The organism is Litoreibacter halocynthiae, from assembly GCF_004365635.1.
In the GTDB taxonomy this organism is placed as follows: domain Bacteria; phylum Pseudomonadota; class Alphaproteobacteria; order Rhodobacterales; family Rhodobacteraceae; genus Litoreibacter; species Litoreibacter halocynthiae.
The window spans coordinates 57,672-113,437 of sequence record NZ_SOBH01000001.1 but is presented as its reverse complement, the minus strand read 5'-3'; the positions used below and the strand labels follow the sequence as shown (position 1 = coordinate 113,437).

The 55,766-nt window shown below is 58.7% G+C and carries 61 protein-coding genes and 1 pseudogene (2 of these 62 cut by a window edge); 29 read left to right on the top strand and 33 right to left on the bottom strand.

The genetic code is table 11. The annotated features are described in order from the left end of the window. From BDE40_RS00565 to BDE40_RS00550, 4 genes are all read right to left on the bottom strand, one after another. Positions 1–611 carry the 5' portion of a HesA/MoeB/ThiF family protein gene (locus BDE40_RS00565; protein ID WP_134011851.1) on the bottom strand. The gene continues 430 nt to the left of window position 1, outside the view, so the window shows 611 of its 1,041 coding nt (coding positions 1–611); its start codon is at positions 609–611; its stop codon lies beyond the left edge, outside the window. A 1-nt stretch (position 612) separates the two neighbouring features. After that, complete coding sequence (dut, locus tag BDE40_RS00560) at positions 613–1,080, bottom strand: dUTP diphosphatase (protein ID WP_134011849.1); 468 nt, start codon at positions 1,078–1,080, stop codon at positions 613–615. Next, positions 1,077–2,273: a bifunctional phosphopantothenoylcysteine decarboxylase/phosphopantothenate--cysteine ligase CoaBC gene (gene coaBC, locus BDE40_RS00555; RefSeq protein ID WP_134011847.1), complete on the bottom strand. Its 1,197-nt coding sequence runs from the start codon at positions 2,271–2,273 to the stop codon at positions 1,077–1,079. The genes dut and coaBC overlap by 4 nt, the downstream gene beginning before the upstream one ends. A 99-nt stretch (positions 2,274–2,372) precedes the next feature. Then, on the bottom strand, positions 2,373–3,257 hold the full coding sequence (locus BDE40_RS00550) for an RNA polymerase factor sigma-32 (protein ID WP_134011845.1): 885 nt from the start codon (positions 3,255–3,257) through the stop codon (positions 2,373–2,375). 105 nt (positions 3,258–3,362) lie between these two features. On the opposite strand from BDE40_RS00550, the gene cobU reads away from it, so the two are divergent. The 4 genes from cobU to BDE40_RS00530 all read left to right on the top strand — a co-directional run bounded on the left by cobU (position 3,363) and on the right by BDE40_RS00530 (position 6,798). Then, on the top strand, positions 3,363–3,911 hold the full coding sequence (gene cobU / locus BDE40_RS00545) for a bifunctional adenosylcobinamide kinase/adenosylcobinamide-phosphate guanylyltransferase (RefSeq protein WP_134011843.1): 549 nt from the start codon (positions 3,363–3,365) through the stop codon (positions 3,909–3,911). Further along, positions 3,908–4,489: a histidine phosphatase family protein gene (locus tag BDE40_RS00540; RefSeq protein WP_134011841.1), complete on the top strand. Its 582-nt coding sequence runs from the start codon at positions 3,908–3,910 to the stop codon at positions 4,487–4,489. Before cobU ends, BDE40_RS00540 begins: the two co-directional genes overlap by 4 nt. Before the next feature lie 61 nt (positions 4,490–4,550). Further along, positions 4,551–5,231, top strand: coding sequence for a glutathione S-transferase (locus BDE40_RS00535; protein ID WP_134011839.1), 681 nt, complete (start codon positions 4,551–4,553; stop codon positions 5,229–5,231). A gap of 64 nt (positions 5,232–5,295) precedes the next feature. Continuing rightward, positions 5,296–6,798 (top strand): YifB family Mg chelatase-like AAA ATPase, encoded by a 1,503-nt coding sequence (locus tag BDE40_RS00530; RefSeq protein ID WP_134011837.1) that lies wholly within the window; start codon positions 5,296–5,298, stop codon positions 6,796–6,798. On the opposite strand, the gene gshB is transcribed toward BDE40_RS00530, so the two are convergent. From gshB to rsmI, 3 genes are all read right to left on the bottom strand, one after another. Continuing rightward, a complete protein-coding gene (gene gshB / locus BDE40_RS00525; RefSeq protein ID WP_134013725.1) occupies positions 6,799–7,740 on the bottom strand; it encodes a glutathione synthase in 942 nt (313 codons plus the stop codon). It lies immediately after the preceding gene. Between the two features lie 114 nt (positions 7,741–7,854). After that, the gene (locus BDE40_RS00520; RefSeq protein WP_134011835.1) at positions 7,855–8,220 is read right to left on the bottom strand and encodes a YraN family protein; all 366 of its coding nucleotides are present in this window, start codon (positions 8,218–8,220) and stop codon (positions 7,855–7,857) included. A 2-nt stretch (positions 8,221–8,222) separates the two neighbouring features. Continuing rightward, a complete protein-coding gene (gene rsmI, locus BDE40_RS00515) occupies positions 8,223–9,089 on the bottom strand; it encodes a 16S rRNA (cytidine(1402)-2'-O)-methyltransferase (protein WP_134011833.1) in 867 nt (288 codons plus the stop codon). A gap of 112 nt (positions 9,090–9,201) precedes the next feature. On the opposite strand from rsmI, the gene BDE40_RS00510 reads away from it, so the two are divergent. From BDE40_RS00510 to murJ, 3 genes are read left to right on the top strand one after another with little or no spacing between them, the layout of a single operon-like run. Continuing rightward, positions 9,202–10,380: a penicillin-binding protein activator gene (locus tag BDE40_RS00510; protein WP_134011830.1), complete on the top strand. Its 1,179-nt coding sequence runs from the start codon at positions 9,202–9,204 to the stop codon at positions 10,378–10,380. Then, positions 10,340–13,159: a [protein-PII] uridylyltransferase gene (locus tag BDE40_RS00505; RefSeq protein ID WP_281275413.1), complete on the top strand. Its 2,820-nt coding sequence runs from the start codon at positions 10,340–10,342 to the stop codon at positions 13,157–13,159. Before BDE40_RS00510 ends, BDE40_RS00505 begins: the two co-directional genes overlap by 41 nt. Then, positions 13,156–14,697, top strand: coding sequence for a murein biosynthesis integral membrane protein MurJ (gene murJ, locus BDE40_RS00500; protein WP_134011828.1), 1,542 nt, complete (start codon positions 13,156–13,158; stop codon positions 14,695–14,697). The genes BDE40_RS00505 and murJ overlap by 4 nt, the downstream gene beginning before the upstream one ends. Here murJ and BDE40_RS00495 read toward each other — a convergent pair. Further along, positions 14,694–15,383, bottom strand: a complete 690-nt coding sequence (locus BDE40_RS00495; RefSeq protein ID WP_134011826.1) for a rhomboid family intramembrane serine protease — start codon at positions 15,381–15,383, stop codon at positions 14,694–14,696. The genes murJ and BDE40_RS00495 overlap by 4 nt on opposite strands. A gap of 78 nt (positions 15,384–15,461) precedes the next feature. Here BDE40_RS00495 and trpS point away from each other — a divergent pair, with 78 nt between their 5' ends. From trpS to BDE40_RS00430, 13 genes are all read left to right on the top strand, one after another. Further along, positions 15,462–16,481: a tryptophan--tRNA ligase gene (gene trpS / locus BDE40_RS00490; protein ID WP_134011824.1), complete on the top strand. Its 1,020-nt coding sequence runs from the start codon at positions 15,462–15,464 to the stop codon at positions 16,479–16,481. Between the two features lie 74 nt (positions 16,482–16,555). Continuing rightward, the gene (locus BDE40_RS00485) at positions 16,556–17,416 is read left to right on the top strand and encodes a branched-chain amino acid aminotransferase (RefSeq protein ID WP_134011822.1); all 861 of its coding nucleotides are present in this window, start codon (positions 16,556–16,558) and stop codon (positions 17,414–17,416) included. A 66-nt stretch (positions 17,417–17,482) separates the two neighbouring features. Then, a complete protein-coding gene (locus BDE40_RS00480; RefSeq protein ID WP_134011820.1) occupies positions 17,483–17,938 on the top strand; it encodes a universal stress protein in 456 nt (151 codons plus the stop codon). A gap of 92 nt (positions 17,939–18,030) precedes the next feature. Beyond that, positions 18,031–18,594 (top strand): NifU family protein, encoded by a 564-nt coding sequence (locus BDE40_RS00475; protein WP_134011818.1) that lies wholly within the window; start codon positions 18,031–18,033, stop codon positions 18,592–18,594. Positions 18,595–18,604: 10 nt separating this feature from the next. Next, the gene (gene tsaB / locus BDE40_RS00470) at positions 18,605–19,267 is read left to right on the top strand and encodes a tRNA (adenosine(37)-N6)-threonylcarbamoyltransferase complex dimerization subunit type 1 TsaB (protein WP_134011816.1); all 663 of its coding nucleotides are present in this window, start codon (positions 18,605–18,607) and stop codon (positions 19,265–19,267) included. Further along, positions 19,264–19,677 (top strand): GNAT family N-acetyltransferase, encoded by a 414-nt coding sequence (locus BDE40_RS00465; protein WP_134011814.1) that lies wholly within the window; start codon positions 19,264–19,266, stop codon positions 19,675–19,677. The genes tsaB and BDE40_RS00465 overlap by 4 nt, the downstream gene beginning before the upstream one ends. 179 nt (positions 19,678–19,856) lie before the next feature. Continuing rightward, the gene (locus BDE40_RS00460) at positions 19,857–20,852 is read left to right on the top strand and encodes a BMP family lipoprotein (protein WP_134011812.1); all 996 of its coding nucleotides are present in this window, start codon (positions 19,857–19,859) and stop codon (positions 20,850–20,852) included. 17 nt (positions 20,853–20,869) lie between these two features. Next, positions 20,870–21,223 carry a nuclear transport factor 2 family protein gene (locus BDE40_RS00455; RefSeq protein WP_134011810.1) on the top strand — a complete coding sequence of 118 codons (354 nt, stop codon included), beginning with the start codon at positions 20,870–20,872 and terminating at the stop codon, positions 21,221–21,223. Further along, entirely contained in the window at positions 21,220–22,752 is a 1,533-nt protein-coding gene (locus BDE40_RS00450; RefSeq protein WP_134011808.1) for an ABC transporter ATP-binding protein, read from the top strand. The genes BDE40_RS00455 and BDE40_RS00450 overlap by 4 nt, the downstream gene beginning before the upstream one ends. A gap of 1 nt (position 22,753) precedes the next feature. Further along, positions 22,754–23,848 (top strand): ABC transporter permease, encoded by a 1,095-nt coding sequence (locus tag BDE40_RS00445; protein ID WP_134011806.1) that lies wholly within the window; start codon positions 22,754–22,756, stop codon positions 23,846–23,848. A gap of 3 nt (positions 23,849–23,851) precedes the next feature. Continuing rightward, positions 23,852–24,817, top strand: coding sequence for an ABC transporter permease (locus tag BDE40_RS00440; RefSeq protein WP_134011804.1), 966 nt, complete (start codon positions 23,852–23,854; stop codon positions 24,815–24,817). A gap of 113 nt (positions 24,818–24,930) precedes the next feature. Next, entirely contained in the window at positions 24,931–25,848 is a 918-nt protein-coding gene (locus BDE40_RS00435) for a sulfite exporter TauE/SafE family protein (protein ID WP_134011802.1), read from the top strand. Beyond that, the gene (locus tag BDE40_RS00430) at positions 25,845–26,600 is read left to right on the top strand and encodes a TIGR02186 family protein (RefSeq protein WP_134011800.1); all 756 of its coding nucleotides are present in this window, start codon (positions 25,845–25,847) and stop codon (positions 26,598–26,600) included. Before BDE40_RS00435 ends, BDE40_RS00430 begins: the two co-directional genes overlap by 4 nt. Positions 26,601–26,606: 6 nt before the next feature. On the opposite strand, the gene BDE40_RS00425 is transcribed toward BDE40_RS00430, so the two are convergent. From BDE40_RS00425 to BDE40_RS00395, 7 genes are all read right to left on the bottom strand, one after another. Continuing rightward, positions 26,607–28,145 carry an ATP-dependent DNA helicase gene (locus tag BDE40_RS00425; RefSeq protein WP_134011798.1) on the bottom strand — a complete coding sequence of 513 codons (1,539 nt, stop codon included), beginning with the start codon at positions 28,143–28,145 and terminating at the stop codon, positions 26,607–26,609. A gap of 42 nt (positions 28,146–28,187) precedes the next feature. Next, the gene (locus BDE40_RS00420; RefSeq protein ID WP_134011796.1) at positions 28,188–28,820 is read right to left on the bottom strand and encodes an acyl-homoserine-lactone synthase; all 633 of its coding nucleotides are present in this window, start codon (positions 28,818–28,820) and stop codon (positions 28,188–28,190) included. A 96-nt stretch (positions 28,821–28,916) separates the two neighbouring features. Then, positions 28,917–29,627: a helix-turn-helix transcriptional regulator gene (locus BDE40_RS00415; protein WP_134011794.1), complete on the bottom strand. Its 711-nt coding sequence runs from the start codon at positions 29,625–29,627 to the stop codon at positions 28,917–28,919. Next, positions 29,575–29,790, bottom strand: a complete 216-nt coding sequence (locus BDE40_RS00410) for a hypothetical protein (protein WP_246030316.1) — start codon at positions 29,788–29,790, stop codon at positions 29,575–29,577. The genes BDE40_RS00415 and BDE40_RS00410 overlap by 53 nt, the downstream gene beginning before the upstream one ends. Before the next feature lie 207 nt (positions 29,791–29,997). Beyond that, a complete protein-coding gene (ccrA, locus tag BDE40_RS00405; protein WP_134011792.1) occupies positions 29,998–31,290 on the bottom strand; it encodes a crotonyl-CoA carboxylase/reductase in 1,293 nt (430 codons plus the stop codon). A 120-nt stretch (positions 31,291–31,410) separates the two neighbouring features. Next, positions 31,411–32,793 carry a 1-acyl-sn-glycerol-3-phosphate acyltransferase gene (locus BDE40_RS00400; RefSeq protein WP_134011790.1) on the bottom strand — a complete coding sequence of 461 codons (1,383 nt, stop codon included), beginning with the start codon at positions 32,791–32,793 and terminating at the stop codon, positions 31,411–31,413. A gap of 10 nt (positions 32,794–32,803) precedes the next feature. Next, positions 32,804–33,601 carry a bestrophin-like domain gene (locus tag BDE40_RS00395; protein WP_134011788.1) on the bottom strand — a complete coding sequence of 266 codons (798 nt, stop codon included), beginning with the start codon at positions 33,599–33,601 and terminating at the stop codon, positions 32,804–32,806. A 197-nt stretch (positions 33,602–33,798) separates the two neighbouring features. Here BDE40_RS00395 and BDE40_RS00390 point away from each other — a divergent pair, with 197 nt between their 5' ends. The 6 genes from BDE40_RS00390 (at position 33,799) to BDE40_RS00365 (ending at position 40,436) form a co-directional block, all read left to right on the top strand. Next, positions 33,799–35,778, top strand: coding sequence for a protein meaA (locus BDE40_RS00390; protein WP_134011786.1), 1,980 nt, complete (start codon positions 33,799–33,801; stop codon positions 35,776–35,778). A gap of 70 nt (positions 35,779–35,848) precedes the next feature. Further along, complete coding sequence (locus tag BDE40_RS00385) at positions 35,849–36,895, top strand: fatty acid desaturase family protein (protein ID WP_134011784.1); 1,047 nt, start codon at positions 35,849–35,851, stop codon at positions 36,893–36,895. A 43-nt stretch (positions 36,896–36,938) separates the two neighbouring features. After that, positions 36,939–37,643: a purine-nucleoside phosphorylase gene (gene deoD, locus BDE40_RS00380; protein WP_134011782.1), complete on the top strand. Its 705-nt coding sequence runs from the start codon at positions 36,939–36,941 to the stop codon at positions 37,641–37,643. Then, positions 37,640–38,626 carry an aldo/keto reductase gene (locus BDE40_RS00375; RefSeq protein WP_134011780.1) on the top strand — a complete coding sequence of 329 codons (987 nt, stop codon included), beginning with the start codon at positions 37,640–37,642 and terminating at the stop codon, positions 38,624–38,626. Before deoD ends, BDE40_RS00375 begins: the two co-directional genes overlap by 4 nt. 57 nt (positions 38,627–38,683) lie before the next feature. After that, positions 38,684–39,298, top strand: coding sequence for a hypothetical protein (locus BDE40_RS00370; RefSeq protein WP_134011778.1), 615 nt, complete (start codon positions 38,684–38,686; stop codon positions 39,296–39,298). 58 nt (positions 39,299–39,356) lie between these two features. After that, positions 39,357–40,436, top strand: coding sequence for an acyltransferase family protein (locus tag BDE40_RS00365; protein ID WP_162848002.1), 1,080 nt, complete (start codon positions 39,357–39,359; stop codon positions 40,434–40,436). Here the strand turns inward: BDE40_RS00365 and creD are convergent. The 17 genes and pseudogenes from creD to BDE40_RS00290 all read right to left on the bottom strand — a co-directional run bounded on the left by creD (position 40,433) and on the right by BDE40_RS00290 (position 51,705). Further along, positions 40,433–41,869: a cell envelope integrity protein CreD gene (creD, locus tag BDE40_RS00360; RefSeq protein ID WP_134011774.1), complete on the bottom strand. Its 1,437-nt coding sequence runs from the start codon at positions 41,867–41,869 to the stop codon at positions 40,433–40,435. The two genes, BDE40_RS00365 and creD, sit on opposite strands and share 4 nt — an antisense overlap. A 35-nt stretch (positions 41,870–41,904) precedes the next feature. Further along, complete coding sequence (locus BDE40_RS00355; protein ID WP_073143142.1) at positions 41,905–42,684, bottom strand: succinate dehydrogenase iron-sulfur subunit; 780 nt, start codon at positions 42,682–42,684, stop codon at positions 41,905–41,907. Position 42,685: 1 nt separating this feature from the next. Further along, positions 42,686–43,027, bottom strand: coding sequence for a hypothetical protein (locus BDE40_RS00350; protein ID WP_134011772.1), 342 nt, complete (start codon positions 43,025–43,027; stop codon positions 42,686–42,688). Between the two features lie 84 nt (positions 43,028–43,111). Continuing rightward, positions 43,112–43,444 carry a succinate dehydrogenase gene (locus BDE40_RS00345; protein WP_134011770.1) on the bottom strand — a complete coding sequence of 111 codons (333 nt, stop codon included), beginning with the start codon at positions 43,442–43,444 and terminating at the stop codon, positions 43,112–43,114. Then, a complete protein-coding gene (locus tag BDE40_RS00340) occupies positions 43,441–44,169 on the bottom strand; it encodes an FkbM family methyltransferase (protein ID WP_162848001.1) in 729 nt (242 codons plus the stop codon). The genes BDE40_RS00345 and BDE40_RS00340 overlap by 4 nt, the downstream gene beginning before the upstream one ends. Continuing rightward, entirely contained in the window at positions 44,139–44,435 is a 297-nt protein-coding gene (locus tag BDE40_RS18130) for a hypothetical protein (RefSeq protein ID WP_162848000.1), read from the bottom strand. Before BDE40_RS18130 ends, BDE40_RS00340 begins: the two co-directional genes overlap by 31 nt. Beyond that, the gene (locus BDE40_RS00335; RefSeq protein WP_134011766.1) at positions 44,432–44,725 is read right to left on the bottom strand and encodes a hypothetical protein; all 294 of its coding nucleotides are present in this window, start codon (positions 44,723–44,725) and stop codon (positions 44,432–44,434) included. Before BDE40_RS00335 ends, BDE40_RS18130 begins: the two co-directional genes overlap by 4 nt. Further along, a complete protein-coding gene (sdhA, locus tag BDE40_RS00330) occupies positions 44,725–46,530 on the bottom strand; it encodes a succinate dehydrogenase flavoprotein subunit (RefSeq protein WP_134011764.1) in 1,806 nt (601 codons plus the stop codon). Before sdhA ends, BDE40_RS00335 begins: the two co-directional genes overlap by 1 nt. A gap of 18 nt (positions 46,531–46,548) precedes the next feature. After that, positions 46,549–46,920, bottom strand: a complete 372-nt coding sequence (sdhD, locus tag BDE40_RS00325) for a succinate dehydrogenase, hydrophobic membrane anchor protein (RefSeq protein WP_134011762.1) — start codon at positions 46,918–46,920, stop codon at positions 46,549–46,551. A gap of 10 nt (positions 46,921–46,930) precedes the next feature. Beyond that, positions 46,931–47,314, bottom strand: coding sequence for a succinate dehydrogenase, cytochrome b556 subunit (gene sdhC, locus BDE40_RS00320; protein WP_134011760.1), 384 nt, complete (start codon positions 47,312–47,314; stop codon positions 46,931–46,933). Between the two features lie 171 nt (positions 47,315–47,485). Further along, positions 47,486–47,985, bottom strand: a pseudogene (locus BDE40_RS00315) (DUF1194 domain-containing protein). Continuing rightward, positions 47,885–48,118 carry a DUF1194 domain-containing protein gene (locus BDE40_RS18515; RefSeq protein ID WP_342774985.1) on the bottom strand — a complete coding sequence of 78 codons (234 nt, stop codon included), beginning with the start codon at positions 48,116–48,118 and terminating at the stop codon, positions 47,885–47,887. Before BDE40_RS18515 ends, BDE40_RS00315 begins: the two are co-directional and overlap by 101 nt. Positions 48,119–48,200: 82 nt before the next feature. Beyond that, on the bottom strand, positions 48,201–49,232 hold the full coding sequence (locus tag BDE40_RS00310) for a MaoC family dehydratase (protein ID WP_134011758.1): 1,032 nt from the start codon (positions 49,230–49,232) through the stop codon (positions 48,201–48,203). Further along, positions 49,232–49,435, bottom strand: a complete 204-nt coding sequence (locus tag BDE40_RS00305; protein WP_134011756.1) for a DUF1737 domain-containing protein — start codon at positions 49,433–49,435, stop codon at positions 49,232–49,234. Before BDE40_RS00305 ends, BDE40_RS00310 begins: the two co-directional genes overlap by 1 nt. Next, a complete protein-coding gene (locus BDE40_RS00300) occupies positions 49,435–50,007 on the bottom strand; it encodes an NnrU family protein (protein ID WP_134011754.1) in 573 nt (190 codons plus the stop codon). The genes BDE40_RS00305 and BDE40_RS00300 overlap by 1 nt, the downstream gene beginning before the upstream one ends. Further along, positions 50,004–50,855: an HpcH/HpaI aldolase/citrate lyase family protein gene (locus BDE40_RS00295; RefSeq protein ID WP_211342387.1), complete on the bottom strand. Its 852-nt coding sequence runs from the start codon at positions 50,853–50,855 to the stop codon at positions 50,004–50,006. Before BDE40_RS00295 ends, BDE40_RS00300 begins: the two co-directional genes overlap by 4 nt. Positions 50,856–50,952: 97 nt before the next feature. Continuing rightward, on the bottom strand, positions 50,953–51,705 hold the full coding sequence (locus BDE40_RS00290; protein WP_134011750.1) for a sulfite exporter TauE/SafE family protein: 753 nt from the start codon (positions 51,703–51,705) through the stop codon (positions 50,953–50,955). 165 nt (positions 51,706–51,870) lie between these two features. Here BDE40_RS00290 and mdh point away from each other — a divergent pair, with 165 nt between their 5' ends. Together mdh and BDE40_RS00280 are read left to right on the top strand one after the other, a co-directional pair. Beyond that, positions 51,871–52,833 (top strand): malate dehydrogenase, encoded by a 963-nt coding sequence (mdh, locus tag BDE40_RS00285; RefSeq protein WP_073143104.1) that lies wholly within the window; start codon positions 51,871–51,873, stop codon positions 52,831–52,833. A 160-nt stretch (positions 52,834–52,993) separates the two neighbouring features. Further along, on the top strand, positions 52,994–53,566 hold the full coding sequence (locus BDE40_RS00280) for a GNAT family N-acetyltransferase (RefSeq protein WP_134011748.1): 573 nt from the start codon (positions 52,994–52,996) through the stop codon (positions 53,564–53,566). Between the two features lie 12 nt (positions 53,567–53,578). Here the strand turns inward: BDE40_RS00280 and BDE40_RS00275 are convergent, their stop codons facing one another. Beyond that, complete coding sequence (locus tag BDE40_RS00275; RefSeq protein WP_162847999.1) at positions 53,579–54,595, bottom strand: glycosyltransferase family 2 protein; 1,017 nt, start codon at positions 54,593–54,595, stop codon at positions 53,579–53,581. A 225-nt stretch (positions 54,596–54,820) separates the two neighbouring features. Here BDE40_RS00275 and sucC point away from each other — a divergent pair, with 225 nt between their 5' ends. Next, a protein-coding gene (gene sucC / locus BDE40_RS00270; protein WP_134011744.1) for an ADP-forming succinate--CoA ligase subunit beta crosses the window boundary here: on the top strand, positions 54,821–55,766 show its 5' portion. 248 nt of this gene lie beyond the right edge of the window; the window shows 946 of its 1,194 coding nt (coding positions 1–946); its start codon is at positions 54,821–54,823; its stop codon lies beyond the right edge, outside the window.

Below are 55,766 nucleotides of genomic sequence, written 5' to 3'. Positions count from 1 at the left end.
GCCTCAAGACGGCGATGATAGGGCCGGATGGTGACAAAGGGGTTTTGCGCCTGCAACGCCTCTTGGGCCGAGAACACCTTGGGCATCCCGATCCGCGCATCTGTATGGATCACCTGACGTTGCAAGTTGGAGCTGTCGACAACGTCGTCATCAATCACGCCAATGGTCCCGATGCCCGCCGCTGCGAGGTACTGCAAAGCCGGAGCCCCCAAGCCACCGGCACCAACGACAAGCACTCGCGCGGTCTTCATCTTCTTTTGCCCGGGTCCGCCAATTTCACGCAAAACGATGTGGCGGGCGTAGCGGTTCAGCTCCGCCTCGGAGAATTTGTCAGGCGCAACCGGCGAGGCTTCTGTCTCGGACGCATCGCGTCTCAAACGCTGCAAGATCGCCCGATATCCCACAACAATGGCAGCCACCCCTGCGAAAATAGCCCAGTTCGCAAGCGATCCGGTGGCATCCTTGATCGGGTTTCCAACCGGCAAAGTAAGCTGAAAAAACAGCACAAGCGCGAAAAGAACCACCAGAGCCGCGATCTGCGTTCGGCTGCTCAGGCCTAAAACACGGCCCGCCAGCAAGATCACCGCCGCTATGACAAGGATCAATAACAACTCAGCTGCGCCCTGTTGACCCGAAGCCGCCTGCGCCGCGCGCGGTATCGGACAGTCCTTGCGCCAATTCGAAACGGGCCTGCACCACCGGTGCGATAACCATCTGGGCGATCCGGTCACCATGCGCGATGGTGAATGGATCGGCTCCAAGGTTGATCAGGATCACCCCCAAAGGCCCGCGATAATCGCTGTCGATCGTTCCCGGTGAATTGGGCAGGCTAACCCCGTGTTTGAGCGCCAGTCCGGATCGCGGTCGGATTTGCATTTCGAACCCGTCAGGGATTTCAACGCGCAGTCCCGTCGGAATCAAAGCGCGTGCCATCGGCGCCAATACCAATCCGGTCGCACGATCTGCTTCACCCAAATTGGCCCGCAAGTCCGCGCCAGCTGCACCTTCGGTTGCATAAGTTGGCAGTCCCAAAGCAGGGTCCGCGTCCTGCGTCCATGAAAAATGTAGAACCGGTGTCACGCCAATGCCCCAGCGATTCTTTTAGCAAGCTTGGCGGCGACCTGATCCTTCGACAGTCGCGGCCAGACCTCCGTGCCTTGGTCAGAGATAACAGACACCGCGTTTTCGCTCCCGCCCATAATTCCGGTCTCGGGGCTCACGTCATTGGCCACGATCCAGTCACAGCCTTTACGTTTGCGCTTGGCGGTTGCGTTGGCTTCGACATCGTCAGTTTCCGCCGCAAACCCGACCACCAGTTTAGGACGACCCTTTTTCAACTGCGACACGCCCGCCAGAATGTCGGGGTTCTCAGCAAACTCCAAAGCAGGCGCTTTGCCCGAACCGTCTTTCTTCATTTTGGAGCCGGAGGCATTTTCGACCCGCCAGTCGGCCACAGCAGCAGCAAACACCGCCGCGTCAGCGGGCAGAGCCGCATCCACCGCGTCTTTCATCTCGCGTGCGGTTTGAACCTTGACGACCTTCACGCCGGAAGGCGGCGATACGTCAGCGGGGCCGGTAATAAACGTCACATCCGCACCAAGGGCTGCCAAGCTGCGCGCGATCGCTGTTCCTTGCGCACCTGAAGAACGGTTTGCGATATAGCGGACCGGATCAATCGGCTCATGGGTCGGGCCAGACGTCACAAGCACATGCTTGCCCTTCAAGGGGCCATCCGCCAGTGCCGCCTCAACCGCATCGACGATTGCCAATGGCTCGGACATGCGGCCCGGGCCATGCTCGCCGCACGCCATATCGCCCACGTCAGGGCCAACGGTCAGGATGCCATCACCTTGTAACGTGGCCAAGTTGCGTTGCGTGGCAGGGTGTTCCCACATGCGCACATTCATCGCAGGTGCAATCAAAACGCGTTTGTCAGTCGCCATGAGGAGAGTTGAGGCCAGATCATTCGCCAGTCCAGCCGTCATTTTAGCCATCAGGTCAGCAGTTGCAGGTGCAACGACAACCAAATTGGCGGCGCGGGACAGCTCGATATGGCCCATCTCGGCCTCGTCAGTCAGGTCGAAAAGATCACGGTACACTTTCTGTCCTGCCAAGGCCGACGTGCTGAGCGGGGTCACGAACTCCTCTGACGCTTTGGTGAGCACAGGCGTCACGGTCGCGCCACGTTCGCGCAGACGACGGATCAGGTCCAAAGACTTGAAAGCGGCTATTCCGCCACCAACGATGAGAAGTATCCGTTTGCCTGCAAGCATGTTGCACCCCGCTTTCTTCGCCACAAGTGTTAGGACAGCGCGGCGCAGGGGGCAATCAGTTGCTTGAGCGGGAACCGCGTGAAGTCAGACTTACGCGTCTCAATGCATCAAGAAATTCCGCACTTCGGCACCTTGAGATTCCAGTGATTTGCGCATTTTGGCGAAGGCTGCGGCTTCCAGTTGACGCACACGTTCCTTGGACAAGCCCAATTCGTCGCCCAAACTTTCCAGCGTTCTTGGGCGATCCAGAAGCTTCCGTTCGCGCACAATAAACTGCTCACGCTCGTTCAACGCGGTCATGGCGTCCACAAGCCATCCCCGCAAAGTGTCGTTGTCATGGGACTGCTCCACGGTTTCAGCGGCTTGCGGGCTATCATCCTCAAGCGCGTCGATCCATTCCCGCCCCTCGTCCTCGGTCGATTGCGTCGCGTTCAGTGAGAAGTCAGAGCCAGCCATCCGGCCCTCCATCATTTCCACGTCGTGCAGCGGAACGCCCACTTCGGTCGAGATCATCTGCCGGAGCTGGTGCCGATCCAGAGGTTCTCCGCGCGCGGAAGCCTCGCGTTCCAGCCGCGCCTGAACGCGGCGCAGATTGAAGAACAGTGATTTCTGGGACGACGTAGACCCCGTCCGCACCATCGACCAGTTGCGCATGACATGGTCTTGGATGGACGCCTTGATCCACCAAACTGCGTAGGTCGAAAAGCGCACGCCGCGGTCAGGATCAAACTTGTCGGCTGCTTTCATCAGCCCAAGCCCCGCCTCTTGGATTAGATCATTCATCGGAGCACCATAACGGCGAAATTTCGAAGCCATGGAGATCGCAAGCCGCATGTAGGCGGTGATCAAGCGGTGCAGGGCCGCCTCGTCGCGGTCATCGCGCCACGCGTAGGCAAGTCGAAGCTCTGTCTCGGCGTCTAAAAGTTCCGCTTTCATTGCGGTCCGCGACAGCACGTTGTCGGATGGTCTTGCATCTAGTGCCATAAGTCTCACCCCCATTTGTCAGTTTTGGCTTGGCTCTGGTCTGGCCTTTTGTGATGAATACGCGGCACAAGCGCATACGGATCAAAACGAGTTGGAGGAATTAAGATGGCCGGACTACCCTCCCTGACGATGATGCTTGGTGGTGCCGCATCCGGGAAATCAGCTTTTGCGGAGCGGGCGATCGTTCAAACCTGTTCAGACAAGGCGAAGATCTACATCGCGACGGCCCAGGCATTCGACGACGAAATGCGGGCCAAAATATCGGATCACAGACAAGCACGTGCCGCCGATGGGTGGACCACCGTCGAGGAACCTCTGCTCGTGACCGCAGCGCTGGAACACGCGTCAAAGGATCAGATGATCCTACTGGATTGCGCCACACTTTGGCTAACCAACCAACTGCTGGCTGGGGCCGATTTGCACGCCGAATCTGAGAAACTGATACGTGCGCTCGCAACCTGTCCTGCGCATGTCATTGTGGTCACTAACGAGGTCGGCCAAGGCATTGTGCCGGAACACGCCATGTCACGTCAGTTTCGTGAGGCGCAAGGCAAGCTTAATCAGGGCATCGCCCGTGAGGCACAGCTTGTCGTGCAAGTCATCGCGGGCCTTCCCTCGGTGTTGAAAGGCGCACTGCCCGAGGGAGTGTCGTGAAAACCACCCGTCTTTGGTGGGTTCGCCACGGCCCAACACATGAAAAGGCCTTTACCGGCTGGCGGGACGTTGCCGCCGATTTGTCTGATACAGACAAGATTGTCCGCTTGCATACCTACCTGCCTAGAAACGCAGCGTTGGTGTCTTCCGATTTGATCCGCGCCCGCTCAACCGCCGATGTGATCGGGCTTGGCCGTACGCGCCTGCCGCATGATCCCGACTTAAGGGAGCTTGATTTCGGCGTCTGGGACGGTCTCCACTTCTCGAAGGTCGCAGATATGCACCCCGAACTGTCCCGCGCCTACTGGGAAACGCCGGGCGACGTGAAGCCACCGGAGGGCGAAAGCTGGAACGATCTGCACGCGCGCTTAACCCCTAAAGTAGAGGCCCTTCACGACAGCGAGCATGTTGATGTCGTGATCGTGGCTCACATGGGGGTCATTATGTCCCAGATCGAACGCGCGCTCGGTGTTACGCCCTACGCTGCGATGTCGCACCAGATTGAGCCGCTCTCGGTGACCCGCATTGACATCGGCCCAGATGGGTGGCGTGCAGATGTGATCAATCATCAGCCGTGATGGTCGTGCCCCACAATTCTTTATTTCCGTTGCGGCACGACCTCAGGCTAACCTGCTGAACATGACTTATGATCTTCTTATCGGCGACCGCTCTTATTCCAGCTGGTCGCTCCGGGGTTGGCTTTTGTTCGCGAAGTTCAACGTCGACGTGACCGTCCATGACACGCGGTTCTATATTCCTCAGTTTCAGGAAGACCTGAAACCCTTCGCCCCTGCCCGCACGGTGCCGGTGATGCGACTTCCCGAAGGCGGTGTAGTGATGGATAGCCTTGGGATGGCCGAAACACTGGCCGAACGGCATCCGGAAAAGGGTTATTGGCCCGAGAACACCGAAGCGCGCGCCTTGGCACGTGGGATGGTTGCCGAAATGCACAGCGGCTACGGCGCTCTGCGTTCTGCCTGTCCGATGAATTTACGGCAAAGCTTCATTGATTTTCCTGTGTCGGAGGAGGTGGCCGCCGACCTTGCCCGCATCGAACAGCTATGGGCAGCCGCCCGCAACCTTGCGACCGATGGGCCTTGGTTGTTCGGACAATACTCGATTGCCGACGCTTTCTTCGCACCGGTCGCTGCGCGCATGGCGGGGTATGGATTGCCAATCGGTGAGGCCTCGAAACCTTACGTCGTTGAGACAATTTCCGACCCGGTCTTTTTGGAATGGCGCAGGCGCGGTCTTCAAGATGACCCACAGTCCAATTACGACCTGCCCTACGCGGCGGGAAAATGGCCCGGTCCTGACTGAGGTAAACCTCGCGTTAACCAAACACCCGACACTGTGCGCCCGAGGGTTTAGCACCGAGGGTTAATTGGTTACGCGCACATACACAGTCGCCTTTGAGGGCATTGAAGCCCGGTTGGTCGAGGTGCAATGCGCCGTGACCGCCGGACTTCCGTCGTTTTCAATCGTGGGCCTCGCAGACAAAGCTGTGAGCGAGGCCCGTGACAGGGTCCGCGCAGCCCTCACTGCGATGTCCATTGCCATGCCGTCCAAGCGCGTGACGGTAAATTTGTCCCCTGCCGACATGCCGAAAGAAGGATCGCATTTCGACCTGCCAATCGCGCTTGCCCTGCTCGCCGCACTGGACATCCTTCCCGCTGAAGACGTGCAGAACACGGTCGCCTTGGGCGAGTTGTCGCTGGATGGGTCTTTGGTCCCTGTCATCGGAACCCTGCCCGCAGCACTTACCGCGGCAGAACAGGAGTGTAGCCTGCTATGCCCCGAGCAATGCGGCGCGGAGGCCGCGTGGGTTGATGCGGCCCGTGTGTTCGGGGCTGCGTCACTGTTGGAGGTGGTGCAGCACTATACCGGTCAAAAACCCCTTGCCGTTGCCACTCCCGGTGAGGTCACCCGTCCCAAGCACAGCAAGGACCTGCGGGACGTGAAGGGGCAGGAACGCGCCAAACGGGCGTTGGAAATCGCCGCTGCAGGTCGCCATCATCTTTTACTGGTTGGCACTCCGGGCTCGGGCAAATCCATGTTGGCGGCACGCCTGCCGGGAATACTGCCACCCCTATCACCCGAAGAGGCGTTGGAAACGTCGATGATCCACTCTCTCGCGGGGCTGCTGGAGGACGGTGGCATATCGCGTGAACGCCCGTTCAGAACCCCGCATCACACAGCCTCCATGGCCGCAATCGTCGGCGGTGGGCGCGGCGCGAAACCCGGGGAAATCTCGTTGGCGCATAACGGTGTGCTGTTCATGGACGAGTTTCCCGAGTACCCCCGCGCAGTGCTGGAAACCCTGCGCCAACCCATCGAGACCGGAGATGTCGTCGTCGCCCGTGCAAATGCCCATGTGCGCTATCCTTGCAAGTTCATGCTGGTCGCCGCCGCAAACCCATGCAAATGCGGCTACATGACCGACGCGGCACAGGCATGTTCCCGCGCGCCGCTATGTGGTGAGGACTATTTGGGCCGCATATCAGGGCCGTTGATGGACCGGTTTGATCTGCGGCTGGACGTCCCGCCCGTGGCTTTCACGGATTTGGACCTGCCTGCATCTGGGGATACCTCCGCTCAGGTCGCTGCCCGCGTGGACGCCGCGAGAGAGGTGCAGCGCGCACGCTTCGAAACCTATCCGGGTGTCAGAGTAAATGCCGATGCGGAAGGCGAGCTATTGAAGGAAATCGCGACACCCGACGCAGAAGGCGCTGCACTACTCACGCGTGCTGCCGAACATTACCGGCTGTCGGCCCGCAGCTACCATCGCGTGCTGCGCGTAGCGCGCACAATCGCAGATTTGGAGGCGAGCGCAGACGTTGCTTCACGCCATATCGCGGAAGCTGTCAGCTATCGCGTCGCATCCTGATCAAGCGTGTTTCGCCTCGATCACTTCCCAAATCTTCGCGGTGATATTCACATCGTCAAACCGCTCCAGTTCCTGAATGCCGGTAGGCGAAGTCACGTTGATTTCAGTCAGCCAGCCCCCGATCACGTCAATGCCCACGAAGACCTGACCGTGGTTTTTCAGATCTGCCCCGATCCGCGTGCAAATCTCGCGATCCCGCTCTGTCAGGCCAACTTTTTCAGGACGTCCGCCGACATGCATGTTCGAGCGTGTCTCGCCCTTGGCAGGCACGCGGTTGATCGCGCCCACAGGCTCGCCATCCACCAGAATGATCCGCTTGTCGCCCTTGGCCACATCGGGAAGGAACTTCTGCATGATCAACGGCTCCCGGTTGATCCCCGCAAACAGTTCGTGCAGCGAGTTCAGGTTGCGATCATCCGGTGTCAGGCGGAACACGCCAGCGCCGCCATTTCCATAAAGTGGTTTGAGGATAACATCACCATGACGCTCCTTGAATGCCTTCAACGTCGTCAAGTCGCGGGCAATTGCAGTCGGAGGCGTCAGGTCGGGATAATCCAGAACCTTCAGTTTTTCCGGCCAGTTTCGCACCCAAGTCGGATCATTCACCACCAGCGTGCCGGGATGGATACGGTCCAGAATATGCGTCGTGGTAATGTAGCCCATATCGAATGGCGGGTCTTGGCGCAGCCAGACCACGTCCCAATCCGCAAGATTGATCCGTTGTTTTTCACCAAGCTCGAAATGGTCACCTTTGACGCGGCGCACCGTCAATGGCCAGCCGACCGCATAGACCTCGCCCTCCTCATAGGACAGGGCATCAGGCGTGTAATAAAACAGCTCATGCCCACGCGCTTGCGCTTCCTCGGCGATGCGGAAACTGGAATCCCCGTCGATATCAATGTTATCGATCGGATCCATTTGAATGGCGACCTTCAGGCCCATGCGCTGTCCTTCCATGATTTAGGGCCGCTAAAAGCCCGCATCCGTTAAATGCGGCAGGCAGGTCAGGCTTTCAATCCATTATCTTCGAACACCCATCGGCATTCTTGCGCACATTCAGGTAACCAGAGCATTTTCGATGATCTCGACGCGGCCAGTCCCGTCGACCAACGCGACATCGAAGCGCATATCGGTATCTTGTCCTGCGGGCTCATGGGCGACGAACTCGCTCGCCGCTTGAAACAGTCGCGTTTTCTGCCCGACCAGCAGTCTTTCGGCAGCGCGCGAATGGGTGCGGCTTTGTTTGACTTCGATGAAAACAACCTTGCCACTCCGGCGCATCACAAGGTCGATCTCCCCACCGCGCCCACGAAACCTGTGTGCGGCGAATTTGTATCCGCGTTTCATATAATCACGCGCAACGCTCCGCTCGGCCTCAATCCCTGCGTGGTATCCCATTTGGCCACGCGCGGATCGCGACATCGCTATTTTCCTTCTTTTTCCAATCTAAGCGCGGCTTGGTAAACCTGCCTGCGCGGCTGGCCGGTTGTCGTCACGACCTGCGCCACTGCGTCTTTCAAAGATCCCGCCGCCATCGCTTCTTTCAGCAAGATGTCAGTGTCCTTTTCATCGAACGAGCTGACCTCGCCACGGGCGACCAAAACAACCACTTCACCTTTTAGCGTCACACCATCCAGTTCATCCACCAATGCCGCCAAGGTGCCACGACGGACTTCTTCGAACTTTTTGGTCAACTCACGTGCCACAACCGCATCACGCATCTCGCCGTATACTTCGACCAAATCCGCTAACATTTTATGAACCCGCTTCGGACTTTCATAAAAAACAAGCGTTCCAGGCACTTCTGCCAGTGACTTTAGAAAGCTCTGCCGTTGGCCTTTCGAGGTGGGTGCAAATCCGGCAAAAAAGAAGGCGTCGGTCGCAAGGCCGCTGACTGATAGCGCCGCCAAAACGGCGGACGGCCCCGGCGCGGCAGTGACCAAGTACCCTTCTGCGGTAACGGCGCGGCCCAATTGATAACCGGGATCAGCAACAAGCGGCGTGCCTGCCTCCGAGGCATAGGCAACCGACTTTCCGTCCGCCAGTGCCCTGAGCAGTTTGGGTCGTGCAGAAGCGCCATTATGGTCGTGATAGGCCACCATCGGTCGACCATCCAAAGCGATTCCATGAATATCCATCAATCGACGCAAAGTTCGGGTGTCTTCGGCGGCCAAAACATCCGCCGAGGCCAAAATGTCGAGCGCGCGCAGTGTGATGTCACGTGCAGTGCCAATCGGAGTGGCTATGAAATACAGGCCCGAGGCCAGATTTACGCGATTTGCAGCCGTCATGAGCCCTACCCTTCGTCTTCACGTTTACTTGACACTCCATACCTCGTATTCAGTTTGCCACAAGTGTGGCTGTGCCGGCGGCCATTTGGTGGGGACTTATGGAGTGATTAACATGTTCAACCTTTTGGGAAGCGCCCGCAAGGGCGCGCGCGCCGTTTTGGCGGTTGTCGCAGCAGCTGCATTGTCAGCCTGTGACGTCGACTTAAGCCAAGTTGGCGGTGGCGCAAGCGGAGCGAAATCCGACGGCAGTGCCGTCAACGTAGCGCTTCTGGTGCCATACGGCTCCGCGACACCGGGTGATGACGGACTGGCTCGCGCTTTGGAAAACGCCGCCCGTATGGCTGCTGCCGATCTGGGCGCAGGCAAGGTAAACGTCACCGTCTATAAGACCGCCGGACAAGCAGGCACTGCGGCTTCGGTCGCGTCTCAGGCCGTTGCTGCGGGTGCCGACATCATCCTCGGGCCACTACGGTCTGACGCCGCAAACGCCGCTGCGGTTGCCGTGGCTGGGTCCAAAGTCAATGTCATTTCATTCTCCAACAACACCTCTATCGCCGGTGGCAACCTCTTCGTTTTGGGCAACACCTTCGACAGCATCGCGTCCCGCCTGATGGGTTACGCCAGTTCGCAAGGGCGCAGTCGAGTGGTTGTGGTCTATCCGCGCACTCCTGTTGGTCAAATTGCGCGATCCGCCATCGTGAAAGCCACAGCTGGCACAAATGTTCAGATTGTCGGCGACGGCTCTTTCGAGTTCAGCGAGCAAGGCATCGTCTCAGCCGTTCCAACGATTGCCAATACCATCAAAGAATCCGGGGCGACTGCTATCATGCTGACATCCGACAGCACGGGGGCTTTACCCTTGTTGGCTCAACTGCTGCCCGAAAAGGGCATCAGCCCCTCTGTGACTAAATATATCGGGCTGACCCGTTGGGACGTACCTCCGCAGACGCTGTCTTTGCCCGGCGTTCAGGATGGCTGGTTCGCCCTTCCAGATCCGGCTCCTGTCGCTCAGTTTAACAGCCGCTACCGCAGCACTTACGGCGATTCCGCGCATCCACTGGCCGGCTTGGCTTATGACGGCATCGCGGCGGTTGGCGCCCTCGCCGCCAAAAAGCTTGCGATGACCAAGGGAAACCTGACGCAATCCTCTGGCTTCAAGGGCGTGAACGGGGTATTCCGGTTCAAGGCCGACGGCACGAACCAACGTGCGATGGCGGTTGCCCAAGTGACGAACAATCAGGTCCAGATTATTGATCCCGCACCAAAATCCTTCGGCTTCGGCGGCTTTTAAGCCCCACCAATCCGAGAAAGCACCTAGTGCGCCGGGCGAGCTTATCTGCCCGGCGCAAGAGATTCTGGACCCTGACGTCCTACATGCACGCCTTGATACGGCACTGTCTGATTGCACCGACGCCAAGGAGATGCGCGCAGCGACAGTCGAGGCGCTATCAGACGCCCAGACTGCGGGCCGCGACGTTATCGCAGAGGCGTTTCGACAGAACCCGATGGCCGCGCGACGACAATGTAGGTCTTACAGCCACCTCACCGACGGGCTGGTTCGGGCCACCTTCTACGTCGCCACAAAATACCTGCATCCGATCTCGAACCCTACTGAATCCGAACGGTTGGCCGTGCTGGCCGTAGGCGGATATGGACGCGGGGAAATGGCACCGTTTTCTGATGTCGACCTGCTGTTTCTGACACCTTACAAAGTCACTCCTTGGGCCGAGAGCGTGATCGAGTCGATGCTCTACATCCTTTGGGATTTGAAGCTGAAAGTGGGCCACGCCTCTCGCACCGTTAAAGATTGCCTGCGGTTGGGCCGCGAGGATTTCACCATCCGGACCGCTTTGCTGGAACACCGGCTCGTCGACGGCTACGCGCCGTTGGCCAAGGAACTGGACGCTCAACTTTGGAGCAAGCTTTTCAACAACACGGGCGGAGAGTTCGTGGAAGCGAAGCTGGAAGAACGCGAAGAGCGGCTGAAAAAACACGGCGGACAGCGCTATATTGTCGAGCCGAATGTCAAAGAAGGCAAAGGTGGCCTGCGCGACCTGCAGTCACTTTACTGGATCGCCAAATACGTCAATCGCGTGAAAACCGTAGACGAGTTGGTGAAGCGCAAGGTTTTCACGCAAGACGAGCTGGACAACTTCCGTCAGGCTGATCGCTTTCTATGGGCCACGCGGTCTCACATGCATCTGATCGCAAATCGCGCCAACGAGCAGTTGACCTTTGATGTGCAAGTCGAGGTCGCCCAACGCATGGGCTACAAGGATCAGGGCGGGCGCCGCGCTGTCGAGCATTTCATGCAGGATTATTTCCGCCACGCCACGCGGGTCGGAGAATTGACGCGCATTCTGCTGACCGACCTGGAAGCCCGCCACGTCAAGCAAGAACCCGCGATCATCGGCTTCCTGCGCAACGCCCGCCGCAAGCGGTTGAAGCCGGACTACAAGCTTCGTCAAAACCGCATCACCGTCGCCAACAAGCGCAACTTCCTGAAAGACCCGCGTAACCTGCTGCGTGTTTTTGAAGAGGCTTTGCGCACCGGTTACCTCATCCATCCGGACCTGATGCGCCTGATTGCAGCCAATCTGGACATGATACGCGGGCTGGAGGGCGACAAGGACGCATCGCGCATTTTCCTCGACACATTGCTCAAGCACGGCAATCCGGAGCGCGCGCTCCGACGCATGAACGAGCTCGGGGTCTTGGGCGCGTTCATTCCTGATTTCCAAACCATCGTCGCAATGATGCAGTTCAATATGTATCATTCCTACACGGTAGACGAACATACGATCCAGACGATCTCCCACCTTGCGCAAATCGAACGTGAAGAGTTGATCGAAGAACTGCCGGTTGCTTCCGGCATTCTAAAACGGGGCCTTAACCGCAAGGTTATTTACGTCGCACTACTGCTGCACGACATCGGCAAAGGACGCGAAGAAGACCATTCTGTCCTTGGCGCTAAAATGGCCCGCTACATCGCGCCACGGCTTGGCCTGAACAAAGAGGAATGCGAAACGGTCGAGTGGCTGGTCAGGTATCATCTGCTCATGTCCGATCTGGCACAAAAGCGCGACATTGCCGACCCGAGAACCGTGCGCGACTTTGCCAAGGCTGTGAAGACCGTCAAGCGGTTGGACCTGCTTTGCGTGTTAACCGTCTGTGACATTCGCGGCGTGGGCCCCGATGTTTGGAACAACTGGAAGGCCTCGCTGATCCGCGCGTTATACCGCCAAACCAAACGCGGCTTGGAAGACGGCATGGAGGCGCTCAACCGCGAGGAGCGCGGCTCCGAGGCGAAAAAGAACCTGCGCGCGGCGCTACCCGATTGGGACAAGAAAGACCTCGCGCGCGAAATTGCACGGCATTACCCGCCCTACTGGCAAGGCCTGCATGTCACCGCGCATGAGGATTTCGCCAAGCTTCTGCGTGACATTCCGACAGATGAAGTCCGGATCGAGCTGACGCCGGACGAGGATCGTGATGCGACGCGTGCGTGCTTTGCCATGGCCGACCATCCGGGTATTTTTGCGCGTATGTGTGGTGCACTGGCCTTGGTTGGTGCGAACGTCGTCGACGCGCGGACCTACACCAGCAAAGACGGCTTTGCGACGGCTGCGTTCTGGATTCAAGATGGTGACGGGCACCCCTACGACTTGGCGCGCTTGCCCCGCATGAAGTCGATGATCCTCAAGACCCTGATGGGTGAGGTCTTGGCCCGCGAAGCCCTTGCGCCCCGCGACAAGATCAAGAAGCGGCACCGGCCTTTCGTGGTCCCGACATCGGTGACCTTTGATAACGAGGGCTCCGAGATTTACACGATCATCGAAGTGGATACCCGCGACCGTCCCGGCCTTCTGTATGACCTCAGCCGCACGCTGTCCGAAGCGAACATCCAGATCTCGTCAGCCGTCATCGCGACCTTCGGCGCGCAGGTCGTCGACACCTTCTATGTCAAGGACATGTTCGGGCTGAAGTTCCATTCCAAGTCCAAGCAAGCCACGATTGAACGCAAACTACGCGAAGCTATCACCCGCGGCTCCGAGCGGGCGCGCGAATGAGCCAGCCAAACCGACTGTTACGCGGCTTCGCGACCGTTGGCATGTGGACATTGCTGTCTCGCATCCTCGGTTTTGTGCGCGACGTCCTGATCGCGGGTTTTCTGGGCGCAGGACCGGTGGCAGAGGCGTTTCTGATCGCCTTTTCCCTGCCCAACATGTTCCGCCGCTTCTTCGCGGAAGGGGCGTTCAACATGGCCTTTGTGCCGATGTTCGCCAAAAAGCTGGAATCTGGCGACGACCCCGAAACATTCGCCCGTGACGCCTTCACGGGGCTGGGAACGCTGCTGATTTTCTTCACCCTGATCGCCCAAGTGTTCATGCCCGCCTTGGTGCTGCTCATGGCGTCCGGCTTCGTCGCCGACGAGCGGTTCGAGTTGGCCACGCTCTTTGGCCGCATCGCTTTCCCCTACATCTTGTTCATCTCCCTCGCAGCGCTGCTCTCAGGCGTCCTCAACGCCACAGGCCGCTTCGTGGCAGCGGCCGCAGCGCCGGTCTTGCTTAACGTCCTGTTCATCCTGTCGCTGACGCTGGCGTGGGCGCTCGGTGCCGACATAGGCCTTGCGCTCGCATGGACCGTACCGCTTGCAGGCATCGCGCAACTGGCGTTGGTCTGGGTCGCAGCCTCCCGCGCCGGGTTCCGCCTGATCCCCCGCCGCCCGCGTCTGACGCCGGAACTCAAACGCCTCGCCATCATCGCCGCGCCCGCCGCGTTGGCTGGCGGGGTGGTGCAGGTCAACCTGCTGGTGGGTCGCAACGTGGCCAGCTGGACCGAAGGCGCAATCGCGTGGGTCAACTACGCTGACCGCCTGTACCAACTGCCCTTGGGCGTCGTCGCCATCGCTATCGGCGTGGTGCTGTTGCCCGAGTTGTCCCGCCGCTTGCAGGCAGACGACGTGGCAGGCGGGCAAGACGCGCTGAGCCGCGCGGGCGAAGTCGCGTTGGCGCTGACCGTGCCTTGTGCCGTGGCACTCATGGTCATTCCGTCGCCGATGATCTCGGTCCTGTTCGAGCGGGGCCGCTTCACCGCCGAAGACACCGCCGCCACCGCGCTGGCCGTCGCCATCTACGGCATGGGGCTACCCGCCTTCGTGCTGCAAAAGATCTTCCAGCCGCTGTATTTCGCCCGTGAAGACACCAAGCGCCCGTTCTATTTCGCCGTGGCATCTATGGTCATCAACGTGGTCGTCGCCGTTGGCCTGTGGGCGTGGCTCGACTACCTCGCCGCGGCCCTTGCGACTTCGCTGGCAGGATGGGGCATGGCGTGGCTGCTCTGGCGCTATTCCCGCGATTTTGGGCAAGCCGCAACCTTTGACGCCCGCTTCCGCACCCGCGCGCCGCGCATCATCGCAGCCTCCGTGCTGATGGGCGTATTCCTTTATGGCGGCAACCTCGTGCTGCACCCGGTCTTCGAGGCGGGCGCGTGGCGCTATCTGGCACTGGCGATCTTGCTAGTGTCGGGCGGCGTCTTCTACGCCTTCGCCGGTCGTCTTCTTGGCGCGTTCACACCAACCGACCTGAAGCGCAGCCTCAAACGCTAGCGCTTGCGCAGCTTCGCCAGCACGCGCGCCCAGCCGCCGGGGCTGACCACGAAGGACAGCAAGAAACCCGCGACGAAGCCCGCCACATCTGCAATCCAGTCATAGCCACCGCCGAACAGCAGGCCGAATACCAACTGGAACAGCATCAGGAACCCGATCAGCGAAAACGCCCGCATCGAGTTTGCGCCGACAGCGGCAAGATTGACCCACAGCAGAAACGTAAAGGCCCCGATCAGCCCGTATGCTCCGGGATACGCGCCAAACAACGGCTGCGGCGTGTTGGTCACCAACGCATAAACCAGCGCCGCAACGACCGAGCTGACCATAAAGACCGCAATGAACGACACGGCCGAGAAGACTTCGCCCACCGCTTTGCCGATCGCCAATATGATGACGACCGCGAAGGCCGCATGGGTGAAGTTTCCGTGGATAAACGGGTAGGTCACAAACCGCTGCATGTGCTCGATTGGAAAGTAGGTCTTCTCCAGCATCTGATCCCAGATCAGGCCGGAGAACGCGTAGTCCTCTAACGCCGCCAGCCGCCACCCGACGGCTTGCGACCCGCCAACAAGACCACTCGCGCCCGCTTGGATGATTATCTCGATCCCTGCCAAAATGACCGCCAAGGCGATCACTACCGGTGGCAAGGCATTAAACGGGGAAGCGTCTGCGTTTTCGTTATACATGGGACCTGCTCTGGTTGACCTCTTGTTGGCCCATGGGTAAGCGACAAGGACCCATAAATCCAGACGGAGATACAGACCATGGCAAACACCGCCTTCCAACCGCGCGTGTTCTCGGGCATCCAGCCATCCGGCGGCCTGACCCTTGGCAACTACCTCGGGGCGCTCAAGCGCTTTGCAGACATGCAGAACGAGGGAAATTTCGAGACGATCTACTGCATGGTGGATCTGCACGCGATCACCGTCTGGCAAGACCCCGAAACCCTGAAACGCAACACGCGTGAGCTGTGCGCGGGCTTCATCGCCTCGGGTGTAGACCCCGAAAAGTCGATCCTGTTCAACCAAAGCCAAGTGCCCGAACACGCGCAACTGGCGTGGATTTTCAACACCGTCGCCCGCATGGGCTGGTTGAACCGCATGACGCAATTCAAGGACAAGGCTGGCAAGAACCGCGAAAACGCCTCCGTAGGCCTGTTTGCCTACCCGTCGCTGATGGCCGCTGACATCCTGATCTACCACGCGACGCATGTGCCGGTGGGCGACGACCAGAAACAGCATCTGGAACTGACCCGCGACATCGCCGCCAAGTTCAACCACGACTACGGTGTGGACTTCTTCCCGATTACCGAGCCAGTGATCGAAGGGGCCGCCACCCGCGTGATGTCCTTGCGTGACGGGTCCAAGAAGATGTCGAAATCGGACCCGTCCGACATGAGCCGGATCAATATGACCGACGACGCCGATGCCATCGCCGGCAAGCTACGCAAGGCCCGCACCGACCCTGACGCGCTACCGTCCGAAGTCAAAGGGTTGGACGACCGCCCCGAAGCGCGGAACTTGATCAACATCTACGCCGCCTTCGCCGACATGACGCCCGAACAGGTTCTGGCCGACGTCGGCGGCAAGCAGTTCTCCGAGTTCAAGCCGATGCTGGCGGAATTAGCGGTATCCAAGCTGTCGCCGATTTCTTCAGAGATGTCTCGGTTGATGCAGGACCAAGACGAGATCGACAAAATCCTGCGCCGCGGTGCCGAGCGCGCCCGCGAGATCACGGAGCCGATCCTCGCCAAGACCTACGACATCGTCGGGATGGTGCGGTAGCGGTCCCGCAAAAAAAGGTCTGGACGGCTGACCTAACCCGTCCTAGCCTGCCATAGCTTACTGGGAGGACGATCATGGCAACCGGCATCAACATCCGCACCTATTTCAACGGCACGTGGCACGCAGGCGACGTGCCTGTGATGCGGGCGGCGGATCACGCCATGTGGTTGGGCACTTCTGTTTTCGACGGCGCGCGGTATTTCGAGGGTGTTTCGCCTGACCTCTTTGCCCATTGCGAGCGCGTCAACCGCTCCGCCAAGGCGCTGATGATCACGCCGACCCATACCGCAGAGCAGATGGTCGAGATCGTGCAAGAAGGCCTCGCGGCCTACCCCAAGACAGCTGCCGTCTACATTCGCCCGATGTATTGGGCCATAGCGGGCGACGAGCTGGGCATCGTCCCCAAACCCGACGAAACCGGCTTCGCGATCTGCCTTGAGGAAATCCCGATGGCCCCGCAAGGCGCGGCAACGACGCTGACCACCACCCAGTTCTGCCGCCCGACCCTGTCGTCGAGCGTGGTCAACGCCAAGGCTGGTTGCCTCTACCCGAACAACGCCCGCATGCTATCCGAGGCCCGCGCCAAGGGCTTCGGCAACGCGCTGGTGGCTGACGCATTGGGCAATGTGGCCGAGACTGCTACCGCCAACGTCTTCATGGTGCGCGACGGCGAGATCTTCACCCCCGTTCCCAACGGCACCTTCCTCGCAGGCATCACCCGCGCGCGGCACATATCGAACCTCGCCAAGGACGGCACCAAGGTGCATGAAACCGTCCTGAACTTTCAGGACTTCCGCGAAGCCGACGAAGTCTTTCTGTCCGGCAACATGATGAAAGTCACGCCGGTCAAGGAATTCGACGGCACGCATTATCAGTCCGGCCCTGTCACCAAGAAAGTCCGTGAGATGTATTGGGACTGGGCACTGTCCGAATGACGCTAAAGCATGTGTTGCGCGACGCCAGCGCTTGCAGCATGATCTGCACCGTGGAGGGCTTTGGCCATGCGTAAGTTTCTTGTTGTGCTCGATGACAGCCGCGAATGCCTGAACGCCATGCGTTTTGCGGCGATGCGCGCCGCACGCACGGGCGGCGGTGTCGAAATTCTGGCTGTGATTCCGCCGGACGAGTTCAACCACTGGGTTGGCGTCGGAGAGATCATGCGCCAAGAGGCGCGCGACCGCATCGTTGCCCATTTCGAGGTCTTCGCAAAATGGATGCGTGACAAGCAAGGGGTCGACCCGGAACTGGTTATTCGCGAAGGCGAGGCAGTTCCGGAAATTCTAGCGCAAGTAAAAGAAGACCCCGATGTTGGCGTGCTGGTGCTGGGCGCAGGTACCGGAAACAAAGGCCCCGGCCCCTTGGTAACAGAGCTTACGCGGCGGTCAGGCACGCTGCCTATACCGGTGACCATTGTGCCCGGAGAAATGACCAAAGAGCAGCTGGAAGCGGTCAGCTAATGGCAGGCTCGTCCAGTTTAGAATAATTCCAATCTATTGACTTCGCCCCCGCAGAGTCTCATATCTGTAGTCTACATCAAAGAGGCCCAGCCATGTTCATCCAGACCGAATCCACACCCAATCCCGCCACGCTGAAATTCCTTCCTGGCCAGACCGTGTTGGAAGCAGGTACGGCAGACTTCCCGTCTGCGGACACCGCCGGAAAATCCCCACTCGCCAGCCGAATTTTCGCGGTCGAGGGTGTCACCGGCGTGTTCCTCGGCAACGATTTTGTGACCGTGACCAAGTCCGACGCGACGGAATGGGACCACGTCAAACCCGCCATTCTAGGCGCGGTGATGGAGCATTTCCAATCCGGCCAGCCTGCCCTTGAAGGCGACAGCAACGCCTCCGGCGGCCATGCGGAACATACCGGTGAAGACGGCGCGATTGTGGACCAGATCAAAGAGCTGCTAGACACTCGTGTGCGTCCTGCCGTGGCGCAAGATGGTGGTGACATCACGTTTCACGGGTTCGAGCGCGGCGTTGTCTACCTGCATATGCAAGGCGCCTGCGCCGGTTGCCCTTCGTCTACACTGACGCTGAAAATGGGCATCGAGAACCTGCTGCGCCACTACATCCCCGAAGTGGTTGAGGTTCGTCCCGTCGCGGCCTAAAGCTGCCACTATGGCTGACCAACTGACATTGGCATTCGACACATCGGCCGCGCATTGCGCGGCCGCTTTGCTATCGGGTGACACTGTTCTGGTGTCGCGCGTCGAGGAGATGCAGAAGGGCCAAGCCGAGCGCCTCTTGCCGCTACTGGAAGAGGTCCTCTCAGAGGCCGACAAAAAATGGTCCGACCTTGACCGCATCGGCGTGGGCATTGGTCCCGGAAATTTCACCGGCATCCGCATATCAGTCAGTGCTGCACGGGGGCTGGCTTTGTCGCTGGGCATTCCTGCGATTGGCGTGAGTGCGCTGGAGGCCATGGCATTTGCGCCTACGCAACGCGACCAGACTCTTGCGACCCTAGATGCACGCCAAGGCAATGTTTACATACAATTTTTCGCCAAAAACGGGGGTGCTCTGGACGCTCCGAGCCTCTGCGCCGAGGACGAAATTCAGGCGGGTTCCCCGCCGGAAACCGCGTTTGTTGTCGGGTATAACAGCACCTTTCTGGCCGCACAGCTTGAGGCCGAGGCGATTGAGACCAGCCCCTCAGCCCTCATCATCGCCACCGCCCGCATCGCCGCTGCGCGCGCACCGGACGGCGCACGCCCCGCCCCGCTGTATCTTCGGCCCGCAGATGCGGCCCCACCCCGCGATCCGGCCCCCGTCATCCTATGACCCCCGACGCATTAGCCGCGCTACACGCCAAATGTTTCACGACCCCACGTCCGTGGTCCGCCTCAGAGTTTGCCAGCTTTGAAGGCAGCGCCTTTTTGCTAAGCACCCCTCAGGGCTTTTTGCTTGGGCGGTTGATCGTGGACGAGGCAGAACTCCTGACGCTCGCAGTCGATCCTGCTGCGCGACGGCAAGGCGTGGCGCGCGTTTTGGTGGAGGGTTTCAAAGCCCGCGCGACCGAAGACGGAGCAACGCTCGCCTTCCTGGAAGTGGCAGCAGACAATGAAGCCGCCATTGCGCTCTATCGTTCAACCGGATTTGCAGATGCAGGCCGTCGTCGCGCATATTACCGGCGTCCGAATGGCTCCACCTTGGACGCTTTGGTGATGCGTTGCGAGCTAGGCGACCGCTAACCTAGCGTAAGCGCCTGAAATCACGCCATTTGCGTGGGGAATTTACAAGAATCGGTTGACCCCTTGGCGTCACTGGGGCGTTAATACCCGATGATCTGCGGGCGCTGCTTGCCCGATCACTGCTTTATGCAACCGGGGGGACGGCCCCGGACGTAACAAAAAACATCTGGGAGACCACCATGACAATCATGCAAAAATTCCTCGGCGCGGCCGCGACTATGGCGCTTAGCGCGGGCGCAGCCTTGGCTGATCCGGCGATCATCTTCGATCTTGGCGGCAAATTCGACAAATCCTTTAACGAAGCGGCCTATAACGGTGCGACCCGTTGGGCAGAAGAAACCGGCAACTCCTTCGCCGAGGTCGAGCTGCAATCCGACGCACAGCGCGAGCAGGCCCTGCGCCGCTTCGCCGAAGCAGGCTCCAACCCGATCGTGATGGCAGGCTTTGCGTTCGGCAACGCTCTGGGTGAGGTCGCTGGCGACTATCCCGATACTTCCTTTGTCATCATCGACATGGTCGTAGACGCGCCAAACGTGCGCTCGGTCGTGTTTAACGAGCATGAGGGCTCCTACCTTGTTGGCTACATGGCCGCGCAAACCTCGAAGACCAACACTGTTGGCTTCATCGGCGGCATGGACATCCCGCTGATCCGCAAATTCGCTTGTGGCTATGCCCAAGGCGCGAAGGCGGCGAACCCTGACACCAAGGTTATCTCCAACATGACGGGAACCACCGGTGCGGCTTGGAACGATCCGGTAAAAGGCGGCGAACTGACCCGTGCTCAAATCAGCCAAGGCGCTGACGTTGTTTATGCGGCTGCTGGCGGTACCGGTTTGGGCGTGCTGCAAACTGCCGCTGACGAAGGCATCTTGTCCATCGGCGTTGACAGCAACCAGAACTACCTGCACCCCGGCAAGGTTCTGACCTCGATGCTCAAGCGCGTCGACAACGCTGTTTACAACGCGATGAAAGACGGCCCCGGTCTGGAAACTGGCTTCAATGTCATGGGCTTGGCCAATGAAGGCGTGGGCTATTCGCTGGACGAAAACAACGCTGATTTGATCTCCGATGACCTGAAAGCAACCGTTGACGCGGTGGCCGCGAAAATCATCTCCGGCGACATTACGGTCCACGACTATATGTCCGACGAGTCCTGCCCATCCCTGACATTCTAAGTTAGGAGCCCCAAGCCATGACTGATTGCATCAATACTTTCTTCTCTGCTTGGGGCGATCCATCGGCCGAGAGCCGCGCGGCAAAAACCGACGCGGCTCTTGCCACCAAATTCTACTACGCAGACCCGAACGCACCAGAACCCATCACGGATCGTGAGGCGTATCTGGCCTATGTGAAGATTTACGGCGACATGATGCCGGACGGATCAGCGAAGGTCGTCCACACCTCGGAACACAATGGCCACGCCCGCGCGACCGTTGCGTTTTGTAAGGACGGTGTCCCGATGCAGCATGGCCAGTACTTCGCCGATATCACTGACGGGAAAATCTCGCGATTGATCGGATTTGCCGGCATGGGAGAGCCCGCGTGACCACGGCCCCAGCAATCGAACTTAAGGGCATATCGAAGGCCTTCGGGCCTGTTCAGGCCAACAAAGACATCTCGATCCGTGTCATGCCGGGAACAATCCACGGCATCATTGGCGAAAACGGCGCAGGCAAGTCCACGCTCATGTCGATCCTCTACGGCTTCTACAAAGCCGACAAAGGCGAGATTTATATATCCGGCAAAAAAGTATCGATCCCTGACAGCCAAGCGGCCATCGCCGCGGGCATTGGCATGGTGTTCCAGCATTTCAAACTGGTCGAGAATTTCACCGTTCTGGAGAATGTCATTCTGGGTGCGGAAGACGGCGCCCTTCTGGCCCCATCGCTGCGCAAGGCGCGCAAGGACTTGGCCGCATTGGCCGCCGAGTACGAGTTGAACGTCGACCCTGACGCCTTGATCCAGGACATCGGCGTGGGGATGCAGCAACGGGTGGAAATCCTGAAGGCGTTGTATCGTCAGGCCGACATCCTCATTCTCGACGAGCCGACGGGTGTGTTGACCCCAGCCGAGGCCGACCAATTATTCCGTATCCTTCATCGCCTGAAGGACGAGGGCAAAACGATCATTCTGATCACCCATAAGCTGCGCGAAATCATGGAGGCAACTGACACCGTCTCGGTGATGCGGCGCGGCGAGATGACCGCGACTGTCAAGACGTCGGAAACGTCTCCACAGGCGTTGGCCGAATTGATGGTTGGACGTAAGGTGTTGCTGCGCGTCGATAAAACACCCGCGCAACCCGGCGAGAAAGTGCTGGAGGTCGAAAACCTCAAGGTTGTCGATAGCAAAGGCGTTGTCCGGATCAAAGGCGTCTCCTTTGACGTGCGCGCCGGAGAAATTCTAGGCATCGCGGGCGTCGCCGGCAACGGTCAGTCCGAGCTTTTGGAAGTGCTGGGTGGCATGCGCAACGGCACTGGGACCATTCGGGTAAACGGTCAGGACCTTGACTTAACCGGCAAGTTTTCGGACGCGCGCTCCCGCCGCAAGCGCGGCATTGCCCATGTGCCGGAAGACCGCCAGCGCGAAGGTTTGATCATGGACTTCAAGGCATGGGAGAACACGGCCTTTGGGTATGATGACGATGAAGCCTACCAAACCGGGTTGCTGATGAACAACGCGGCCATCCGCGAGGATGCCGAAGGAAAAATCGAACGCTTCGACGTGCGTCCCGCCAATGCCGATTTGGAGGCCAAGAGCTTCTCCGGTGGCAACCAGCAAAAGCTCGTTCTGGCGCGTGAGATCGAGCGTGACCCCGACCTACTACTGGTGGGCCAACCGACCCGTGGTGTGGACATCGGTGCCATTGAATTTATCCACCAACAGATCGTCGCCCTGCGCGACAAGGGCAAGGCAATCCTACTTGTGTCGGTGGAGTTGGAAGAAATCCTGTCGCTGTCGGACCGCATCGCGGTGATCTTTGACGGCCAGCTTATGGGTGAACGCCTACCCGCCGAAACTCACGAGAAAGAGCTGGGCCTGATGATGGCTGGCATGACCGGGGAGGACACCTGAGATGGAGCAATTGCCAAAATGGGCAGATCTCATTGTCGTACCCTTGGTGGGGCTGATCCTTGCTTTCAGCCTGTCCATGTTGATGGTGTTTGCAACCGGACACGACCCGATGGACGCGTTGTCTTTGATGGTGAAAGGCGCGCTCGGGTCAACCTATGGCTGGGGCTATACGCTGTACTACGCCACCAACTTCATTTTCACCGGACTGGCGGTTGCTGTGGCTTTCCACGCGTCCTTGTTCAACATCGGCGGTGAAGGCCAAGCGGCGCTCGGCGGGCTTGGTGTGGCGCTTGTGTGCCTTTTCATTCCTTGGCCACATTGGACTATAGCCTTGGTTGCGGCGACCGCTGCGGCGGGCCTGTTCGGGGCGTTGTGGGCGTTAATCCCGGCTTACCTGCAAGCCAAGCGCGGCAGCCACATCGTGATCACCACGATCATGTTCAACTTCATCGCGGCGTCGTTGCTCAACTACGTGCTGGTCAACAAGTTGCGCCCGAAAGGATCCATGGATCCGGCGACCGCCAAGTTCCCCGAGCCTGCACATTTGCCGTCCTTGGGTGACATGCTGAACGCCGTCGGCATCCCGTTCGCCAAAGGCACACCGGCTAATGTCACGCTGGTGGTTGCCCTCTTGGCCTGCGTGTTCGTCTATTATCTGATTTGGCGTACGCGTCTGGGTTACCAGCTTCGGGCGTTTGGCGAATCGCAGCCCGCCGCTGTTTACGCCGGGATCAACCCCGTCAAAATCACGATCATTACGATGATGATCTCCGGCGCGTTGGCGGGCTTGATGGCGATCAACAACGTTATGGGCGAGGCCGAGCGACTTATCCTCGGCTCGGTTGAGGGCGCTGGTTTCATCGGTATTGCCGTGGCCTTGATGGGGCGATCCCACCCTCTGGGTATCCTGTTTGCGGCGCTGTTGTTCGGGGCATTGTATCAAGGCGGGGCAGAGCTTGGGCTTTGGACCTCCATTCCACGCGAGTTGGTGATCGTCATTCAGGCATTGGTGATCCTGTTCACCGGGGCCTTGGACAACATGGTGCGATCTATAGTGGCCAAGGTGCTTGTACGACCCAAGCGTGCGGAGGCTTAGGAGATGGACTATCTGACAATCCTCCAAATCCTCGACAGCGCACTGCGTCTTGCGACACCGTTGTTGTTTGCCTGCCTTGCGGGTCTTTTCTCGGAACGGGCCGGAATTTTCGACATTGGCCTTGAAGGAAAAATGCTGATCGCGGCCTTCTTCTCGGCGGCAACGGCGTATTCGACAGGGTCAGTCTGGCTTGGCATGCTGGCAGGGGTTGCGGCGTCGCTGGTGTTATCCGGCATCCACGGCTTGGCATCGATTACTTTCCGCGGAAACCAACTGATTTCCGGTGTGGCAATCAACTTTCTGGCGTCCGGCCTGACGGTCCTCATTGGGTTGAGCTGGTTCAAGCTTGGCGGTCAGACGCCTTCCCTTCAAGGCGATGCACGGTTCCAAGGGATCGACCTGCCTTTCGCGGAAACATTGTCAGGAGTGCCCCTGCTTGGACCGCTATATTCGGAAGTACTCTCCGGACACACATTCCTGGTTTATGTTGCTCTGCTCTGCGTGCCTTTGACTTGGTATGTGTTGTTTCGCACGCGCTTCGGGCTCCGCCTAAGAGCAGTCGGGGAAAACCCCGCAGCCGTTGATACGGCAGGAATTTCCGTCGTCGGCTTACGCTATGCTGCTGTGGCTATCTGTGGCGTGCTGTGCGGGTTGGCTGGCGCCTACCTCGCGACAGGTCTGGGTGCCAGCTTTGTTAAAGAGATGACGGCGGGACGCGGGTTCATTGCGCTCGCAGCGTTGATATTTGCAAAATGGCGTCCTTGGTACGCGCTTTATGCAACGTTCCTGTTCGGGCTGCTGGAAGCGGTTTCCAACCGCTACCCGAGCCTTGATCTGGGCTTCGTCACCTTACCCTCGCAATTCATGCAGGCTTTGCCCTATATTCTAACCGTGGTGATCCTGGCGGGTTTCGTTGGGAAAGCCATTCCCCCACGTGCTGGTGGAGAACCTTACGTCAAAGAACGATGACGTGGTGGTGTGAGTCCCATTATTGCCCTTTCGTGGGCAAGATGGTCAATTTTGCCAACTGGACTTATCATATTGATTTGCTCAGTCCAGTTGACGGGGTCTAAGGAACGTCCATGCAAATCTATCTTCCCATCGCCGAGGTGTCGGTCAACGCATTCCTGCTTCTGGGTTTGGGTGGGATTGTAGGGATATTGTCTGGCATGTTTGGAGTCGGTGGGGGGTTCCTCATGACCCCCTTGCTGTTCTTCATTGGCATCCCGCCAGCGGTTGCGGTTGCGACGGAAGCCAATCAAATCGTAGCGTCGTCTTTCTCTGGTGTACTCGCTCATTTCAAGCGGCGGACGGTGGACCTCAAGATGGGTCTAGTCCTGCTGATCGGCGGCCTTATCGGGGCTGCAATCGGTGTTCAGGTGTTCACAATCCTGCGCGAAATGGGTCAAGTCGATCTGTTGGTAAAGCTGTGTTACGTCGTTTTCCTTGGTATCATCGGCGGATTGATGTTCTTCGAAAGCCTGCGCGCCATTCGACGTTCAAAGAAACCTAGCGCAGTTCCCGAACGCAAGAAGCACGGGCTTGTTCATGCCCTTCCCTTCAAGATGAAATTCCGGACTTCGGGGCTGTATATCTCCGTTATCCCCCCAATTGTTGTTGGTTTGTTTGTCGGCATTTTGGCCGCAATCATGGGGGTCGGCGGTGGCTTCATTATGGTTCCGGCCATGATCTACATCTTGGGAATGCCCACCAAAGTTGTGATTGGCACCTCCTTGTTCCAGATCATTTTCGTGACCGCGTTCACCACGCTTCTGCACGCGACCACCAACTACACCGTCGATATGGCGCTGGCGGTTCTGCTGCTTATTGGTGGTGTAATCGGTGCGCAAATCGGCACCAGGATTGGCGTCAAGTTGAAGGCCGAACAGCTTCGTATTCTGCTCTCGATTATGGTGCTCGCCGTTTGTGCCAAACTGGCGCTGGACCTGCTGATTGTGCCGTCCGAGTTGTTCTCGCTGGGCAGCGGAGGCCATTCGTGATCCGCGCGCTTGCATTCCTGTTATGCCTTGTGGTCACACCTTTGGCTGCTGAAGAGGTCGTCGCGGGCCTGTCACGGGACGAGGTTCGGATCACGGCAAATTTCGACGGGTCCGACATCCTGATTTACGGCGCAGTCAAACGCAATGCGCCAGCAGCGACCGAGCCAATGGAAGTGATCATAACCGTTTCCGGTCCGGCTCAAACGGTGAATGTGCGCAAGAAGGATTGGCGCTTGGGTATCTGGGTTAATACCAGTGCGGTAGAGGTCGATGAAGCCCCAAGCTTCTATGCAGTCGCCTCCAGCGGTGCGCTTAGGGATGTTCTGACCCGCACGGAAGACCTGCGCCACCGCATTTCGATCCCGCGCGCCATCAGATCCGTTGGTGCGCCTTCCACCGTCGAAAACGCTGCTGAATTCACGGATGCCCTTATCAGAATACGCACAGCCAAAAATCTGTATCAAAAGCTCGACAATTCGGTGAAGCTCTATGATCAGACATTGTTCTCTACGACGATCGATTTGCCTGCGAACCTTGTCGAGGGCCCTTATGACACGCGCATTTTTCTTGTGCGGGGCGGTGTGGTTGTTGACGACTATGAGACCGTAATCAACGTAAACAAAGTAGGGCTGGAGCGCTGGATTTACGATCTCGCGCACCAACAGCCGTTGATCTACGGCCTATTGTCGTTGTTCATCGCAATCGTCGCGGGTTGGGGCGCGTCTGCGATCTTCCGCTACATCCGTTTCTGAACCTGCTTAGTCTTCGCTCTCTGGCGATTTCAGCTCCAAACGCGCGGGCCCCTTTGGCAGATCATCGGTGCGCAGGCCGCTCGTCGGGCGTGCCAGCATGCTCCGCGTAATCCACATAAGACGGTGCTCTGCCCGCGTGATGGCAACGTAGGCCAACCGCTTCCACAAGGGTTGTCCTGCCTCTTCGCGCCCTGCCCGTGCCGCGGCGTATAAATCCGGTGCGAACACCTGCACCGTTTCCCATTGCGAGCCTTGGGCTTTGTGGATTGTTACCGCTGCCCCGTGTAAAAACGCAGCACCCATGCGCGCGGCAAAGGGGATAAACGGCTCCTCTTCACCCGGCGCTTCGATTTTGATGATAGATGCTGCCGAAACCTGTGGATCTTCCGCCCCAATCACATGCAACCGCGAAAAACCGGGCTTGTTGCCCGGCCCCATATAAACCACCTGCGCGCCTTTGATCAGGCCGCGCGCCTCCAAATCAATTCGCTTTTTACGGTGTTTCAGCGGCAATTCGATCCCGTCGCAGATCAGCGGCTCCCCCGGCAGCAGGGTGTCGACCGTCGCGCCATAGGCGCCACGAAATGCCTGGATGAGCCTGATGCGTGTCGCGTTGCGCCAGACCAGTACCGGAGAGCGTGCCATCAGATCCGCCTCCACCCGCTCAGCGTAGACGACTCGATCATCTTTCGCCGCCGCTTCACGGACCAATTGCTCAAAGTCACTGAAACTCACGGTCGGATCGGCCAGTGCATGCGCCAAATCCAAAATCGGGTTGTCTTGGGTTTGGCGGTGGACGCGCGACAATTCCAGCTTGCGGCCGTCTTTCAGCTTGTCGAACACCATCTCGCCGGATTGCCCGACTGGCGCTAACTGTGCCGGGTCTCCGAACAAGATCAGTGTCGGGAAAATCTCGCGCAGGTCCTCGTATTGCTTTTCGTCCAGCATCGAAGATTCATCTATGAAGCCGATATCCAACGGGTCTTCGCGTCGCTTCCATCCTTGGATAAAGTCCGAGCCTTTTAACCCTGCGGCGGCCAAGGCACCCGGAATAGATTTGTTCGCCTCGTAGAACAGACGCGCGCGTTCGAGGTTGGTTTCGGTCAGTCCCTCGATCTCCGGCTTGTCACCTTGTCCAGCCAGCCATTCAGCAATCCGCTCGTATTCGGGATCATACATCGGGGTGTAGAGGATGCGGTGAATGGTTGTCGCAGGCACACCTCTGTTTCGCAAAACACTGGCCGCCTTATTGGTCGGAGCCAGAACCGCAATGGTGCGACGATCCTTGCGGGGCTTGCCGTCATAGTCGCCTGAAATCAGATCAACACCCGCTTCCTGTACGGCTTCCACCATCTTGGCCAGCAACAGCGTCTTGCCGGATCCGGCCTTGCCCACGATGGCCATGACCTGACTTGTGGCATCGTTCAGCGGCGTTGTGTGGCCTTCCAACATGTCCACACCAGCCTTCGCCATTACTTCCGTAATGGCGTCGTAGGCTTCCGCCTGATCTTCGGAAAATGTGATGGTCGTGGGGGCATTCGACATGCGCCGGACACTACCCTGCGACCTTCAGGTTTGCCAGAGAGTTCAGGCCGCAATCATTGTTCTCTCGAACCCGAATGCCCGTGCAAACCAATGGGCTGCAACTTCCTTGCTCACGCCCGCTTTTGTGGCCAGTTGGGAAAGCAACTCAGGGCGAAATTCCCACAACCCCGCGCTGATCGCTTCGCGACCTTTTCCCTCCGTGCCCAGCACCTCCGGCGGCCAGCCGAGTTGCCGGTAGATACGGACCATTCGCGCATCAAAGACTCCCACGGCATGACTCAGGCCCAGCCCCACCCCAAGCTGCGCTCCTGCAAGCATCAACAGAGCCGCTATCCGGCTTCCATCTGGCGCGTTTGGTGAAATACAAAACCGGGTGGTTTCCCAAATGCGGTCGTCGGAAACAGGCTGACCGTTCAGATGGCTAAAGAAGTCGTTCACCATCGTCGCGCCAGCGGTTGGCAGAAACCTCATCGAGCCGCCATGTAGCCCCGCCGCCGTTTCCCAAATGACATAGAGGGGATTGAGCAAGTCATATTGGTCTTGCTCAAATCCGTTCACGTCGATGGTCACCTCCCATTTCAACCGTTGATGGAACTGAACCGCGCGGTCTTTTAACATGCTTTCCCTGAGTTTCGGGAACGCCAAGAGTTGGTCGGCATAAAGATATCTGATCATAAGGAACTCCATCCGCTTCGGGAGGGTGGAGTTCGCACAAGTGGGTTAAGATCGGATCAGGGCAGCGCGCCTAGATAGCTAGAATGCGCAACAGTTTTAGACGACAATCAATCCGTGGGTGAGCGCCATGGCGACGGCATGGGTCGTATTCGCGGCCCCGAGTTTAAAGCGTGCGCTTTCGATATACACTCTTAGCGTGCTTTCGGAGATTTTCAGGGTTTCCGCTATGCTGGCGCGGTTCGCACCAGTGGCCAGCAAGGTCAGTGTATCCTTCTCGCGGGGTGACAACGAACGGGTGGGACCGCGATTGGGGTTCCCCTCAATTTGCAGCGCTTTCTCATTCAGATAGTGAGAAATCAGCAGCAAATCAGCCGACCTTTCCGACGTGAAGCTGGCCCACATCTCGTCGTTACATTTTTGATTGACCGAGACCAAAGCGAATTGCCCGCTGGGCCCGCGTATCGGGACACTAAATCCCTGATTTCCCAGTCCGGCTTCGCTCGCTTCACCAAGGAACGCTCGGCTGGCCTTCGTGGACCAATCCAGCGTTTTCCATTCGATAGGCTGGAATTGCCGGTAACAGCCCTGAACTACGGGGTCGATACGGGCGTAATCCTGCTCGATGTAGCGTTCAACCCAGACAGGTTCATATGTCAGCGCTGCGTACTGACCGCCGGTGCTGTTGACCGAATGGTAGACCAAGTGTTCGAGGTCGTAGACAGCCCTCAGGTTCTCGACAAAAGTCTGAAACTCTTCAAGCGTTGTCGCCTGAGAAAGCGCGTCCTGCATGTCGACCAGTCTGTTCATGCTCACCCATCATGTGGCGTCTTGAGCGGACCGGTGACGCGATTTCGGTCGTCGCAACCAAAATCGTGTCGTCAAGCTGTTCTGCCAGATGGCTAAGCCGGTTTCTGGCAGAGAAGGCCTTCAGGTCCATCAATACGTCAATAATCCAGTCGTTCTTCATCATCACTATCCTCCCGAAAGGGTTAATCATCCGTTAACGAAAGCCTAGCAGCGGAAAATTGCCGACAATATTCACCAATTAACCCTCCCCCAAAATAGCGAGGGATCGGGCTGTAACTGACTGAAATTGGTGAACCAATCCGTTCCAACATAGAAAAAGCCCGCGAACCGAGGCGATTCGCGGGCTTTCTCAAGAGTTATTTTACTGCGGTTACGAAGTACGGCTTGCTTCCAGCGTATCCTCGAAAGTCGTCAGTCCAGTACGCGGTGCGCAAACCAGAACGGCCATGTTCCCGGGCTTGTGCTCATTGCGCAGCATCTTGGTGTGCGCCTGAGGGATCTCGTTCCAAGGGAACACCTCTGACATGCACGGGTCCAAACGGCGCTCGCACATCAGCTTGTTCGCCGCGGAGGCTTGCTTCAGATGCGCAAAGTGAGAGCCCTGAACGCGCTTTTGGTGCATCCACAGATAGCGGGCGTCCATCGTCAGGTTGTAGCCTGTCGTGCCAGCGCAGATGACAACCATGCCACCCTTCTTCACCACGAAGACCGAGACCGGCATCGTTGCTTCACCAGGGTGCTCAAACACCATATCGACGTTGTTGCCTTTGCCGGTAATGTCCCAGATGGCTTTGCCGAACTTGCGGACCTCGCCAAACCACTCTTTGTATTCAGGTGTGTTCACCTTGGGCATCTGGCCCCAGCAATTGAAGTCCTTGCGGTTCAGAACACCCTTGGCGCCAAGCCCCATCACGAAGTCGCGCTTGTCCTCGTCAGAGATCACACCGATGGCATTCGCCCCTGCGGTGTTCGCCAGTTGCACGGCAAAAGAGCCAAGGCCGCCGGACGCGCCCCAGATCAGCACATTCTGCCCTGGCTTCAACTCATGCGGGTGATGGCCGAACAGCATGCGGTATGCGGTTGCCAGTGTAAGTGTGTAGCATGCACTTTCTTCCCAGCTTAGATGCGCGGGACGTGGCATCAGCTGTTGTGCCTGCACGCGGGTGAACTGTGCGAACGAGCCATCAGGTGTCTCGTAGCCCCAGATCCGTTGGCTGGACGAGAACATCGGATCACCGCCGTTACACTCTTCGTCGTCGCCGTCGTCTTGGTTGCAATGCACAACAACTTCGTCGCCAACTTTCCAGCGCTTAACTTTATCGCCAACCGCCCAGATGATCCCCGCAGCGTCAGAGCCTGCAATGTGATAGTCGGCTTTGTGCACGTCGAACGGGCTGATTGGAACACCAAGCCCCGCCCAAACGCCGTTGTAATTCACGCCCGCAGCCATGACCAAGACTAGGACTTCGCGGTCGCCGATTGCTGGCGTCTCGACGACCTCGTTTTGAAAGCTGTCCTCCGGCTCGCCATGCCGCTCGCGGCGAATGGCCCATGCATACATCTGAGACGGGACGTGGCCCATCGGGGGAATTTCACCCAGCTCGTAAAGGTCTTTTTTCTCGGCGCTGTAGTCCATCATGTCGTCCTGCGTATCTAGAGCCATTACCGGCGCTCCTCATCTTAGTCGGTGCCGCGACGCAGAATCAAATGCTGCACCGCCAATAAGGAAGAGATACAAACGCAAAAGCAACAATACAACCCGAAAGTTGTGTTTTTTGTAATTTTATGTCGCAGCCAAATGCTGAAGGGACGCCGCATAATAGCCAATCACCTCTGGTGCCTTATCGCTCACCTCGACGATACCGTCTGCAAGCCGGATCACCCCGCGGACTTCCAACATCCTCAGCGCTTCATTCACAGCGCGCTCACAGCTCCCGTCACCGCTTTCTCGTGGCATACACACCTCAAGGCGCGCCGCGCGAAATCGTGCGACGTCCTTGGAGAATAACGCTTCAAGGGTCGAGCGTTCTATTTTGCCACCTGCCGCGTGAATATGGCGACACACCAGCGGAACTGGCAAAATCGGAACGACAGCTCGCACTCGCTCCATCAACTCCGCGCCCAAGCGCTCTGTTGTTTGCGCGGGGTGGTTGGCTAGGAATTCCGTCAGCGACACGGGCCGGCCAAAGGCAACTGCAGCAAAGCCCAAACGATGGAACTTGCCCGTCAATCGCTGCCAGAGGTGCCGCCAGACATATTTGGCCACATGGCTGATCCGAAACTTGAACCTTGCGGATTTGTCCCCGGCCGCAGCCGCCAATACACGGTCTTCCAGCACGCGATCATAGTTCAGCCCGACCGGTACGAACACTACATCCCGTGCAACGCCGGGGTTAAAGCCGTCAACGATATAGCTGATCAATCCCAACTTTGGTTGCCCCAACGCGCCGCTTCGGGACAATCCGCCTTCAGGAAATACAGCTTGCGCAACACCTTCTCTGGTCGAGAGTTGGACGTACCGTGCCAAGACGCGGCGATAGAGTGGGTTCAAGGATTTCCGGCGAATAAAGTAGCCACCCATCATCTTGATCAACGGGCGCAATGGCCACACCCGCGCCCATTCCCCAACCGCATAAGACAACGCGCTGTCGCGCGCAGCGAGATAGGTCACCAACACATAGTCCATGTTGGAGCGGTGGTTCATAATGTATACCACAGTCGCATCCGGATCGATCGCCGCCATAGCATCACTGCGCGGGTTCACCACTCTGACGCGATAGAGCGACCGTGACACCCACTTCGCCAACCGCGTCCCGAGCCCGAAGTAAACCGTGGCACTGAAGGATGGCACTATTTCACGCGCATAGCGCTGTGCAGTTTCAAAGGCCACGTTGTCGGGCACACCCATCTCGTCGGCATAGTCGTTGACCGCCCGAATGACGTCAGGATCATACAGCACGTTCTGGATCATGTCGTGACGTCGGGCGAGCTTGAACGGCTGGATCGGCCGCGCAAGTTTGGAGTTCAGGCGCGCAACCACCCGTTCTGCCCGCCGCCGAAAGAACCATCGCACAGACGGGAACAATAGATGCGATGCAGCAGTCACCGCCGCCAGCAACCCGATCAGAACGAGCGCCCAGATGGGAAGTTCCACAGTGGTGAGCATTATTTCACCCTCAATTCACCGCCGCCGCCATGCTTTCAGAGACAAGGCGCAGCGGCTGCTGGGTCACAGAAATGATGCCGCGGCGCGGGCGATCAAGATCAATGATGACAAAGACCAGCGCCACGATCAGGATCATCATTGCGTAAATCGGAAAGCCCGCCTTGGCCAATGTCAGTCCCGAATTGTACCCTAGGATGCTTCCCAACAGCACGAACGTCGCAAACATCAGGAACAGTACCGGCTCCGGCACATGGCGTTCGATTGCAGCGTCTCGTGATCCAAGGGAATCAATCATATCATTTAATGAGGCCGCAAAGCTGACCGATGCCGGCCCGCCCACTTCTTGTATTTCCAAGCTGGCCACGTCCCAGAGCTTAACAAATATCTCCTCGGCAGCTTGAACCAGCCCATCACGGCGGTCTGTTTCGCTTGCGGGAACGCGCCCCGCCTCAAAACGGGTCAAGCCGTAGCGGCTCATCAGGGCTTTGGCCTCATCCCGACGCGCGTCGCTTAGAAAATCGGTCTGCAGCCAAGCCGTGCCAATCGCATTCGCCTCGTCGACCACGGCCCGCGATCGGTCGTCGTAACGGTTCAACGCCAATGAAAAGGTGAAACCGGGCAATAGCGCCAACAAACCCAGAAGCGAGCCCTGCACAGCCCCAATCTGAGACTTACTTTCGTCATTATGGTGGGCGGAACCTTGCTTCCCGACCACGCGCCCAAGGCGCATAGCCGCCCCCATCGCCAATAATAGGACTACTGCGATCAAGATAGAATTGATGTCGTACATGATTTCCGTCTGCCCCATTTTGGCGGCTCCACCTACTCGTCAGGGCCAGTTTGAGCCCTTATGCCACAAACACCATGCCAATAGACAAAAAGCATGGCAACGCAACGGATATGACTGTAAATTCTGCGTTGCAGCGAATTGACATTGGTATAAAATTCCACGTATCAATCGCTAAACGCAATAATGTTACCGTCCGCGATTCACACGAGGCCATCATGTCCGACCTACCCAACACGCCGCAAAAAGATCGCCCTTGGTTGTTTCGCACTTATGCGGGTCACTCAACGGCCAAAGCGTCGAACGCCCTGTATCGCGGCAATCTGGCCAAGGGTCAGACCGGCCTTTCCGTGGCGTTCGACCTGCCAACACAGACTGGCTACGACAGTGATCACGTCCTGTCCAAGGGTGAAGTCGGTAAGGTCGGCGTACCGGTCGCGCATCTCGGCGATATGCGCAGTTTGTTCAACGATATCCCGCTGGACCAGATGAACACGTCGATGACGATCAACGCGACGGCCCCATGGTTGTTGGCTCTCTACATTGCAGCGGCCGAGGAACAGGGCGCGGATATTTCTGCCCTGCAAGGCACAGTGCAAAACGACATCATCAAGGAATACCTGTCGCGTGGCACATACATCTGCCCGCCGAAACCGTCGCTGCGCATGATCACCGACGTCGCTGCCTATACGCGTCAGCATCTGCCAAAATGGAATCCGATGAATGTCTGTTCATATCACCTGCAAGAAGCAGGCGCGACGCCGGAGCAGGAACTGGCCTTCGCGCTTGCCACAGCGACCGCCGTGCTGGATGACCTAAAGGGCAAAGTCCCTGCGCAGGACTTCCCGCAAATGGTGGGCCGCATCTCGTTCTTCGTGAACGCCGGCATCCGCTTCGTCACCGAAATGTGCAAAATGCGCGCCTTCGTGGATCTGTGGGACGAGATTTGCCGCGACCGCTACGGCGTTGAAGACCCCAAGTTCCGCCGCTTCCGCTACGGGGTGCAGGTGAACTCCCTTGGCCTGACCGAGCAGCAGCCGGAAAACAATGTCTACCGCATCCTGATCGAGATGCTGGCCGTTACCCTGTCGAAAAACGCCCGCGCCCGCGCTGTGCAATTGCCCGCATGGAACGAAGCGCTTGGCCTGCCCCGCCCGTGGGATCAGCAATGGTCGCTGCGCATGCAGCAGATCATGGCATTCGAGACCGACCTTCTGGAATATGAAGACCTGTTTGACGGCAACCCTGCCGTGGACCGCAAGGTCGAGGCGTTGAAAGAAGGCGCGCGCGCCGAACTCGCCACTATCGACAGCATGGGCGGCGCGAACGAGGCCATCGAATACATGAAGTCCCGTCTGGTAGAGGCCAATGCAGAACGCCTTGGCGGCATTGAGTCCGGTGACACCATTGTGGTCGGCGTCAACAAATTCCAGCAGCACGAGGAAAGCCCGCTGACCGCAGGCGACGAGGCGATCATGGTGGCCGACAAGGACGCCGAGGCCGACCAGATCGCGCGGCTGGACGCATGGCGCGCGTCGCGCGACAATGACGCGGTTGAAGCGGCACTCGCTAGGGTCCGCGCCGCCGCAAAAGATGGCACCAATATTATGCCTGCCACCATCGAAGCCGCCAAAGCAGGCGCGACTACTGGTGAATGGGGCGACGTGATCCGTCAGGCCTTTGGTCAGTATCGTGGCCCGACCGGTGTGTCTCGCAACCCCTCCAATCGCACCGAGGGTCTGGAAGAAATCCGCGAGCGCGTGGATGCGGTGTCAACCAAACTGGGTCGCCGCCTCAAGTTCCTCGTCGGCAAACCGGGCCTGGACGGTCACTCCAACGGGGCCGAACAAATCGCGGCCCGCGCCCGCGACTGCGGCATGGATATCAGCTACGAAGGCATTCGCCTGACACCAGATGAAATCGTAGAGGCCGCCTTGAAGGACGAAGCGCATGTCGTTGGTCTGTCGATCCTGTCCGGCTCCCACATTCCGCTGATCGAAGATCTCATGAGCAAGATGCACGCGGCGGGAATTGGCCATATTCCCGTGGTGGTCGGTGGAATCATCCCCGAGGACGACGCGCAACGTTTGCGTTCAATGGGCGTGGCCAAGGTCTACACACCCAAAGACTTCGAGTTGAACCGGATCATGGGTGACCTCGTAGAACTGGTGGACCCGAAGGATATCGCAGCGGAGTAAAACCTTACTTGACACCCGTGCGGACGCGGCCAGAATCCGCGTCCAATGAATTGTGCCCAAAGGTAATTGAATGAATTCCGCAACACCCCAATCCCGCCGCCCCGCGCGGGAATGGATACCCGTCCTCAAAGCATATCGTGATCCGTCTCTCTCCCGCTCGATTTGGGAGCTTGCGACGACTTTCGTCCCTTATGTCAGCTTGTGGGCCATCGCATGGTGGTCGCTGTCGGCAGAGCTTTACTGGGTCACCGTCCCTGCCGTCATACTGACGGGCATGTTGATGATGCGCATGTTCGCCATCCAGCACGATTGCGGCCATGGGGCGATCTTCAAGTCATGGGCTGCCAACCGCTGGCTAGGCCGCTGCCTCGGGGTGATCTGCATCGCGCCCGCCGCCGTTTGGGCCAAGAAACACGATGTCCACCACGCCACCCACGGCAATCTGGATCGCCGCGAGATGGGCGACCTGCTGACCCTGACGGTCGCGGAATACAACGCCAAAGGCCCGCTCGCCAAAGCCGCCTACCGCCTCTACCGCAACCCGTATTTCCTGCTCGCCTTCGGGCCGTTTTACTCCTTCTTTCTGGAATACCGCCTGCCCTTCCGCCTGATGGACCGCCGCGAATACTGGATCAGCGCCATGGGCACCAACCTGTCCATCGCGATTGTGCTCGGCACGATCTACTATTTCGGGGGCTGGGGCCCAATCCTGTATATCTTCGTCCCTTCAACGCTCATCGGGGCGTTCTGCGGCGTCTGGGTGTTCTACATCCAACACCAGTTCGAAGGCGTCGAATGGGATCACCAAGGCAACTGGTCGGTGCACGATTCCGCACTCTATGGCTCCAGCTACTACGTGCTGCCGGGCTGGTTGAACTGGTTCAGCTGCAACGTCGGCATCCACCACGTTCACCACCTTTACGCCCGCATCGCCTTCTACCGCTTGCCTGAGGTTCTGCGCGATCACCCAGAACTGGCTGGAACCAACCGCGTCACCTTCCGCGATAGCCTCAAATGCATGAAGCTGAAGCTCTGGGACGAGGACACCCGCCGCATGGTCGGCTTCGCCGCAGCGGATGCGAAAGCGGCGCAAGGGGCACTCGCACCGGCGGAATAGGGCTGATATACGGGTCGGAAACCAGCCTCAAAGGAGCCCGCCCATGACCGTCCATATCGGTGCCAAACCCGGCGATATCGCTGAAACCGTCCTGCTTCCCGGCGATCCCTACCGCGCCAAATGGGCGGCAGAGACGTTCCTAGAGGACGTCAAACTTGTCAACGAGGTGCGCGGCATGCTGGGCTTCACAGGCATGTGGAAAGGCAACCGCGTCACCATTCACGGCTCCGGCATGGGGATGCCGTCGCTGTCGATCTACGTCAACGAGCTGATTAAGGACTATGACGCGAAAACGCTGATCCGCATCGGCTCCTGCGGCGGCATGCAGGACAAGGTCGCCGTGCGCGACGTAATCCTTGCCACCGCCACAACCACGCTAACCACCCCGTCGCGTGGCATCTTCAAGGAACTACAATTCGCACCAACCTGCGACTGGACCCTGCTGCACAACGCTTTCCACGCCGCCGAAGCCAAAGGCGTGCCGACCCATGTGGGCGGGATCTATTCGGCAGACGTATTCTACGACGAGCGCCCCGACCTGAACGAACAGATGACCCGCCACGGCATCCTCGGTGTAGAGATGGAAGCGGCCGAGCTCTATACCCTCGCGGCTCGCTATAACCGCCGCGCATTGGCGGTGCTGACAGTGTCTGACCACCTGCTAACCGGCGAGGCACTTCCCTCCGAAGACCGGGAACGCAGCTTTGGCGATATGGTAGAAATCGCACTCGAGGCGGCCTTCGCATGAGGACGCGCCAGCTTGGAAAAGGCGGTCCTCAGGTCGGCGCAGTCGGTCTAGGTTGCATGAGTTTCGCAGGTTTCTACGGCGAAACCGACATTGCCACATCGCACGACACCTTGGATGCCGCCCGCGAATATGGCGTCGACTTCCTCGACACCGCGCTGGTCTACGGCATGGGCAAGTCCGAAGAGGTCATAGGCAGCTACCTCAAAGCCAACCCCAACCACGGCTTCAAGATTGCCACCAAAGGCGGGATCGAGACGCAGCCGACGCGCCATTTCAACAACTCCGAAGCCAGCTTGCGCCGCGCGTTGGAAAGCTCCCTCACGCGACTGGGTGTAGACTATGTCGACCTCTATTACATCCACCGCCGCGAGGCGGAGCGCCCGATCGAAGACGTAACAGAGACGCTGGCCAAGTTCATCAAGGAAGGCAAAATCGGCGGCATCGGCTATTCCGAAATTGCTCCCTCCTCCCTGCGCCGCGCCCATGCGGTCCATCCCGTCATGGCCGTGCAAAGCGAATACTCGCTTTGGACACGTCAGCCCGAAATGGGCATGATCCAGACCTGCGCCGAACTTGGGGTGGCCTTCGTCCCCTTCTCCCCCGTCGCACGTGGCATGTTCGCCGACACGCTGCCGGACCCAGCCACATTTGCCCACACCGATTTCCGCAAGGCCCAGCCCCGCTTCATGGGCGAAAACTTCACCGCAAACTGCGCCAAACTCGACCGTTTCCGTGACTTTTGTATGTCCCGCGGGTGGAGCCCCGCTGGCACCGCAATCGCATGGACCTTGGACCAAGGCGACCACATCATCCCGATCCCCGGCACCCGCAGCCGCGGGCATCTGGAGCAGCTTGTGGATGGTGCCGCGATTGAGTTCACCAACGAAGATCGCGCCGAGATCGACCGCATCCTGCCCATAGGCTGGGCGCATGGTGACCGCTATTCCGATGCCCAGATGGTGGGCGTGGAGCGGTATTGTTAAGCGCGGGAAACAAATAGTTTCCTTCGATTTGCGGCAATGGGTCACCACATATGACCTATGAACCGTGTTTTGATTTCGCTCCATGTGCTCCTGACAACGCCAATTCCCGTGCCGTGGAGCCTGTTGATTAGGGGCGCTGTGATTGTTCTGGCCTACACCCTGGCTCGCCCAATCGCGCCTCTCATCGGCATCGACGCGGTTAACTTTGCGGCCCTGGCAGGGCTGATCACAACCGTGTTCCGCAATCTGGAATCCACGTTGATGAAACAAGAGATCGATCCGTCGGTAGATGCCATGTTCGTCGGCTCATTCGTTGCAATCACCATAGGGGCCAGCGCTGTGCTTCTCTATGTGCCCGCTGCCTTGCTGCCTTACGTGATGAGCGCTGGCGTTGCGACAATGGGCGCAATCTACAGCGCGGTTCTGCTTTGGGACCGTCCGCTTCTCGACCGCATGGGCTGGACGGTTGAACACTGGGGCGTTGAGGGGCAAGCCAATTACGTCCGCTGGATGATCCTGCGCTGCTTCGGGCTTGCCGCAGCCACGGCATACGCCGCGGCCTACGGGACGCGACCCGAATGGATAGTGGCTCATGCCGCCTTGCCCATCGCTTTCTACGCGCTGTTTTACTGGACCATCATCGCAACGCACCCCTACGAAGACGACGCATAACCGCCCAAATTTCGGCGAATTTGCATGTTTTAACGCCCCCGAAAGGGGCAAAACGACTATGCGGATCACATATCTTGATCATTTGCGCGCCATTTGCATGGTGTTCGTCGTGGTTCTGCACGCGTATTATCTAATCGACTATGCCCCCGCCGCGACCTTCGCGGTGTTTATCTATAATTTCTGCATGGGCACGTTCTTCATCATTTCCGGTTACGTGATGGCAGCAACCTTGCCCGATGGCCCCATCTGGCCCCATCTGCGCGACCGTTTGCGCCGTCTCGCGTGGCCCTTGGCGACGGGCCTCTTACTGGTTAACCCGCTGACACTGGCGCTGATCCATGAAGGTTTCACCACCGCTTGGGCGCAGGACGTCCTGACCCGCGCCGTCACAGGGCGGCTTTTCGTTCATCTTTGGTTTCTGTTCAGTCTAATGGGCTTCATCACGGCGGTTCCGCTGATATTGCGGGCATTACGCTCCACCGCATGGGGGCAGATAACCGGCGTCAATGTTCCAATTCCGTATATCGCTACCGTTATCACGTTGGTGGCAGTTGTCATACAGATGTTGATTGCTGCCACTATCGGGCTGGACTTGCCGGTCCCATTCGACGGTTTTGCCAAATATGCATGGGCCTATGTTGCAGGTCTGGCACTTTATCAGCACCCAAAGGCTTGGGAGGCCATTCACGCGCCCGGCCCGCTGCCCTTCGCCATCGCAGGACTGTTCTGGCTGGCCATGATCGACGGCTGGGCCGAGCAAGGGACAACGCTGCACCACATGCTTCACGCCGCCCGCATCGCTTCCAGCACCGCCGCAATTAGCTTTGGACTGCTCTGGGTCTTCCGCCGCTTTTTCAACACCACCAACGCGATCTGGTCGTTCATCTCTGCCGGAGCGTTGACGACATACATCCTTCAATGGCTGGTGCTGCATGCGCTTCTCACACCGCTCACCGCGATCGGGCTGGAGGGCGGGCTTCTGTTCAGTGCACTCATAATATGCACGCTGGCCATCAAACTTCCGACCCACCACCTGATCGTGAAACGAGTGCCGGTACTGGCACTGCTTCTCAACGGAACGCCGCTGTCACCACGCGCTGTCGAGACATCTCCGACTTCGAAACCTGCACAGGCCTAAGCCTGGGGCTTGTCCTTGGCTGCGTCGGTCGCGACGTCTGCCGCAGACGGCTTTGGTGGTGGCGTTTTGCCATTCAGCCAGTCGATCACGCCGTGGCCCGGCTCACCATACCAGTCTTCGTTGCGGGTCAGGTACATCGTGCCTGCCAGCGCCAGAAACGCCAAGGTAGAGCCAGCAAGAAGCGCATAATCCGCACTGCGCAAAATCAGGTAAAGGACCCCGTACAGCAGCACGAGCATCACGCCTAGCACCGCCGACCGCACCCCAAGCTTCATCCCGATATAGCCGAACAGCGTCAGCAAAATGATCGTAGCCCCTGCCGAAACCCCGTAAGCTGCCGCGAAGCCGATTTGCTCGGAATAGGCGACCATCAACAGCACGAACAATGACTGCGCCAATCCAATGAAGACATATTGCACCGGATGGGTCGGGCGGCCGTTTCGGTCCTCGATCAAAAGTACCGTCAGGAAGGTCAGCGCGATAAACAGGATGCCATACCGTGCGGCGCGATACGCTTTCTGGTAGAAGTCGTTGGGCTGGAAATACTCGACGCCGAAGGCGGTCTGGGCGCGAGCGGTCTGGTCCGAATTTTCACGCGAAATTTGTGGCAGGTTGCGGGCCAGATGCGGGATCAGCCATTTCGCCTCAAAACCGCTCTCGCTCACGGTGCGGGTGTTCGGCAGAAAGGCCCCGGAGAAGCTCGGATGCGGCCAGTCACTGTCGAACGTCACTTGCGAGGTCCGGCCCACAGGCGTCACCATGAAGCTACCGGCACCGTTGAACCCAAGCTCCATGTCGTATTGCGTGGCCTTTCGGGGGTCACCGATTTCCGCCATGATACCCGGGGTGGTATCGCGACTGGAGCCGGTTATCGGCTCAAGCTGCACATTCTTCCCCCCAACGGTCAGCTTTGCGGCACCACGTAGCGCTTTGTTCGACAAGAGCGAAACACGCAGTTGAGCATCATTCCACAGCAACGTCTCGTCGCTATTCACCGCAGCATCCACCGCGCTGAAATCAAAGCGGGATTTGATGTCAGCGGTGGCGACATAGACCGGAACGCGGAACACACCCCGTGCGCGGGTCTGCGTTTGCGAGGCGATGCTGAAATTGTAATCGTCAGGATAAAGATAAATCGAGCGCTTATACTTGATCTCGGTAATCTCGACTTCCTCTGTCGTCGCGATCTCCTTGCCATTCACGATCTTGGTGGCGGCACGCTGCTCTTTGCGGGTCACTGGACCTGTGACAGGGATAATAATCTGCGGGCCGGATAACAGTTGCGGGCCACCCCACTCGTCACCGACCGAAGACACAGTGTTGCGACTGTGATTTGCGCGCGCATCAATCACTTCGCCCGCAAGAAAAAGCGGGACGAACATCAACACGGTCAGAAGCCCGACAATTAGAAAACGAAAGCCAATAGATTTCATGAAAACACTCCGAAGCAATGCCCCGGAGTATTACATTACACCTGACGCTCGACCATCATCTTTTTGATCTCTGCGATTGCCTTGGCAGGGTTCAACCCCTTCGGGCACGTCTTTGCGCAGTTCATGATGGTGTGGCAGCGATACAGCTTGAACGGATCTTCGAGCTCGTCCAAACGCTCGCCCGTGGCTTCGTCGCGGCTGTCGATGATCCAGCGGTACGCGTGCAGCAACGCTGCTGGCCCAAGGTAGCGATCACCGTTCCACCAGTAAGACGGGCACGACGTCGAGCAGCACGCGCACATGACGCATTCATACAAGCCATCCAGCTTCGCACGATCATTAACCGACTGGCGCCATTCCTTCTTCGGGCGATTGGTCTTGGTTTCCAACCACGGCATAATCGACGCGTGCTGCGCGTAGAAATGCGTCAGGTCGGGGATCAAATCCTTCACAACCGGCAGGTGCGGCAGCGGGTAGATTTTGACGTCGCCCGTGATCTCGTCCATGCCGTAGATGCAGGCCAGAGTGTTGATGCCATCAATGTTCATCGCGCAGGACCCGCAAATTCCTTCGCGGCAGGAGCGGCGGAAGGTCAGCGTCGGATCAATCTCGTTCTTGATCTTGATCAGCGCGTCCAGAACCATCGGCCCGCATTTATCCATGTCGACAAAATAGGTGTCGACCGACGGGTTCTTCCCGTCATCAGGATTCCAGCGGTAAATCTGGAACTTGCGCACGTTGTTCGCGCCCTCGGGTTTCGGCCAAGTTTTGCCGCCCATGATTTTCGAATTCTTGGGAAGGGTCAGTTGAACCATGTCATGCCTCCTTCGGCGCAGAAAAGTTTTCAAGCGTGCCACCCGCGACAAAGTGGTTGAGCAGTTGGGCACGGGTTGCTGGTGGGCTGGAATTGATCGTAGCCACCTCTTGTTTGGTCAGGACGCGTCGTTTGAAGCCGCGCTTGCGCAGGCAGCGGTCCACGCCGCTCGCTTCGCCATGATATCTTATTTGGTCTTCGTTAATTGCGACCCCGATGGGCCCCAACAAAATACCACCAAAAACCACACTTGAGACATAGCTGCCCACAACGGCGTTTTGTCCGGCGCGTGGGGCATTTGGCAGGCAGGAGTGGAAGGCCTGCCGCGCGTCGACAAGGTTCATGCCAGCTTGCGATGGCACTGCGGGTCCAATGTCAGCACATGCGCTCAAAAGCAAAAAAGGGAGCAGAAACTTCTTCATATGGTCTTAGGCCTTCTTCAGCAGGAAGGGTGACAGCCCGTCCTTGAGCAAACACTCGATTGTATCCGGTCGGGTGGCGATTTCGATTACCAACTGTGTTTCTTCGGGGCCAAGCCCTGTAACGCCGGCGCGCGCCAGTTTCAGGATCTCACCCGCCGAGGCGTTGTCGATCACGCAATCCGTGGCGGGCTCCAACGGAACGCCGGGGAAACGCTTTGCCAAAACAGGGCGCACGGTATCCTTGGCTTCCTTGCGGGCCAACTGATCGGCCATGCCATCGTCGCCACAGGCGCTAAGGGTAAAAAGCGCGGTCAGCGCTGGTATAAGAACTAGCTTCATGCGTACCACCTTGTGAACAATACATCCATATGGCGCGGTTGCGCCTTCTTTCCCGCATGTGCCGCCGTGGCCAGAACGTCGCGGAATTCAAGACCCGCTTTGGCCAGTTCTGCGATCACCGCAGATGGTGGGGCCACGCCTTTGAAGCGGTGCGTCACCGACATCTCCAGAATAACGAAGTCGCAGCGCTTCAATGTCTCTGCACCGCCTTTAATAACCTCGAATTCGAACCCTTCAGTGTCGACCTTCACTCCCAAACGCCCCGGCAAATCTGCGGCAAGCATGTCGAGCGTGATCACCGGCACTTCGCGCTTGGCCACATCTGAAAAGCTACGCGCGAGTTTATCTGTGCGTTCTTTCAAGCTCGCCATAGCGCCGCCTTTACCCGGCTCGGTCTCTGGCACCGATAGCAGGGCCTTGCCTTGCTCGGCCCCCAATGCGACCGCGCGAAAATCGAAACTCTTGGGCGACACGCCAGCCTTAACTGCCGCCTCGCATTCCGCTTGCGGGTCCACCAGCACGAAATGCGCATCGGGGAAGCTGCGGTAAAGCCACGGCGTGCCGTCATGCACGCCCACATCAATCACAAAGTCCGGCGTGAACTCATATGCCTTCAGATAAGGCGGGCGCGTCTTGATCGGGTGAAGGGCGAATCCCTCTTCCCTTGCCGCGCGGCGTATGTCGGCGAAATTGCTCAGAGCGACACCCCGTTTGCCATCATGCACGCCAACGTGCCATCCCGTGTCATAATCTCGGAAATCAGGCCCGTGCTTGCGGCATCCAAAGCATCCAGTTCGGACAACAATCGCAGATCTTCGGTGGTGGTGTTTTGTGCGCCGCAATTCGCAGCCGCCGCTTGAGCTTGCAGTGACAGTTCCGGCGAAACATCTGCCACAAACCGTGCGATGCTCTGCTCTTGCGCTTGGGTGGGTTCATCCAAAACAGGGGCACCACATGCGGCCACAACCATGACCAAAACAAGTTTCTTCATGACGACGCCCCGATCGTGATGCCGTAAGTGGTCGGTTGTGGTTTGCCATTCACCTTGCGGTCAACACATGCGGCAAACGCATCATCCGCCGACTGAGGGCGAAACACCTTGTCGGTCACAGTGATCGAGCCTCGGGCCTTTCCACCACCGGTGCCGATTCCGACGCCGATATTTCCCTGCACGCCATCGGCCAGCCCCACCTCTTGGCGACACTCCCGCGCCGCCCGTTCCGGCGAAACCGGAACAGGAGCACATGCCGCAATCAGAAGTGGAAGAGCCAGCCAACGCATTAGTAAACGCGCGCTTTCGGAGCGATTTTCTTCAGGTCGATGCCACCCTCTTCTTTGGTGGTCAGCGGGTCCAGATGCACCCCACGATAGCTCAACTTCACCTTGTTGCCGTCGACATGGGCCAGCGAGTGCTTGCGCCATTTCTTGTCGTCACGGTCCGGATAGTCCTCGTGGGCATGCGCCCCGCGGCTTTCTTTGCGCGCTTCTGCTCCCACGATGGTGGCCAAAGCGTTTGGCATCAGGTTTGCCAGTTCCAGCGTTTCCATCAGATCGGAGTTCCAAACCAAGGAGCGGTCGGTGACGTTCAGATCACCCATCTTGGCTGCAACGGCCGTCATCTTCTTAACGCCTTCTGCCAGCGTTTTGTCCGTGCGGAACACCGCTGCATCTTCTTGCATCGTTTTTTGCATCTCTAGGCGCAATTCGGCGGTCGACACGCTGCCTTTGGCATTGCGGAAGCTGTCGAACCGGTCGATTGCCGCGTCGATGGCTTTTTGCGGCATCTCGGGGTTCGGAGCGCCCGGCTTGACGATCTCTGCGGCGCGGATCGCGGCTGCACGGCCAAACACTACGAGATCGATCAGCGAGTTGGATCCAAGGCGGTTCGCCCCGTGAACCGACGCACAGCCCGCTTCACCTACAGCCATCAGGCCCGGTGCAATAGCTTCGGAGTCGCCCTTTGTCGGGTTCAGCACCTCACCCCAATAGTTCGTCGGGATGCCACCCATGTTGTAGTGCACGGTTGGCAACACCGGGATCGGCTCTTTGTGCAAATCCACGCCCGCAAAGACTCGCGCGGATTCCGAGATACCCGGCAACCGCAGCGCCAAAGTCTCTGGCGGCAGGTGGTTGAGATGCAGGTGGATGTGATCCCCCTGTTCGCCCACGCCACGGCCTTCGCGGATTTCCATGGTCATACAACGCGATACCACGTCGCGTGACGCCAAATCCTTATAGGTGGGCGCGTAGCGTTCCATAAAGCGCTCGCCTTCGGAGTTGGTCAAATAGCCCCCCTCCCCGCGTGCGCCCTCGGTGATCAGGCAGCCCGCGCCGTAGATGCCGGTCGGGTGGAACTGCACGAACTCCATGTCCTGCAATGGCAGGCCAGCCCGCGCCACCATACCGCCGCCGTCGCCGGTGCAAGTATGCGCCGAGGTGGCCGAGAAATACGCACGGCCATAGCCGCCCGTTGCCAGCACCACCATCTTGGCGCTGAACAAGTGCAATGTGCCATCGTCCAGCTTCCAGCACATAACGCCGGTGCAGACACCTTCGTCGTTCATGATCAGGTCGGTGGCGAAGTATTCAATGTAGAATTCCGCGTTGTTCTTCAACGACTGGCCATAAAGCGTGTGCAAAATCGCGTGGCCGGTCCGGTCAGCCGCTGCACATGTGCGCTGCACAGGCGGACCTTCGCCAAACTCGGTCGTGTGACCACCGAACGGGCGTTGGTAAATCTTGCCCTCTTCAGTGCGCGAGAAAGGAACGCCGTAATGCTCCAGCTCGTAGACCGCCTTGGGGGCTTCCCGCGCCAGATATTCCATCGCGTCCGTGTCGCCCAACCAGTCAGAACCCTTGACCGTGTCATACATATGCCACTGCCAGTTGTCCGGCCCCATGTTCGACAGCGACGCGGCAATGCCGCCCTGCGCCGCAACCGTGTGGGAGCGGGTCGGGAAAACCTTGGTCACACAAGCAGTGCGCAAGCCTTGCTCGGCCATGCCCAAAGTCGCGCGCAGACCAGCGCCACCGGCACCAACCACAACAACGTCATATTCGTGAGTTTCGTATTCGTAAGCAGCCATGTCAGACGGGCCTTCCGATTAAAGAGCGATGCGGGCGATGGCGAACAGGCCAACCCCGGCGACAGTGTAGCAAAGGCAAATCGACAGGATGATCGCGACCTTGCGTGCTGTCCCATGGATGTAATCCTCGATCAGCGCTTGCACACCATTTTTGAAGTGAATCATGGATACCAGAATGGTCAGCGCAGCCACGATCGCAGGGAACGGGCGACTGTAATAGGCCACGACTTCTTCGTATGGCGCACCAAGGATGCGCCCGAACGTGAAAATGAACAACGGCACAAGGCTTGCGAGCATCGCAGAGCTAACGATCATACCCCAGTGATGCATGGTGCCGGACTTGGCCGATCCCAAACCAGTGGCGCGCTTGCGGTCTGTCAAAATAGGCATATCAAATCCCTCACAAGATAACGGCGGTGATGATCGTCAGCACGAAGCTGCCAATCACAACGCCGTAGGCCAGTTTCTTGGCCACATCCAATTCAAAGCCGCGCCCGCTGTCCCAGTACAGATGACGCAAGCCGGCAAGGAAGTGATACCAAACCGCCCAGAGAGAGCCGAACATGATCAAGTCACCAAACCAGCTCGTCACAAAGCCGTTCGCGGTGTTGAAGTAATCTTCACCGTAACTGGCGGCGAGGAACCACCAGACGATCAGAACCGACGCGAGCATCAGCGCGTTGCCGGTGATCCGTGTCAAAATTGACGTCACAGACGTCCATTGCGGGCGGTAGATTGAGATGTGAGGGGAAAGTGGTCGGTTTCCCCGATTGACGTCAGCCATGGCGCGTCCTTCGTTTGCTACGATGTTTGCGTGGTATCATTAGACTATTCGTTGACTGAGTCACGCCCCATACGTGCGGAAATGCGCGGTGATTTGTAGCAATTTTGTAGAATATTCCGGTTTGTGATCACGCAAATAATGCGTGTGATCACAAATAATCACTCTTGACGACTACTCCGCAGAGGCCACCTGTTTTGTGATCTCACGCAAGAGCTTCTGTCGAATGCGTCGCGGGTACTCCTCGAAACTTGATGCCTCCATGGCGAAGCTCCCCGGCCCCACGATCAGGTTGGCGCGGTAGTAGTCCAGCAAGCCGTCCTCCGACGCGGCGATGGCCAGGCCATTGATTGTAACTCCGCGATGCAGGGCAGCGGCCTTCATCTCTTCGGGCGGGGTGCCCTCGTTGGAACCCCGTCCCCCGAGACGTCGATCACCCGCCGCTTACACTCCGGCACGGCGTCAAACTGGATCAACGCGGTCCCTACCGCCTCACCGATTGCGGTCGAGAAACTTCTCCACTCACGGGGCACATCACGGATCGTGTCGGCCAGTGCGTCTGCTGCGTTAAAATCAGTTACGTGGGTCCAAGGAACGGATACTTTCTGGCGGGTGACGCCGGTCCATTGCAGCAACAAAACCTTGGCCTGCGCAACGACCAAGGCCTCCGTCACCCAACGCCGCACCTAGGCCTTCCATCTGCAAGCGGTACTCACCGGGATCGACCGATCCCGACACATCCACCGCCAGCACCAAGGCCAACTCACAGGCCTGCGCCGAGGCGCAGCCGATCCATGTTGCCGCCATGAGGGGGCATATTCGCATGACGCACACGATGCCCCATATCAGGCCCGCGTCACATCACGTTTTCGCGTTCATCGGCGCCATTCTAGACCGGCATCAATGCCCAGTAGTCCAGATCAAGCAGCACGCCCGGCAGATATTTCCCATCGTCACCTTTCAGCGAAAACGGCTCGGCCTCCGCCTTCTGCGCCACCAGCCGCAACCGGATCGCACCGATACCCGGCGCGTCGGTCTCAGCCACGTCCAGCACCTCGGACCACGCCTTTATCGTATCCCCAGCCCCGCAAGGGTTTGCATGCGCGCCGGAATTCAGCCCGACGATGATCTGCGCGTTGGCCAGCCCGTTGAACGACAACGCCCGCGCCAGCGAGATCACATGCCCGCCATAGATCAGCCGCCCGCCATCCCGCGCCGTCGCATCGAAATGCACCTTGGCGGTGTTCTGCCACATACGCGTGGCCAGCATATGCTCGGCTTCCTCGATCGTGACGCCGTCCACATGGTCGATCTTCTCGCCCACTTTGTAGTCACTCAGGCGATGCGGCTCGCCCGCTTGCGCGAAGTTGTAGCCCTCAAAGTTCAGCCCTTCCGGCACCACCAAATCGCTCGCCGCGACGGAGCCCGCCAAATCCGGCACCACTGTCTCAGGCGCAGGCGCATCGACATTGCCCTTGCGTACCATAACCCAGCGTACATAGCTCAGGACATCCTCGCCCAAGTGGTTGCTGCCCGTGGTCCGCACCCAAACGACGCCGGTTTTACCGTTGGAATTCTGCTTCACCCCGATCACTTCGGAGCGCGAGCTGATCGTGTCGCCCATATGCACAGGCTTCAGGAACCGCCCCTCCGCATAGCCCAGATTGGCCACTGCGTTCAGCGAGATATCCGGCACCGTTTTGCCGAAGACCGTATGAAACGCGATCAGGTCGTCCAAAGGCGCTTCGTGCAGTCCGCAATCGCGGGCAAACTCGTCCGACGAATAAAACGCATGCCGCGCCGGATAGAGCGCGTGATACATCGCCCGCTCCCCGCCCGACAGCGTGCGTGGGACCGCGTGTTCAATCACTTCGCCAACGGTATAATCCTCGAAAAACCGTCCCGCGTTGGTCTTGCTCATTATTGCGCCCCCAGCTTCATGTCGGGGCTGTAGCTGCCCTTAATCTCTTTGGTCACGGCCTGTCCGCAGCGCATAACCCCGTTGGAGGCATCAAACGCGTAGGTCGGGTCGCCATACAATTCCCAACCCTTAGACAGGGCTTCGGATACTTTGTGGCAAAACGCCGAGGTGTCATCCTCGGTCAGCAAACGATAAATTTTCATCACACGCCTCCGAACGGGTTCACGCCTAGCCAGATATGGATGCCAGATACGACGCTGAACAGCACCAGAGTGATCACAACCAGCACGATCTCTTTCTTAACAGGTGCTTGCGCAGGTGGCGTCCACGGCCCTTCGGCACGGTTGATCATAATCATCGAGATGACAGCCCAAGCCAGCAATCCACCAAACAGAATGATCGACGCCAGGTCGCCATTTGCCAACAAATGCCCGAACGCCCAAATCTTCACAGCCGCAAGTTGCGGGTGGCGGATTTTCGTTCCCAGCCAAACTTTGGCAGGTTTCGCGGCAGAGGCACCAAAGACGTAAAACGCCAACAGCATCAGAAGGTTATTGAGATGACCAAAGAAGCTTGGCGGATACCAAACGGCGATGAACTCCGCACGCCCGTATCCCACCACCATCAGCACAATCGACAGAACCAAAGCTACGGCGATCACACCTTTCGACGCCTCACCCATCTTGCCCGTCATAGCCTGCCGCAGATCAGGAGCGAGCCGTTTGATCCAATGTGCAAAGCTCCAAAGCAGAACCCCGATTATAAGTAACGTCATGCGCCCTCCAGCAAGTTGATTGCGTCCGCCTTGGCCAAAAGCCGCGTCGCTGTCTCAACATGCAGGTTTTCCACGATTTTACCATCAACAACCGCAACGCCCTGACCGTCGGCCATCGCCTGCTCGAACGCGGCGATCTGGCGGCGCGCTAGGTCAAGTTCTTCCTCTGACGGCCCGTATACCTCGTTTGCCACGGCCACCTGTGCCGGATGGATCAGGGTTTTGCCGTCAAAGCCCATGTCGCGCCCCTCGACGCATTCGTCACGTAGCCCGTCTTCATCCTTGAACGCATTGTAGACCCCGTCCACGCAAACCAACCCTTCCGCGCGTGCGGCCAGCAGGCACATCTGCAAGCTGGTCAGCATCGCCCCGCGACCGCGAGAGCCAAGATCCTTGGCAAGGTCGTTGGTCCCCATCACGAAACCTTCCATCTTGGGCGCAGCGGCGATTGCCGCAGCATTCAGAATGCCCCGCGGCGTTTCCATCATCGCCCAGATCGTCGTGTCGCCTTTCAGCAACCCCGACAAGGCGGCGATCGTCGCCGGGTCTTCCACCTTCGGCAGCAAAATCGCATCAGGGGCCACGTCAATGAAGGTCGCCAGATCGTCCGCCCCCCACTCAGTGTCGACGCCATTCACCCGCACAATGCGTTTTCGCGGGCCGTAATCCGTTGTCCGCAAGGTCTCGGCCAGCAAATCGCGCGCGGCGACCTTCTCATCCGGAGACACCGCATCTTCGAGGTCGAAGATGATTGCATCCACAGGAAGACTTTGCGCCTTCTCCAGCGCGCGGGTCTTGGACCCGGGGATATAGAGCACCGAACGGTAGGGCTGCGCGACGTTTTGCATCGAATCCATCTCCTGTTTTGTTATTTTATTACTCACCATACAGCCGGACAGGCTGCAACACCTGATTTGCCGCAGTGCGGCAATAATGCGTTATGCGCTAGGTCAGCCCGTCAAACACCAGCTTGGCACCGGCCCCCAGCAGCAATGCATAAGTGAGAAGGAAGAAGTACCGTTCCGGCATCGCCCGATGGGCGTAAACTCCAAGGGCCACACCAATCAGCAGGAACGGCAGCATATACAAGTCCGCCCGCAGCGTGTCCCAGCTGAAGACGCCCAAGAAGGCGTAAGGCACGGCTTTCATAGCATTGATCACCCAGAAGGTGATCACGGTGGTTGCTTGGTAGGTGGTCTTCCCCATCCCTTGGGCGAGCAGGAAAATCGCAGTCGGCGGCCCACCCGCATGGCTGACAAAGCTGGTAAAACCGGAAACGACACCTGCAATCAGTCCGTTTCGCTGGTTGAACCCTGTTTGCTCAACCGACAGCCAGCCCCGCGCGCGCGCAACCTGAAACGCCACAAACCCCAGTGATATCGACCCGATCAGGACGCGCAGCACGTCAGGATTCGTCGCATTGTATAGAACTGCCCCCAAAAGCACGCCGGGCACCCCGCCAATGATCAACGCCTTGGCGCTTGGCCAATGCCACCTCCCCCAAAACGGTCGCAAGGTCGCGACATCAGCGATCATCAGCAGCGGCAACATAATGCCCAAGGCCGTCGCTGGCGGCAGGAACAGCGCAAGAATCGCAGTGGCCACAAACGCCGCACCACCGCCAAAGCCGCCCTTGGCCACCCCCGAAATGAAGGCCGCCGGAAGTGCGAGCGCGAAAAAGGTGGTGTCAAAGTCCATATCACGCAGCTAGGGCAAAAAATCCCGTCAGTTCAATACTTAACAGCGCGAACGCGGCACCGATCTCCTTCATAATCGACATTTCTGCACTGCGGCACACTTGCGCGACTCCCCCGCAAGCGCTACCCATCGCCCCCAACATCAACCGCACCAAGGACCAGTCACATGGCCAGACCCAAAATAGCCCTGATCGGCGCCGGACAAATCGGCGGCACGCTTGCTCACCTCGTAGCGCTGAAAGAGCTGGGCGACGTCGTCCTGTTCGACATCGCGGACGGCACGCCGCAGGGCAAGGCACTCGACATCGCAGAAGCTGGCCCCGCTGGCCCGTTCGACGCGACCCTGAAAGGCACCACCGACTATGCCGACATCGCTGGCGCAGACGTGTGCATCGTCACCGCCGGTGTTCCCCGCAAGCCGGGCATGAGCCGTGATGACCTTCTGGGCATCAACCTCAAGGTGATGAAATCCGTCGGCGAAGGCATCGCAGCCAACGCGCCGAACGCCTTCGTGATCTGTATCACCAACCCGCTTGATGCGATGGTTTGGGCACTGCGCGAATTCTCCGGACTGCCCCATGAAAAAGTCTGCGGCATGGCTGGCGTGCTGGATAGCGCCCGTTTCCGCCACTTCCTTGCGACCGAGTTCGAAGTCTCCATGAAAGACGTCACCGCATTCGTCCTCGGCGGCCACGGCGACACTATGGTGCCGCTGACACGCTACTCCACAGTTGCAGGCATCCCGCTGCCCGATCTGGTGGACATGGGCTGGACCACGCAAGAAAAGATGGACGCAATCGTTCAGCGCACCCGTGACGGCGGCGCAGAGATTGTCGGCCTGCTGGGCAACGGTTCCGCGTTCTACGCACCAGCCACCTCCGCCATTGAGATGGCCGAAAGCTACCTGAAAGACCAAAAGCGCGTGCTGCCCTGTGCGGCTTATGTTGAAGGTGCCTACGGTCTCGACGGGTTCTACGTGGGCGTGCCCACCGTGATCGGCAAAGGCGGCATCGAGCGCGTGGTCAACATCAAGCTGTCCAAGGACGAGCAGGCGATGTTCGACAAATCCGTCGACGCCGTGAAGGGCCTTGTGAAAGCCTGTAAGGAAATCGACGGCTCGCTGGCATAAGCGACCCGTCCCGATCAAAATTAAAGGCCCGCCCCACCCGGCGGGCCTTTTTGCGTCAACGGCCAGCTTTGACCCCACGTCATCACATTGCTGCGCTGGAACGCGCTGCATCGCGGCATTATATCCTGGTTTGTAATCAGCAACATGTCAGTCATCGACCATGACCCATCACGCGAACCCCAACACTCACAAACTCCACGCTGATATCAGGCGGCTGCGGGCCTCCGACCGGCAGGTGCTGGTCGACCATTTCCTCAGACTTGATCCGGAGACACGCCGTCTCCGCTTCGGCGGGCTGGTTTGCGACGAGTTCGTCAGGGGCTACGCCGAAAACATTCTGTCGAGAGACTCCGTCGTCTTCGGGGCTTTCGTCGAAGACGACCTTCACGGTGTCGCGGAATTGCGCGGGCTGCGCAAAAACTGGCCCGAGACCGCCGAAGTCGCCCTGTCCGTCGAGCCCACGTGGCAGCACGAAGGCATCGGTGACACCCTACTAAACCGCCTAATCGCCGCCGCGCAAAATCGCGGGGTGAAGTCGCTTCACATGCAATGTCTGCGCGAGAACAGGCAAATGCAGCACTTGGCCAAGAAGCACGACGCGGTTTTGCATTTCGATATGGGCGAGGTCGATGCAACCCTTGCGACGCCGTGGCCCACGTTCCACTCGGTCTGCGTCGAGCTGTTCGGCGACACGCGTCGCCTTATCAGCCGCGCTCTTCACCTGCCCGTCTAGGCTCCGGGCGCTTTAATCCAGCCCGTCAAAAAACTCCGCCTTCTCCGCCCGCAGCCACGCATCAAACCCTGCCGCTGACAAATCCAGCGTCTCGTGCGGCAGCAACGCCTCCAGCCCGCGCGTGACGTCGAACGGTACCTCCAGCAGCAGATCCTCCGCCCGAAGCGCATCCGCCATAACCCCCAGCACCTTGATCCGGTCATGCAGCGCGTTCGCCGCCTCCATGTCGCCACCAGCGGCGTCAATCGCATCAATCTGCGCCTGCATCTGCTCTGTGATCGGCTGGCCCACCTGAATGCTGCGAAACAGCGCCTTGCGCAGCCGCTTGTAGACCCAATGCAGCCGCGTCATGCCGTCGAAATGCAGGACCACCGACGACCGCGACCGCTTCACGCCGGGAAAGGTCCACGGCCGATCCGTGTCGTGGTGGGGGCGGTGAATGCCCAGCACGTAGTCGTATCCGGTGGGCGAGCACGCCTTGCCCTCGCTATGCCCCGTCAGTCCAAACCTCGTCAGCCCCTCGCCATCCAGTACCAGCCGCGAGAAATCCCCCTCAAGCCGCTTGGTCGATACGCGAAAATTCCCGCTGAACATCGCATCCTGCGGCTCCCCCTCTAGCCAGACCCGTTCCAGATTGGGGATGCTCAAGTAGTCACCGGGCCGCATCCGTTGCAGTCGCGCCAGCTCTTTCTCCAAGGGCTCGACCTGATGGATGAACTCGTCGGCGTCCAAATGGACCAGATAGTCCACATGCGTGCGCCGATACGCCATCGTCGCGTTCAACGTCTGCCGTCGCTGGTGCGTTTTCGGCACCTTGATATCCAGCTCCGCACGCCAGTATGCCTCATCTGCCACCGTCACATGCACCGCCTTCAGCGGTGCCAGCAGCGCCCGCGTGCGCGGGTTGTCGCGATCCAGATAGATATGCACCGCCGAGGCACCCGCCCACAGGTGATGCGCCGCGTAGGCTGCGACAAGCTCCGGCGGCTCGTCCATCGTGCCGACGACACCCCATTTAGGTGCAGGCATCAGGGTGCTCTTCATCTGTTCTAAATTTCATGTTTTATAAGTCCCAGCGCGCGTCGGTGCCGTCAATACCTATCGCGATTCGTCACAGCTTGCCGTTTTGTGATCACAGCATTTAAACGTGTGATCACAAATGTCGCTTTTATGGCCTTTACGCCAAATTCAACGTTTGCGCGGCTGTTTTCCCATGTATCAAAGTCAAGAACCCCCTGACTCAAGGAGAGAGTTTTGAACATCCATGAATACCAAGCGAAGGCGCTCCTTCGCTCCTACGGTGCCCCCGTCTCGGACGGTCGCGTCGTCCTCGCCGCCGAAAACGCAAAATCCGCAGCAGGTGAACTGGACGGCCCGCTCTGGGTGGTCAAAGCTCAGATCCACGCAGGTGGCCGCGGCAAGGGCTCCTTCAAGGAAGCCGATGCAGGCGAAGCCGGCGGCGTCCGCCTTGCCAAATCCGTCGAAGAGGCCGCGACCGAAGCCAAGAAGATGCTGGGCCGCACGCTGGTTACGCACCAGACCGGCCCCGCAGGCAAGCAAGTCAACCGCATCTATATCGAAGACGGTTCCGGCATCGAGACGGAACTCTATCTGGCTTTGCTCGTCGATCGCCAAACCTCCCGCGTCAGCTTCGTTTGCTCGACCGAGGGCGGCATGGACATCGAAGAAGTCGCGGCTTCCACGCCTGAGAAAATTCTCAGCTTCTCCGTCGATCCGGCCACCGGCTACCAAGCCTTCCACGGCCGCCGCATCGCCTTCTCGCTGGGCCTCAAGGGCGGGCAGATCAAGCAATGCGTCCAGCTGATGGGCATCCTCTACAAACTGTTCACCGAAAAAGACATGGAGATGCTGGAAATCAACCCGCTGATCGTGTCCGACAAGGGTGACCTCAAGTGCCTCGACGCCAAGATGGGCTTCGACGGCAACGCCATCTACCGCCACTCCGACATCGCGGAGCTGCGCGACACCACCGAAGAAGACCCCAAAGAGCTGGCAGCGTCGAAATATGACCTGAACTACATCGCTCTGGACGGTGAAATCGGCTGCATGGTGAACGGCGCGGGCCTTGCCATGGCGACCATGGACATCATCAAGCTTTACGGGGCCGAGCCTGCCAACTTCCTCGACGTAGGCGGCGGTGCCACCAAGGAGAAGGTGACCGAAGCGTTCAAGATCATCA

Bases quoted from the DNA above. Each gene is read 5' to 3' on its own strand.
- coaBC (WP_134011847.1), bottom strand. From the start codon at position 2,273: ATGCTTGCAGGCAAACGGATACTTCTCATCGTTGGTGGCGGAATAGCC.
- BDE40_RS00550 (WP_134011845.1), bottom strand. From the start codon at position 3,257: ATGGCACTAGATGCAAGACCATCCGACAACGTGCTGTCGCGGACCGCA.
- cobU (WP_134011843.1), top strand. From the start codon at position 3,363: ATGGCCGGACTACCCTCCCTGACGATGATGCTTGGTGGTGCCGCATCC.
- BDE40_RS00535 (WP_134011839.1), top strand. From the start codon at position 4,551: ATGACTTATGATCTTCTTATCGGCGACCGCTCTTATTCCAGCTGGTCG.
- gshB (WP_134013725.1), bottom strand. From the start codon at position 7,740: ATGGGCCTGAAGGTCGCCATTCAAATGGATCCGATCGATAACATTGAT.
- BDE40_RS00520 (WP_134011835.1), bottom strand. From the start codon at position 8,220: ATGTCGCGATCCGCGCGTGGCCAAATGGGATACCACGCAGGGATTGAG.
- rsmI (WP_134011833.1), bottom strand. From the start codon at position 9,089: ATGACGGCTGCAAATCGCGTAAATCTGGCCTCGGGCCTGTATTTCATA.
- BDE40_RS00510 (WP_134011830.1), top strand. From the start codon at position 9,202: ATGTTCAACCTTTTGGGAAGCGCCCGCAAGGGCGCGCGCGCCGTTTTG.
- murJ (WP_134011828.1), top strand. From the start codon at position 13,156: ATGAGCCAGCCAAACCGACTGTTACGCGGCTTCGCGACCGTTGGCATG.
- BDE40_RS00495 (WP_134011826.1), bottom strand. From the start codon at position 15,383: ATGTATAACGAAAACGCAGACGCTTCCCCGTTTAATGCCTTGCCACCG.
- trpS (WP_134011824.1), top strand. From the start codon at position 15,462: ATGGCAAACACCGCCTTCCAACCGCGCGTGTTCTCGGGCATCCAGCCA.
- BDE40_RS00485 (WP_134011822.1), top strand. From the start codon at position 16,556: ATGGCAACCGGCATCAACATCCGCACCTATTTCAACGGCACGTGGCAC.
- BDE40_RS00480 (WP_134011820.1), top strand. From the start codon at position 17,483: ATGCGTAAGTTTCTTGTTGTGCTCGATGACAGCCGCGAATGCCTGAAC.
- BDE40_RS00475 (WP_134011818.1), top strand. From the start codon at position 18,031: ATGTTCATCCAGACCGAATCCACACCCAATCCCGCCACGCTGAAATTC.
- tsaB (WP_134011816.1), top strand. From the start codon at position 18,605: ATGGCTGACCAACTGACATTGGCATTCGACACATCGGCCGCGCATTGC.
- BDE40_RS00465 (WP_134011814.1), top strand. From the start codon at position 19,264: ATGACCCCCGACGCATTAGCCGCGCTACACGCCAAATGTTTCACGACC.
- BDE40_RS00460 (WP_134011812.1), top strand. From the start codon at position 19,857: ATGACAATCATGCAAAAATTCCTCGGCGCGGCCGCGACTATGGCGCTT.
- BDE40_RS00455 (WP_134011810.1), top strand. From the start codon at position 20,870: ATGACTGATTGCATCAATACTTTCTTCTCTGCTTGGGGCGATCCATCG.
- BDE40_RS00445 (WP_134011806.1), top strand. From the start codon at position 22,754: ATGGAGCAATTGCCAAAATGGGCAGATCTCATTGTCGTACCCTTGGTG.
- BDE40_RS00440 (WP_134011804.1), top strand. From the start codon at position 23,852: ATGGACTATCTGACAATCCTCCAAATCCTCGACAGCGCACTGCGTCTT.
- BDE40_RS00435 (WP_134011802.1), top strand. From the start codon at position 24,931: ATGCAAATCTATCTTCCCATCGCCGAGGTGTCGGTCAACGCATTCCTG.
- BDE40_RS00425 (WP_134011798.1), bottom strand. From the start codon at position 28,145: ATGTCGAATGCCCCCACGACCATCACATTTTCCGAAGATCAGGCGGAA.
- BDE40_RS00420 (WP_134011796.1), bottom strand. From the start codon at position 28,820: ATGATCAGATATCTTTATGCCGACCAACTCTTGGCGTTCCCGAAACTC.
- BDE40_RS00415 (WP_134011794.1), bottom strand. From the start codon at position 29,627: ATGAACAGACTGGTCGACATGCAGGACGCGCTTTCTCAGGCGACAACG.
- BDE40_RS00410 (WP_246030316.1), bottom strand. From the start codon at position 29,790: ATGATGAAGAACGACTGGATTATTGACGTATTGATGGACCTGAAGGCC.
- ccrA (WP_134011792.1), bottom strand. From the start codon at position 31,290: ATGGCTCTAGATACGCAGGACGACATGATGGACTACAGCGCCGAGAAA.
- BDE40_RS00400 (WP_134011790.1), bottom strand. From the start codon at position 32,793: ATGCTCACCACTGTGGAACTTCCCATCTGGGCGCTCGTTCTGATCGGG.
- BDE40_RS00395 (WP_134011788.1), bottom strand. From the start codon at position 33,601: ATGGGGCAGACGGAAATCATGTACGACATCAATTCTATCTTGATCGCA.
- BDE40_RS00390 (WP_134011786.1), top strand. From the start codon at position 33,799: ATGTCCGACCTACCCAACACGCCGCAAAAAGATCGCCCTTGGTTGTTT.
- BDE40_RS00385 (WP_134011784.1), top strand. From the start codon at position 35,849: ATGAATTCCGCAACACCCCAATCCCGCCGCCCCGCGCGGGAATGGATA.
- deoD (WP_134011782.1), top strand. From the start codon at position 36,939: ATGACCGTCCATATCGGTGCCAAACCCGGCGATATCGCTGAAACCGTC.
- BDE40_RS00375 (WP_134011780.1), top strand. From the start codon at position 37,640: ATGAGGACGCGCCAGCTTGGAAAAGGCGGTCCTCAGGTCGGCGCAGTC.
- BDE40_RS00370 (WP_134011778.1), top strand. From the start codon at position 38,684: ATGAACCGTGTTTTGATTTCGCTCCATGTGCTCCTGACAACGCCAATT.
- BDE40_RS00365 (WP_162848002.1), top strand. From the start codon at position 39,357: ATGCGGATCACATATCTTGATCATTTGCGCGCCATTTGCATGGTGTTC.
- creD (WP_134011774.1), bottom strand. From the start codon at position 41,869: ATGAAATCTATTGGCTTTCGTTTTCTAATTGTCGGGCTTCTGACCGTG.
- BDE40_RS00355 (WP_073143142.1), bottom strand. From the start codon at position 42,684: ATGGTTCAACTGACCCTTCCCAAGAATTCGAAAATCATGGGCGGCAAA.
- BDE40_RS00350 (WP_134011772.1), bottom strand. From the start codon at position 43,027: ATGAACCTTGTCGACGCGCGGCAGGCCTTCCACTCCTGCCTGCCAAAT.
- BDE40_RS00345 (WP_134011770.1), bottom strand. From the start codon at position 43,444: ATGAAGCTAGTTCTTATACCAGCGCTGACCGCGCTTTTTACCCTTAGC.
- BDE40_RS18130 (WP_162848000.1), bottom strand. From the start codon at position 44,435: ATGAAGAAACTTGTTTTGGTCATGGTTGTGGCCGCATGTGGTGCCCCT.
- BDE40_RS00335 (WP_134011766.1), bottom strand. From the start codon at position 44,725: ATGCGTTGGCTGGCTCTTCCACTTCTGATTGCGGCATGTGCTCCTGTT.
- sdhA (WP_134011764.1), bottom strand. From the start codon at position 46,530: ATGGCTGCTTACGAATACGAAACTCACGAATATGACGTTGTTGTGGTT.
- sdhD (WP_134011762.1), bottom strand. From the start codon at position 46,920: ATGCCTATTTTGACAGACCGCAAGCGCGCCACTGGTTTGGGATCGGCC.
- sdhC (WP_134011760.1), bottom strand. From the start codon at position 47,314: ATGGCTGACGTCAATCGGGGAAACCGACCACTTTCCCCTCACATCTCA.
- BDE40_RS18515 (WP_342774985.1), bottom strand. From the start codon at position 48,118: ATGGCGGCAACATGGATCGGCTGCGCCTCGGCGCAGGCCTGTGAGTTG.
- BDE40_RS00310 (WP_134011758.1), bottom strand. From the start codon at position 49,232: ATGAGCAAGACCAACGCGGGACGGTTTTTCGAGGATTATACCGTTGGC.
- BDE40_RS00305 (WP_134011756.1), bottom strand. From the start codon at position 49,435: ATGAAAATTTATCGTTTGCTGACCGAGGATGACACCTCGGCGTTTTGC.
- BDE40_RS00300 (WP_134011754.1), bottom strand. From the start codon at position 50,007: ATGACGTTACTTATAATCGGGGTTCTGCTTTGGAGCTTTGCACATTGG.
- BDE40_RS00295 (WP_211342387.1), bottom strand. From the start codon at position 50,855: ATGCAAAACGTCGCGCAGCCCTACCGTTCGGTGCTCTATATCCCCGGG.
- BDE40_RS00290 (WP_134011750.1), bottom strand. From the start codon at position 51,705: ATGGACTTTGACACCACCTTTTTCGCGCTCGCACTTCCGGCGGCCTTC.
- mdh (WP_073143104.1), top strand. From the start codon at position 51,871: ATGGCCAGACCCAAAATAGCCCTGATCGGCGCCGGACAAATCGGCGGC.
- BDE40_RS00280 (WP_134011748.1), top strand. From the start codon at position 52,994: ATGACCCATCACGCGAACCCCAACACTCACAAACTCCACGCTGATATC.
- BDE40_RS00275 (WP_162847999.1), bottom strand. From the start codon at position 54,595: ATGCCTGCACCTAAATGGGGTGTCGTCGGCACGATGGACGAGCCGCCG.